Source organism: Fodinicola feengrottensis (assembly GCF_010993775.1).
GTDB lineage: Bacteria > Actinomycetota > Actinomycetes > Mycobacteriales > HKI-0501 > Fodinicola > Fodinicola feengrottensis.
Map to the genome: position 1 here is coordinate 1 of NZ_WOTO01000076.1, position 40,582 is coordinate 40,582.

36 protein-coding genes and 17 pseudogenes are annotated in these 40,582 nt (G+C 67.5%); 18 read left to right on the forward strand and 35 right to left on the reverse strand.

Features of this window, described 5'->3' with window-relative positions:
- The 3 genes and pseudogenes from GNX96_RS59650 to GNX96_RS59660 all read right to left on the reverse strand — a co-directional run.
- Positions 1-489 (reverse strand): annotated as a pseudogene (locus GNX96_RS59650) (hypothetical protein); the annotation flags it as partial.
- On the reverse strand, positions 486-947 hold the full coding sequence (locus GNX96_RS59655; protein WP_279583053.1) for a radical SAM protein: 462 nt from the start codon (positions 945-947) through the stop codon (positions 486-488). The gene GNX96_RS59655 and the pseudogene GNX96_RS59650, both read right to left, overlap by 4 nt.
- A complete protein-coding gene (locus GNX96_RS59660) occupies positions 829-1,512 on the reverse strand; it encodes a hypothetical protein (RefSeq protein WP_279583040.1) in 684 nt (227 codons plus the stop codon). The genes GNX96_RS59655 and GNX96_RS59660 overlap by 119 nt, the downstream gene beginning before the upstream one ends.
- A gap of 56 nt (positions 1,513-1,568) precedes the next feature.
- Here GNX96_RS59660 and GNX96_RS43155 point away from each other — a divergent pair, with 56 nt between their 5' ends.
- The 5 genes and pseudogenes from GNX96_RS43155 (at position 1,569) to GNX96_RS59670 (ending at position 4,478) form a co-directional block, all read left to right on the forward strand.
- Positions 1,569-2,135, forward strand: coding sequence for an amino-acid N-acetyltransferase (locus GNX96_RS43155; protein ID WP_163573309.1), 567 nt, complete (start codon positions 1,569-1,571; stop codon positions 2,133-2,135).
- A gap of 473 nt (positions 2,136-2,608) precedes the next feature.
- Positions 2,609-2,785 (forward strand): nucleotide exchange factor GrpE, encoded by a 177-nt coding sequence (gene grpE, locus GNX96_RS66470; protein WP_390624304.1) that lies wholly within the window; start codon positions 2,609-2,611, stop codon positions 2,783-2,785.
- 70 nt (positions 2,786-2,855) lie between these two features.
- Positions 2,856-3,077 (forward strand): annotated as a pseudogene (locus GNX96_RS66475) (Hsp70 family protein); the annotation flags it as partial.
- Positions 3,078-3,306: 229 nt separating this feature from the next.
- Positions 3,307-3,435: pseudogene (locus GNX96_RS66480) on the forward strand (Hsp70 family protein); the annotation flags it as partial.
- Positions 3,436-3,503: 68 nt separating this feature from the next.
- Entirely contained in the window at positions 3,504-4,478 is a 975-nt protein-coding gene (locus GNX96_RS59670; RefSeq protein ID WP_279583042.1) for an Hsp70 family protein, read from the forward strand.
- A 252-nt stretch (positions 4,479-4,730) separates the two neighbouring features.
- On the opposite strand, the pseudogene GNX96_RS43175 reads toward GNX96_RS59670, so the two are convergent.
- The 9 genes and pseudogenes from GNX96_RS43175 to GNX96_RS59680 form a co-directional block, all read right to left on the reverse strand.
- A pseudogene (locus tag GNX96_RS43175) lies at positions 4,731-5,257 on the reverse strand (GTP-binding protein).
- A gap of 88 nt (positions 5,258-5,345) precedes the next feature.
- On the reverse strand, positions 5,346-5,717 hold the full coding sequence (locus GNX96_RS43180) for a DUF742 domain-containing protein (RefSeq protein ID WP_163573312.1): 372 nt from the start codon (positions 5,715-5,717) through the stop codon (positions 5,346-5,348).
- Entirely contained in the window at positions 5,718-5,990 is a 273-nt protein-coding gene (locus tag GNX96_RS67505) for a hypothetical protein (RefSeq protein WP_452124510.1), read from the reverse strand.
- A complete protein-coding gene (locus GNX96_RS43190; protein ID WP_452124511.1) occupies positions 5,987-6,331 on the reverse strand; it encodes a roadblock/LC7 domain-containing protein in 345 nt (114 codons plus the stop codon). The genes GNX96_RS67505 and GNX96_RS43190 overlap by 4 nt, the downstream gene beginning before the upstream one ends.
- Positions 6,328-6,756: a hypothetical protein gene (locus tag GNX96_RS43195; protein ID WP_163573313.1), complete on the reverse strand. Its 429-nt coding sequence runs from the start codon at positions 6,754-6,756 to the stop codon at positions 6,328-6,330. The genes GNX96_RS43190 and GNX96_RS43195 overlap by 4 nt, the downstream gene beginning before the upstream one ends.
- A 5-nt stretch (positions 6,757-6,761) precedes the next feature.
- Entirely contained in the window at positions 6,762-8,453 is a 1,692-nt protein-coding gene (locus GNX96_RS43200) for a sensor histidine kinase (protein WP_163573314.1), read from the reverse strand.
- Complete coding sequence (locus GNX96_RS43205; RefSeq protein WP_163573315.1) at positions 8,429-9,838, reverse strand: nitrate- and nitrite sensing domain-containing protein; 1,410 nt, start codon at positions 9,836-9,838, stop codon at positions 8,429-8,431. Before GNX96_RS43205 ends, GNX96_RS43200 begins: the two co-directional genes overlap by 25 nt.
- A gap of 338 nt (positions 9,839-10,176) precedes the next feature.
- Positions 10,177-11,801 (reverse strand): annotated as a pseudogene (locus GNX96_RS67510) (DNA translocase FtsK); the annotation flags it as partial.
- A 349-nt stretch (positions 11,802-12,150) separates the two neighbouring features.
- Positions 12,151-12,393 (reverse strand): annotated as a pseudogene (locus GNX96_RS59680) (hypothetical protein); the annotation flags it as partial.
- Between the two features lie 628 nt (positions 12,394-13,021).
- On the opposite strand from GNX96_RS59680, the gene GNX96_RS43215 reads away from it, so the two are divergent.
- Positions 13,022-13,441, forward strand: a complete 420-nt coding sequence (locus GNX96_RS43215; protein WP_163573316.1) for a PPOX class F420-dependent oxidoreductase — start codon at positions 13,022-13,024, stop codon at positions 13,439-13,441.
- Positions 13,442-13,519: 78 nt separating this feature from the next.
- Here GNX96_RS43215 and GNX96_RS43220 read toward each other — a convergent pair.
- The 3 pseudogenes from GNX96_RS43220 to thyX all read right to left on the reverse strand — a co-directional run bounded on the left by GNX96_RS43220 (position 13,520) and on the right by thyX (position 17,701).
- Positions 13,520-15,237 (reverse strand): annotated as a pseudogene (locus GNX96_RS43220) (ribonuclease J).
- Positions 15,234-16,157, reverse strand: a pseudogene (gene dapA, locus GNX96_RS43225) (4-hydroxy-tetrahydrodipicolinate synthase). The pseudogenes GNX96_RS43220 and dapA overlap by 4 nt, the downstream one beginning before the upstream one ends.
- 772 nt (positions 16,158-16,929) lie before the next feature.
- Positions 16,930-17,701, reverse strand: a pseudogene (gene thyX / locus GNX96_RS43230) (FAD-dependent thymidylate synthase).
- Positions 17,702-17,916: 215 nt separating this feature from the next.
- On the opposite strand from thyX, the gene GNX96_RS43235 reads away from it, so the two are divergent.
- Both GNX96_RS43235 and GNX96_RS43240 read left to right on the forward strand, forming a co-directional pair.
- Positions 17,917-18,435: a toxin-antitoxin system HicB family antitoxin gene (locus GNX96_RS43235; RefSeq protein ID WP_163573317.1), complete on the forward strand. Its 519-nt coding sequence runs from the start codon at positions 17,917-17,919 to the stop codon at positions 18,433-18,435.
- A 203-nt stretch (positions 18,436-18,638) separates the two neighbouring features.
- Positions 18,639-19,346: a DUF4097 family beta strand repeat-containing protein gene (locus GNX96_RS43240; protein WP_163573318.1), complete on the forward strand. Its 708-nt coding sequence runs from the start codon at positions 18,639-18,641 to the stop codon at positions 19,344-19,346.
- Positions 19,347-19,435: 89 nt separating this feature from the next.
- Here the strand turns inward: GNX96_RS43240 and GNX96_RS43245 are convergent, their stop codons facing one another.
- From GNX96_RS43245 to GNX96_RS43260, 4 genes are all read right to left on the reverse strand, one after another.
- Positions 19,436-19,999 carry a DUF2752 domain-containing protein gene (locus tag GNX96_RS43245; protein WP_279583043.1) on the reverse strand — a complete coding sequence of 188 codons (564 nt, stop codon included), beginning with the start codon at positions 19,997-19,999 and terminating at the stop codon, positions 19,436-19,438.
- 92 nt (positions 20,000-20,091) lie between these two features.
- Complete coding sequence (locus tag GNX96_RS43250) at positions 20,092-20,358, reverse strand: S41 family peptidase (protein WP_279583044.1); 267 nt, start codon at positions 20,356-20,358, stop codon at positions 20,092-20,094.
- Between the two features lie 43 nt (positions 20,359-20,401).
- Complete coding sequence (locus GNX96_RS43255) at positions 20,402-21,466, reverse strand: winged helix-turn-helix domain-containing protein (protein ID WP_313885935.1); 1,065 nt, start codon at positions 21,464-21,466, stop codon at positions 20,402-20,404.
- 199 nt (positions 21,467-21,665) lie between these two features.
- Positions 21,666-22,487: a DNA glycosylase AlkZ-like family protein gene (locus GNX96_RS43260; protein ID WP_279583055.1), complete on the reverse strand. Its 822-nt coding sequence runs from the start codon at positions 22,485-22,487 to the stop codon at positions 21,666-21,668.
- A 176-nt stretch (positions 22,488-22,663) separates the two neighbouring features.
- Here GNX96_RS43260 and GNX96_RS59685 point away from each other — a divergent pair, with 176 nt between their 5' ends.
- The 4 genes and pseudogenes from GNX96_RS59685 to GNX96_RS43275 all read left to right on the forward strand — a co-directional run bounded on the left by GNX96_RS59685 (position 22,664) and on the right by GNX96_RS43275 (position 25,100).
- Positions 22,664-22,819 (forward strand): hypothetical protein, encoded by a 156-nt coding sequence (locus tag GNX96_RS59685; protein WP_279583045.1) that lies wholly within the window; start codon positions 22,664-22,666, stop codon positions 22,817-22,819.
- Between the two features lie 80 nt (positions 22,820-22,899).
- Positions 22,900-22,953 (forward strand): annotated as a pseudogene (locus GNX96_RS59690) (hypothetical protein); the annotation flags it as partial.
- Between the two features lie 28 nt (positions 22,954-22,981).
- Positions 22,982-24,388, forward strand: a complete 1,407-nt coding sequence (locus GNX96_RS59695) for a GNAT family N-acetyltransferase (RefSeq protein WP_279583046.1) — start codon at positions 22,982-22,984, stop codon at positions 24,386-24,388.
- Between the two features lie 142 nt (positions 24,389-24,530).
- Positions 24,531-25,100 carry a GNAT family N-acetyltransferase gene (locus GNX96_RS43275; RefSeq protein WP_163573320.1) on the forward strand — a complete coding sequence of 190 codons (570 nt, stop codon included), beginning with the start codon at positions 24,531-24,533 and terminating at the stop codon, positions 25,098-25,100.
- On the opposite strand, the gene GNX96_RS43280 is transcribed toward GNX96_RS43275, so the two are convergent.
- Positions 25,092-25,631, reverse strand: coding sequence for a hypothetical protein (locus GNX96_RS43280; RefSeq protein WP_163573321.1), 540 nt, complete (start codon positions 25,629-25,631; stop codon positions 25,092-25,094). The two genes, GNX96_RS43275 and GNX96_RS43280, sit on opposite strands and share 9 nt — an antisense overlap.
- Before the next feature lie 388 nt (positions 25,632-26,019).
- Here GNX96_RS43280 and GNX96_RS43285 point away from each other — a divergent pair, with 388 nt between their 5' ends.
- A complete protein-coding gene (locus GNX96_RS43285) occupies positions 26,020-26,760 on the forward strand; it encodes a dihydrodipicolinate synthase family protein (protein ID WP_279583047.1) in 741 nt (246 codons plus the stop codon).
- Here GNX96_RS43285 and GNX96_RS66500 read toward each other — a convergent pair.
- Positions 26,654-26,983, reverse strand: coding sequence for a helix-turn-helix domain-containing protein (locus GNX96_RS66500; protein WP_390624302.1), 330 nt, complete (start codon positions 26,981-26,983; stop codon positions 26,654-26,656). The two genes, GNX96_RS43285 and GNX96_RS66500, sit on opposite strands and share 107 nt — an antisense overlap.
- A gap of 644 nt (positions 26,984-27,627) precedes the next feature.
- Here GNX96_RS66500 and GNX96_RS43295 point away from each other — a divergent pair.
- Genes GNX96_RS43295 through GNX96_RS66505 form a run of 3 tightly spaced genes read left to right on the forward strand, consistent with a single transcriptional unit; the run spans position 27,628 to position 28,830 of the window.
- The gene (locus tag GNX96_RS43295) at positions 27,628-28,002 is read left to right on the forward strand and encodes a DUF222 domain-containing protein (protein ID WP_163573323.1); all 375 of its coding nucleotides are present in this window, start codon (positions 27,628-27,630) and stop codon (positions 28,000-28,002) included.
- Positions 28,003-28,012: 10 nt separating this feature from the next.
- Entirely contained in the window at positions 28,013-28,477 is a 465-nt protein-coding gene (locus GNX96_RS43300; protein ID WP_279583048.1) for a DUF222 domain-containing protein, read from the forward strand.
- A gap of 38 nt (positions 28,478-28,515) precedes the next feature.
- Complete coding sequence (locus tag GNX96_RS66505; RefSeq protein ID WP_390624305.1) at positions 28,516-28,830, forward strand: HNH endonuclease; 315 nt, start codon at positions 28,516-28,518, stop codon at positions 28,828-28,830.
- A gap of 71 nt (positions 28,831-28,901) precedes the next feature.
- Here GNX96_RS66505 and GNX96_RS67515 read toward each other — a convergent pair.
- From GNX96_RS67515 to GNX96_RS66510, 8 genes and pseudogenes are all read right to left on the reverse strand, one after another.
- Positions 28,902-29,095: pseudogene (locus tag GNX96_RS67515) on the reverse strand (IS982 family transposase); the annotation flags it as partial.
- A 31-nt stretch (positions 29,096-29,126) separates the two neighbouring features.
- A pseudogene (locus GNX96_RS67520) lies at positions 29,127-29,249 on the reverse strand (IS982 family transposase); the annotation flags it as partial.
- 143 nt (positions 29,250-29,392) lie between these two features.
- Positions 29,393-29,944 (reverse strand): CHAP domain-containing protein, encoded by a 552-nt coding sequence (locus GNX96_RS43315; protein WP_279583049.1) that lies wholly within the window; start codon positions 29,942-29,944, stop codon positions 29,393-29,395.
- A gap of 18 nt (positions 29,945-29,962) precedes the next feature.
- Positions 29,963-30,652, reverse strand: a complete 690-nt coding sequence (locus GNX96_RS43320) for a glycoside hydrolase family 75 protein (RefSeq protein WP_163573328.1) — start codon at positions 30,650-30,652, stop codon at positions 29,963-29,965.
- Between the two features lie 76 nt (positions 30,653-30,728).
- The gene (locus GNX96_RS43325) at positions 30,729-31,091 is read right to left on the reverse strand and encodes a hypothetical protein (RefSeq protein WP_163573329.1); all 363 of its coding nucleotides are present in this window, start codon (positions 31,089-31,091) and stop codon (positions 30,729-30,731) included.
- Positions 31,092-31,181: 90 nt separating this feature from the next.
- Positions 31,182-31,889 (reverse strand): FadR/GntR family transcriptional regulator, encoded by a 708-nt coding sequence (locus GNX96_RS43330; RefSeq protein ID WP_279583050.1) that lies wholly within the window; start codon positions 31,887-31,889, stop codon positions 31,182-31,184.
- Entirely contained in the window at positions 31,811-32,905 is a 1,095-nt protein-coding gene (locus GNX96_RS43335; protein ID WP_313885938.1) for a tetratricopeptide repeat protein, read from the reverse strand. Before GNX96_RS43335 ends, GNX96_RS43330 begins: the two co-directional genes overlap by 79 nt.
- Positions 32,880-33,128, reverse strand: a pseudogene (locus tag GNX96_RS66510) (hypothetical protein); the annotation flags it as partial. The gene GNX96_RS43335 and the pseudogene GNX96_RS66510, both read right to left, overlap by 26 nt.
- A 156-nt stretch (positions 33,129-33,284) precedes the next feature.
- On the opposite strand from GNX96_RS66510, the gene GNX96_RS59700 reads away from it, so the two are divergent.
- Both GNX96_RS59700 and GNX96_RS43340 read left to right on the forward strand, forming a co-directional pair.
- Entirely contained in the window at positions 33,285-33,515 is a 231-nt protein-coding gene (locus GNX96_RS59700; RefSeq protein WP_279583051.1) for a hypothetical protein, read from the forward strand.
- 17 nt (positions 33,516-33,532) lie between these two features.
- A complete protein-coding gene (locus GNX96_RS43340; protein WP_279583052.1) occupies positions 33,533-34,942 on the forward strand; it encodes a serine/threonine-protein kinase in 1,410 nt (469 codons plus the stop codon).
- Here GNX96_RS43340 and dapB read toward each other — a convergent pair.
- The 6 genes and pseudogenes from dapB to GNX96_RS43370 form a co-directional block, all read right to left on the reverse strand.
- Positions 34,943-35,718: pseudogene (dapB, locus tag GNX96_RS43350) on the reverse strand (4-hydroxy-tetrahydrodipicolinate reductase).
- Positions 35,719-36,950 (reverse strand): annotated as a pseudogene (locus tag GNX96_RS66515) (M16 family metallopeptidase).
- A gap of 101 nt (positions 36,951-37,051) precedes the next feature.
- On the reverse strand, positions 37,052-37,561 hold the full coding sequence (locus GNX96_RS66520; protein ID WP_390624306.1) for a S1 RNA-binding domain-containing protein: 510 nt from the start codon (positions 37,559-37,561) through the stop codon (positions 37,052-37,054).
- Positions 37,562-37,593: 32 nt separating this feature from the next.
- A pseudogene (locus tag GNX96_RS66525) lies at positions 37,594-38,466 on the reverse strand (hypothetical protein); the annotation flags it as partial.
- Positions 38,448-39,773: a 30S ribosomal protein S15 gene (gene rpsO / locus GNX96_RS66530; RefSeq protein ID WP_390624303.1), complete on the reverse strand. Its 1,326-nt coding sequence runs from the start codon at positions 39,771-39,773 to the stop codon at positions 38,448-38,450. The pseudogene GNX96_RS66525 and the gene rpsO, both read right to left, overlap by 19 nt.
- Positions 39,774-39,816: 43 nt before the next feature.
- A pseudogene (locus tag GNX96_RS43370) lies at positions 39,817-40,582 on the reverse strand (hypothetical protein); the annotation flags it as partial.

Consider the following 40,582-nt stretch of genomic DNA (forward strand, 5'->3'; position numbering starts at 1 on the left):
GGCCGGGTTGACCAGCGGGGCCCCGCCGGGGTGCTCATCGCGGGACTCTCTCGGCGGGCCTGAGATCACCTCGACCAGCTCCGCGGTCAGATCGACCCCGAGGCTGCCGGTGACCTTCGCGCGTACGAGATCGCCGACCTGGACCTGGTGCCCGGCCAGGTCGACCGCGACCTCGCCGTCGACCTCGGGCGCCTGGTGCTCGCCTCGTCCGGAGGCCGCACCCTCATCGATCGATTCGACGAGCACGTCGACGTGCGTGCCGATCCGCTCCTCGGCCCGCTGCGCGCTCAGCTCCTCGACCAGCCGGCTCAGCTTGTCCTGTCGGCGGGTGATGGTGTCCGGCTTGACCTTTGGGCGCAGGTTGGCGCCTTCGGTGCCTTCTTCGTCCGAATACGCGAAGACACCGACCGCGTCCAGCCTGGCCTCGTTCAGGAACCGCTCCAGCTCCCGCACGTCGTCGCGGGTCTCGCCCGGGAAGCCGACGATCACGTTCGTACGCGCCCCAGCTCCGGTGCCATCGCACGGGCGGTCGCCAGCAGCTCCAGGAACCGCTCGCGGGAGCCGAACCGGCGCATCCGGCGCAACAGCGGCTCGCTGGCGTGCTGGAACGACAGGTCCAGGTAGGCCGCCACACCCGGGGTGTTGCAGATGACCTCAACCAGCTCCGGCCGCAGCTCGGCGGGCTGCAGGTAACTCGCCCTTACGCGCACGATGCCCTCGATGGCCGCCAGCTCCGGCAGCAGCTTCGCGAGCAGCGCCGGGTCGCCGAGGTCCTTGCCGTACGAGGTGGAGTTCTCGCTGACCAGGACCAGCTCTCGGACGCCCTGCTCAGCCAGCCAGCGGGCCTCGGTCAGCAGCTCCGCCGGCCGGCGCGAGGTGAAGGCACCGCGGAAGGACGGGATGGCGCAGAAAGCGCATCGTCGGTCGCAGCCGGAGGCGATCTTCAGCGGCGCCACCGGGCCGCCCTCCAGGCGCTTGCGCAGCACTCGGGGGCCGGACGCCGCGCGCGACGCCGGCGGGCAGGTCCTGGGTGTGGCCGGGCACGAACGCGGTCGCCGCGGCCCGGTCGACGGGGCTGATCGGGAGCAACTTGCGGCGGTCCGACGGCACGTGGGACGGCAGCTTCTCGCCGGACAGGACAGCCAGCAGGCGGTCGGAGATATCCGGGTAGTGGTCGAAGCCCAGCACCGCGTCGGCCTCCGGCATCGCCTCCGCGAGCTCCTTGCCATAACGCTCGGCCATGCAGCCGGTCGCCACCACCTTCGCGCCGCTGTCGGTGGCCTGCAGGATGGTGTCGACCGAGTCCTTTTTCGCCTGCTCGATGAAGCCGCACGTGTTCACCAGGACAACGTCGGCGCCCTCGGTGTCCTCGGACAGCTCCCAGCCGCCGGCCGCCAGCCGGCCGGCCAGCTCCTCGGAGTCGACCTCGTTGCGGGCGCAGCCCAGGGTGACCAACGCCACCCGTCCAGCGGGTCGCTCGATGGATTCCTGAACGCTTGGTCGGGCAGGCACCCAGACAGCCTACGTGCCAACCGCCTCCGGCAGGGTCCCCCGGGGTCGAGGTAGGGTTGCCGGTCGTGCACCAGGAGATCGCCGTCAGGCGCGCGCGTACCGCCGACGTGGCGCGGATCGCGGGTCTCGTGGACTTCTATTCCGGCAAGCGGATCCTGCTGGAAAAGGCGCCGGTCACGCTTTATGAGGACGTACAGGAATTCTGGGTCGCCTGCCCGGCGGACGATCTGTCCGTGGTGATCGGGTGCGGGGCGCTGCACGTGTTGTGGCAGGACCTCGGCGAGATTCGTACGCTCGCGGTGGACCAGTCGTGGCGCGGCCGGCGGATCGGCGACCTGTTGATGGCGCAGCTGCTGCGGACCGCTCGCGAACTCGGCCTGGAACGGCTGTTCTGCCTGACGTTCGAGCGAAAGTTCTTCGAACGGCACGGATTCCAGACCATTTCCGGAACGCCGGTCGAAGCCGAGGTGTACGAGCAGATGCGCCGCTCGTATGACGAAGGCGTCGCGGAGTTTCTCGACCTGGAGTACGTGAAACCCAATACGCTGGGAAAAACACCCGAATGCTCCTGGTCCTGTAGTCATTCGGTGACGGCTCGAAGCGGTGGCGGTGCCCCCTGGTAATCCGCCCCATTCGTACCGGAGAATCTTGTGCGACAAGCGGGCGCGCATGGCGGAGGAGGTGTGGATGGCTATCCCGTACTCGACGGACCCGGTGCAGAACGAGCTGTTCGAGATCCGGTCGGCGATCACCGACCTGAACGCTCTCGTGGCTCGCGAGCAGGAGCGTGCGTCCTTTCGGGAGGAGCTGATCGACCGGCTGCACGGGGAGAACCAGACCCTGCGCCGCAGCGAGCTCGACACCACCCTGGAACCGGTCCGCGGCGGCCTTTACCGGCTCTACGACCTGTCCAGCCGGGAGGCGGCTCGCTGGCAGCTGGCCAGCACCGAGGGTCAGCCCCAGTCCGCCGACCAGCCACCGACGCAGGACGGACCCGCTGTTCGGGGTCTTCGCCGAGCAGGTCGGCGCGCTGTTCACCGCCTTCGCCGAGGAAGTGCTCGAAGTGCTCGGCCGGATCGGCGTGGAGGCCTTCGAGGTGAAGGCCGGCGAGCTTTACGACGCGAGCATGCACCGGCCGGTGGAGACTGTCCGGGTGGACCACCCGAGCTGGGACGGCGCGGTCGTACAAATGGTGTCCGCTGGGTTCGTACGGGGTGAGACCGTCCTTCGGCGGGCCGACGTGGTCGTCGGCCAGCACGGGTCGGCGACGTAGACACCGACGGCAGTGTTGTCGTCACAGGTGGGGGCTGTCTCGGGTGGGGATAAGAGGAGAGGGATCCGCCGTGGTTGTTTACGGAGTCGACCTTGGCACGACGTACTCGAGCCTGGGTTACCTCGACGTCACCGGCCGGCCGGCGGTGATCCAGACAGCCGACGGCACCGACGCGATCCCGTCGGTGGCGTATTTCGCGTCAGCCACCGAGGTCGTCATCGGTGAGGAGGCCAAGGACACCGCGGTCATCCAGCCGGACCTGGTCGTGGACCTGATCAAACGCGAGCTGGGCAGCAACCACTCGGTCGCGATGCACGGCGACGTGTTCACACCGGAGGAGATCTCCGCGCTGATCCTGCGCCGACTGGTGAACGACGCGGAGGCCTTCACCCGCGGCAGCGAGGCGCTGGACGAGGACGACGACGGCCCGACACCCGCGGTCATCGCGGTGCCGGCGTCCTTTCGGCACCCAGCAGCGCGAGGCCACCCGGATCGCCGGCGAACTGGCCGGGCTGTCGGTCATCGACGTGATCTCCGAGCCGATCGCGGCGGCCATCTCGTACGGCGTGCTGGATCTGGATCCGGCTGATGACCAGGAACAGACGATCCTGATCTTCGACCTCGGCGGCGGCACCTTCGACATCACGGTCATCGCCGTACGCGGCAACCAGGTCGAGGAGATCTGCACCGGCGGCGACCCAGAACTCGGTGGCGTGGCGTGGACTGGGACGACCGGCTGGCCGAGCAGCTGGTCGAGGAGTTCTTCGCCGCGCATCCCGGCTCGTCGCACCCGTTCGACGACGCCGGCACGCTGCACGACATCCGGCATCAGGTCGAGGACGCGAAGATCCGGCTGTCGTCTGAGGAAAGCCAGACCGTACGCATCGTCCACGAGGGCCTGGTGGCGACGATCGAGCTGACCCGCGGCGAGTTCGAGACCCGCACCCTGGACCTGCTCGACCGAGCCATCGAGATCACCCGGAACGCCCTCGCGGCCGCCGCGCAGCGAGGCGTCCCGAAGGTCGACGAGATCATCCTGGTCGGCGGTTCGTCCCGGATGCCCGCGGTGACCGACCGGCTGATCGCCGAATTCGGTCTGCAGCCCCGGCTGCACGAGCCCGAACTCGCGGTCGCCAAGGGCGCGGCCCGGTACGGCTTCGACCAGATCTACCACCGGATGGTCGCCGCCGGCCGCGTCGAAGATGCCCAGCGGCTGGCCCGCCGTACCGGCCTGTCCCCCGAGCAGGAGGAGCGGCTCGCCAACCAGAGCCTGCGCCCGGTGGTGCCGCGCAGCGTCGGGATCATGTGCTCGGATGGCGAGTACGACTCGGTCGTCCACCTCATCCACGGCAACGACCCGCTGCCGGCCGCCGCCACCGCCACCCTTTTCACCGGTGCCGACAACCAGACCAGCCTCACCGTCCAGATCGTCGAACAGGCCGGCCCGACCGAGTCCCCCGACCCGACCGCTAATCGGTTGGTAGCCCTGGGCAGTGTGAAGCTCGCGCCCGCCATGCCCGCCGGCACCCCGGTAGAGCTGACCCTGTCGATGACCAGGGGCGGATTGCTGCGCGCCGAGTTCAACCCCGAGCAAGGCGCCCAGCCGCACGATTTCCGTTTGCGGGTGGGAAATATCAGCGACGCCGACATTCCCGCCGTCCGCGACCGGCTCGCCGTGATCAAGGTCCGCTAGTGTCCTGGGTTCGAAGTTCGTTGCTTTATATTCGGTGATCCAGACGGTGGCCTGAGTGCGCCGGAGGATCGTCCTCATACTGGTGGTATGTGGGCGATTCTCCGATGCTCTCAGACGCCGTCTGGGCGCCGGAGAAAGTAGCGAACTTCGGGCGCAGGACACTAGCTTCTTCTGTTTCGTCCGCCGAGAAAAAGATCCCCCGAATACAAAAGGTAGTCGGGGGATCTGACGGTTTCGCGGTGGACCGGAAAGTCAGCGGGCGCCAAGGGCGGGTGCGTCGGTTTCCTCGGTTTCGTCGGGAAGCAGGCTCATCACGTAGTCGACGAGGGTGATCAGGACCGCTTTGCTGGATTCCCGGTGGCGGGCGTCGCAGAGCAGGACCGGCACGTCGGGATCGAGGTCGAGGGCGATCCGGATGTCCTCCGGCGGGTAGCGCCGAGCGCCGTCGAAGCAGTTGACCGCGACGATGAAGGGCGTGTTCCGGCGTTCGAAGAAGTCGACGGCGGAGAAGCTGTCGGCCAGCCGGCAGTGTCGGCCAGCACGATCGCACCGAGGGCGCCGTAGACCAGCTCGTCCCACATGAACCAGAAACGGTCCTGGCCGGGCGTACCGAAAAGGTAGACCAGCAACCCGGAGTCCACCGTGATACGACCGAAGTCCATCGCGACCGTGGTGGTGGTTTTGGCTTCCACGCCGACCATGTCGTCCACGCCGAGGCTCTGGTCGGTGATGACCTCCTCGGTACGCAGCGGCTCGATCTCACTGACCGAGCTGACCATGGTGGTCTTGCCGACACCGAAACCACCGGCGATCAGGATCTTGATGGCGGTGGGGAGTTCCTCGGTGCCGTCGTGACCGGGCTCGGAATCAGAGGGCCCGTATTCCATTGATCACCGCCTTGAGGACCCGCTTGTTCGACTGCCGGGCGCGCGTCATGGGCGCGCGAACGGCGATCGCATCGCGTTGCAGAAGATCATCGAGCAGAACTTTGACCACTCCCGCGGGCAAGTTGACGTGGGCTGCTATCTCCGCCACCGACAACGGCTGACGACACAACTGAAGAATCTTGACATGCTCGGGCTCCAGGCCCGGCCCGCCGTCCGCCGGCTGGGTGGCGATGACGACCGAGATCAGGTCGAACTTCGCCGCGGCCGGCCGGGTCCGGCCCTTGGTGACCGCGTACGGCCGAACCAGCGGACCCGCTGACTCGTCGTACCAGACGCCGCCGGTGGGTTCCATTTACGGCTCTCGACCAGGTAACCGGGACGGACCGGTGGGGAAACCGGGAGCCGGACCGGAACCGGTGATGCCGGGGCCGAGCCGCCCCGGGCCGGGCACCGAACCAGGCCGTGGGCCGGTCGGCACGCCCGATGGCGGTCCGACCGGGCCACGAGCCGGCCCGGCGGTGCCGGGCACCACTGGACCGGCGCCGCGGCCGGGGCCGGCCTGCGGCGGCTGGTTGCGTGGGGAGGTGCTCAGGCTCTGTCCGACCCGGCGGACCAACAGGTTCATCTCGAACGCCACCGGCCGATGTCAGCGTCCGCGGCGGCGATGATGGCCAGCGAGGAGCCGCTGCCGGCCGCCGTGACGAACAGGAAGGCGGACTCCATCTCGATGATGGTCTGCCGTACCGGACCACCGCCGAAATGCCGGCTGGCGCCGCGGGCGAGGCTCTGCAGGCCGGACGCGACCGCGGCCAGGTGCTCGGCGGCGGCCTGGTCCAGGCCCGCCGAGCCACCGACCAGCAGGCCGTCGGCCGACAGCACAGCGGCGTCACGGACTCCCGGGACTCGCTCCACCAAATCGTCCAACAGCCAGTTCAGCTGGCCCAGCGCATTGGTCTTCTGCGTCATCCGTCAGCTCCTCGGTCCCCGTTCGGGTGGTGTCCCACGTTGTGCTGCGCCGCATCATCCCGTGCCCGTCCACCGGGTCCGGAGCCGGCCGGCGATCCGAGCGGCGACTGGGCCGACCAGTCCGCCGGCGCGGACCGGCCGCGCCAGGAACCCTGCTGATAGGCGGCCATCAGCCGGCGGGCGTCGTCGGCGCTGCGGTGCTCCACCGGCGGGCCGTCCGGCTCCTGTGGCGGCGGCACCACCTCTGCTAACTGCGGCGACAGGCTGGCTTGCCGGATCCGCCGCGGCAGCCCGCGGTGATCGCCCAACTGCGGACCACGCTGGTCCGTACGCCCAGCCGGGCCGGGCGCCGAGATCGGCGGCACCCCCGGCACCGGTGGCAGCGGCGGCACCATCCGCACCGGCCCGGTCGCGAGCGGCCCCACCGGGCTCACCGGGCGCACTGGGTTAACTGGCTGCACGGGGTTAACCGGCTGCACAGGGTTAACCGGCTGCGCGGGGCCGGGCTGGCCCACCGGACGACTCGTCTGCGGGCTGGCCGCTGGCGGCTGGGGTGGAGCCACTGGCTGGGCAGGCTGCCGTTGCGGGTACGGCGGCGATGGCACGGCTTCTGGCGCGGCAGGTGCCGCCGGCGGCCCGCTGGATGGCTGGCCGCTCGATGGCTGGCTGCTCGGTGGCTGGGCCTGCGGAGGCGGCAGGGTGGGCGACGGGCTCTGCACGGGGCCGCGTGGGTACGACGGGAGGTCAGCTGGCGGCTGCGGGCCGGCCTGCGGACTCTGGTACGAACCAGCCGGACCGCTCGGGTAGGCGCCGGTCGGCCCACTCGTCGGATATCCGCCGGTGGGTGAGCTCGTCGGATACGCCCTGGTCGGCGCGGCCGGTGGCAGGCCGGACGGGCCAGCCGCGGGCAACGGGACCACCGTCGTGGGCGGGACCGGCAGCTGGGTGGTGGGCGACCCCGGCGGCGGCGATCCCGGTGGCATCCGGTGCGCCCCGCCGGACCGTCGTTCCAGCAGGTCGTCGGGCTGGTCGTCGGGTCGTACAAACGGGATGAACTCGGCCCGATCGACCGCCGGGGTGCCGTAGCCGTTGCGGATATCCAGCGGCGCCGGGACCGGCGCGCCGTATGGCGAAGGCGCGGCCGGCTCGGGCTCCGGCGGCAGGTCCGGCACCGCCTGCGGCCCGGTGGCCCAAGCCTCCGCCTCCACCGCGCTGGAGGCGTCCTCGTACTCGCTGGCCTCGTCGTAGCTGTTGTCGATGGTGCCACCGGTGACCCGCTCATCCGCGGCGCTCTGGTCGTACAGGTTCTCCGGCGGCCCAGCGAACCCGCCGTCGAAAAACCGCTGTCGATGGTGCCGCCGGTGACCCGGTCGTCGGGTTCGCCCTGTGCGTACGGGTCGGGGGCCGAGGTGAGGGTGAAGCCGTTCGGCGGCCCGCCGGTGGAGCCGCCCGACCCCTGCGCCGGTCCGCCGCTGGGCGCCGCCTCCAGCTCGGACAGGGTGCCGACCGAGGCCGCCGGGTCGCCGTACCCGTTGTGGCCGCTACCACTGACGGCACCCACCAACGCCTTCGGCTCGGCCGGCGCGCGGTCCGCGCCGGCACTGGTGGAGATCAGATTGGACGGGATGAGCACGATGGCGCTGGTGCCGCCATAAGGCGACGAACGCAGCGACGACACGTGCACGTTGTGCCGGGCCGCCAGCCGAGCTACCACGAACATGCCCAGCCGGGAGTTGTCGGAGATCGCCAGCACGTTGAACTCGGGCGGGTTGGCGAAGTAGCGGTTCGCCGCGGTCATCTCGTCGCCCTGCATGCCCAGGCCGCGGTCCTCGATCTCGACCACGAAGCCCTTGGGCACCAGCTGACCGGTGACCTGCACCTGGGTGTGCGGCGGGGAGAACGAGACGGCGTTGTCAATCAGCTCGGACAGCAGGTGCGTCAGGTCGCTGACCGCTGAGCCGTTCAACGCTCCGTCGCCGATCGGCAGCACTCGTACGCGCGAATAACCGCCGACCTCAGCCGCGGCGCTGCGGATGACGTCGACCAGCGGCACCGGCTGGCGCCACTGCCGGCCGGGCGCCCCGCCGCCGAGAATGATCAGGTTCTCGGCGTTGCGGCGCATCCGGGTGGCCAGGTTGTCGATCCGGAACAGGTCGTCCAGATCGGACGGGACGGGTCGGTGGCCTTGCGCTCCATCGCGTCCAGCTGGCTGAGCTGCTGGTGGACCAGGCCCTGGGTGCGCCGGGCGATGTTCACGAACACGGTGTTGATGCCGGCCCGCAGGTTGGCCTGCTCGACGGCGACCAGCACCGCGGTGTGTCGTACGGCGTTGAACGAGTCGCCGACCTGACCGATCTCGTCCGAGCCGTACTCCAGCGCGGGCGCCTCGATGTCGGCGTCCACCTTCTCGCCCTGCCGCAGCCGCTCGACGACTGCCGGCAGTTGCTTGGTGGCCATGTCCTGCGCGGAACCGCCGAGCCGGCGCAGCTGCTTGATCAGCCGGCGGGACACCCTTACCGAGAAGACCAGCGACGCGACCACCGCTACCAACCCGAGCAGGCCGGCGAGACCCAGCAGCACGAACGCGGTGACGGTGGCGCCAGTCGTACGCCCGGAGGCGGCGGTCGTGACGGACTCGTTCCACTTGTCGAGCGAGCCGAGCACCTGGCTGGACAGCGACTGCCAATCGGCGGCGCTGACCGGCACCGGCTTGTTCGGCCCACCCTGGGAGATGATCCGCTGCTCGGCGGCGCCGAGGCCCGCGTACGCCTGGCTTTGAGTGACCTGCTGGTATCCGCTCTGGGCAGTCTTGTCGAGCTGCGTCACGACCAGGTTGTAGAGCGCCGCGTGAGTGCCGACCAGGCCGGCGAAGGCTGTGTACTCGTCGGCGGTGAAGGTGCCGGACGCCTGTGCGCAGGCGACGACCGCGTCCTCCCGGGACAACGCCTCCCGGCCGCGCATCAGGTCGACCAGGTTCTTGGCCGGCACGATGGTGTCGGCGTTGCTGGTGGCGGCGATCCGGTCGAGCACCGAGAACTGCTCGTTGATCAGGTCGGTGAACGACCCGAGCACCTCCAGCGGGCTGACCACGGCGTCCACGGTGAGCCGCAGCGACTGCAGCCGCGGGAAGTCCGAGATCGCGGTGACCGCGGCCTGCTGGACCGACGAGTCCACCAGGAAGCCGCCCTGCCCGTCGTTGGTGAGCCGGCGGAAGTCACTGACCGCGGTGTCCGACTTGTTCCGCAGCGCGATCATGTCGGACTGCCCGACCGAGCGGCTGCTGCCAATGAACACCAGCGACGCGCGCCGTTCCGCCTCCAGCGCGGCGATCAGCTTGCTGGCCGGTCCCCCGTACGTGTCCTGTGCTGTCTGCCCGCCCAGATACTGCACCACGCTGCCGCTGGTGAGTGCGACTGCCAGCACCCAGAGCGCCAGCAGCGACACCAACGGCACGATCAGGAGTGCGGTCAGCCGGGAACGGATGGACTGGTGACGGCGGGCTCGCATCTCACCTCGTGAAGGACAGACGGGCCGGACAGGCAGGTGGGTTGCCGGACCGAGGGGGCAGCAGTGCTCGACAGCCTAGCGAGGCACCCGACCGAAACAGAAGGCATCGGCAGTATCGCGCCAAGAACCACAGCTACTTAGCGCCACATTGTTGCCGTGCCGCAACGGAACGTAGCGGAAAACCATTTCTGTGCGATCTGGATTGCTTTTACCTGTGCGGTACAGACCTTTCGGCAACAGAATAACAACTGACGGTCATCCGGCGGCCGACTCGTACGAGTGAAACGGCCGTGACGGAAAGTAACACCTTGCACGGTCAAGTGCCAGACATCGGATGTTTACGGTTCCGACACATCCGATGATTCGGCGGGCTCGCCCCGCAGGATCGCCATCATGCCGGCCAGCTCGTCGGGTTTGACGAGTACGTCGCGGGCTTTGGAGCCCTCGCTCGGGCCGACGATGCCGCGGCTCTCCATCAGGTCCATCAGCCGGCCCGCCTTGGCGAACCCGACCCGCAGCTTGCGCTGCAGCATCGAGGTGGAGCCGAACTGAGTGGACACCACCAACTCCACGGCCTGCAACAACACGTCGAGGTCGTCGCCGATGTCCTCGTCGACTTCCTTCTTCACCTTGGCCGGCGCCGTCACGTCCTCGCGGAACTCCGGATCGCGCTGGTTCTTGCAGAACTCGACAACGTCGGTGATTTCCTGCTCGCTGACCCAGGCACCCTGCAGCCGCATCGCCTTGCTTGCGCCCATCGGCAGGAAAAGACCATCGCCGCGGCCAATCAACTTCTCCGCACCGGGCTGGTCCAGGATGACGCGCGAGTCCGCCAGCGACGACGTGGAAAACGCCAGCCGGGATGGCACGTTCGCCTTGATCAGACCGGTCACCACGTCGACGGACGGCCGCTGGGTCGCCAGTACGAGGTGGATGCCGGCGGCCCGGGCGAGCTGGGTGATCCGCACGATCGAGTCCTCGACATCGCGTGGCGCGACCATCATCAGGTCGGCCAGCTCGTCCACGATGACCAGCAGATACGGGTACGGGCGATAGACCCGCTCGCTGCCCAGTGGAGCGGTGATCTCGCCGCTGCGGACCTTGCGGTTGAAGTCGTCGACGTGCCGTACTCCGGAGGCCGCGAGGTCCTCGTACCGCATGTCCATCTCTCGCGGACCACCCACTGCAGGGCGTCGGCGGCCTTCTTCGGGCTGGTGATGATCGGAGTGACGAGGTGCGGCACCCCCTCGTACGAGGTCAGCTCGACCCGCTTCGGGTCGATCAACACCATCCGGACCTCGTCCGGGGTAGCCCGCGACAGGATCGACACCAGCAGCGTGTTGATGCAGACCGACTTGCCGGCGCCGGTCGCGCCGGCGATCAGGATGTGCGGCATCTTCGCCAGGTTGGCGACGACATACCCGCCCTCGATGTCCTTGCCCAGGCCGACAAGCATCGGATGGTGGTCCCGTGTTGCCGTGTTGCTGCGCAAAACGTCGCCGACGTTGACATCTTCCCGGTCGGTGTTGGGAATCTCGACGCCGACCGCGCTTTTTCCCGGGATCGGGCTGATGATCCGTACGTCCGGGCTCTTCACCGACAGCGCGATGTTCCGGGACAGCGCGGTGATCCGCTCGACCTTGACGGCCGGACCGAGCTCGATCTCGTAGCGGGTCACCGTCGGGCCGCGGGTGAAGCCGGTGACCGCCGCGTCCACATTGAACTGCTCGAAAACCGTGGTCAGGCTTTCGATAACGGTGTCGTTGGCCTTGCTGCGGGTCTTGCCGGGCGGGCCGGCCTTGAGCATGTTCGGCGGCGGCAGCCGGTAGTCGCCCTCCCCCGCGGTCAGCGCGAGTTGCTCGGCCCGGGTCGGCACCGGCGAGTGCGCCGGCGGCTCGGGCTTGCGCGTACGCGGAGTGGGCACGACCGCCGGGGCAGCGGCCGCAATCTCGGCCGGCACCGCTTCGCCGGTCACGGCGGCCGCGTCGGCGGCGGCGCGGGCCAGCGTGGCCTCGCCGTCCACGTCGAAAACGTCCGGGTCCTTGGAGAGCGCGCCCTGCCGGCGGCGGGACGTACGACGACGGGGTGCCTCGGCGGCGGTCTCGGCGGCCACCGCGGCACGCAGGGCGTCGGCGTCCAGCGCCTCGGTCTCCTGGCTGTCCCTCGTCGTCGTGGTAGTTCTCGTCCTCGTCGTCGTCCTCGCCGTCGTGGCCGGACAACCAGTCGCGCAGCGCCCGAACGCGGGCCGGGATGGTGTTGATCGGCGTCGCGGTGACCACCAGGACCCCGAAAATCGACAGCAGGGTGAGCACCGGCGCGGCGACCCACCCGGTGACCGCTTTGGCCAGCAGTCCGCCGGTGAAGACGCCAACCATGCCGCCAGCGTGTTGGCGCAGCTCCAGCTTGTCCGGCGAGCCGGCGATCAGGTGCATCAGCCCGAGCACGCCGATGGCCAGCGCGGTCCAGCCGACCACGCCGCGGCCGGCAGTGCCCTCTTCCGGCGCCTGCCGCAGCAGCTTGATCCCGGCCGCCGCGAGCAGCACCGGCACCGCCATCGCGGCCGCGCCGATCACCGTGTGCAGGCCGAGCGCGATGATCGCGCCGACCGGACCCGCGGTGGCGAACCAGATGCTGGCGCCGCACAGGATGGCCAGCGCGAGCAGCGCGAACCCGGCGCCGTCCCGGCGATGCGCGGGATCCAGCGCGCGCGCGCGCGGTGGCGGCCTGCCGGAACACCGCACGGGCCAGCCAGCCGACCGTACGCGCCAACAGCATCCAGATGCCGCCGATGAGCTGGCCGATGCCAACCACGATCGCCAGCAACACGCCCTGTTGCGGCGGTGCGGGCGTTGACCGCCGGTTGGCCGTTTTGGCCGCGCGCGCGCCGACCGGACGATGACCCGCGCGACTGGGACCCGCGCGGCTGGCCGGCAGCGGCACGCGTACCGGATGAGCGGGTCGAACCACCGCGCCCGCCGACGCGGGTGCCGGCCGTACCGCCGGTACGCCCACGGGCGGCGGTCGAGCTGGCTCGGGTAGGCATGGGCTCCACGCTACCGGTTGGCTTCCCACCTACCACCCCTTTACCACCCGTGTCATCCCCCTCATCCGTCCCAACCCCACCTTCCCCCTGTCGTACGACAGGGGGGAACAAGATCACCGCGGATCAGCGTTGGCGCAGCCATGACACTTCTGACTGACCCTCTGAAAGAGGTTCTGAACGCCGGCCATCTGGCCCATATGGTGACGCTCAACGAAGACGGCAGCCCGCAGGTCACGGTCATCTGGATCGGCACCGACGGCGACGAGATCGTCAGTGCGCATTTCGGGCTGTACAAGAAGTTGCGGAACCTCCAGCGCGACCCGCGAGTGTCGCTTTCGCTGGAAATCGGCGGGAAGAACGAGCACGGCCTGGACAACTACCTGGTGATCGAGGGCACCGCGACCATCACCGAAGGTGGCGCCGCCGAACTCCTGCAGCGGTTCGCGCAGGTCTATATGGGCCAGGGCTCGAAGTGGCCGCCCGGCGACGAAACCCCGCCCGCCGGCTACGTCGTACGCATCAAGCCCGACCACATCCGCGGCGTCAGCCCCTGGACGTAGCCTCCACCCCGGACGTCCGCAACGCCCCGCTGCTTGCGGCTGGCGCAAGTAACGGGGCGTTGCGGACGAGAAGGTGGGTCAGACCTCCAGGACCGTCGGGATGATCATCGGGCGGCGGCGGTACTTGTCCGAGACCCATTTTCCGGCGATCCGGCGGACGATTTGCTGGAGTTGGTGCGGATCGCTGACCTCATCCTGCGCGGCCCGGTCGAGTGCCTCGGTAATGAGCGCCAGGACCGGCTCGAAAGCGGCCGGGTCGTCGGAGAATCCCTTGCCGTTCACGAAAGGACCGCCGACGACCTTGCCGGTGACCGAGTCGACAACGACGGTGACCGCGATGAAACCCTCGTCGCCCAGAATCCGCCGCTCGGTCAGCGAGGACTCGCCGACATCGCCGACGTGCAGTCCATCGACGTACACATACCGGTTGTCGAGGTGGCCGGTCAACCGAGCCACGCCGTCGATCAGGTCGACCACGTCGCCGTCCTCGGCGAGCACGACGTTTTCGGCTGGTACGCCGGAAAGCACGGCCAACCGGGCGTGTGCCCGCAAGTGCCGCCACTCGCCGTGCACCGGCATCACGTTGCTCGGCCGGGTCACGTTCAACAGGTAGAGCAGCTCACCGGCCGGCGCGTGGCCGGACACGTGCACCATGGCGACCTCTTTGTGAATCACCGTGGCGCCGAGCCGAGACAGCCCGTTGATCACTCGGTAGACCGCGGTCTCGTTGCCTGGCACCAAACTCGACGCCAGTACGACGGTGTCGTCCGACTGGATCGTGATGTGCCGGTGATCTCCGGACGCCATCCGCCCGAGCGCGCTCATCGGCTCGCCCTGTGAACCCGTCGACATGAAAACCACTTGGTTGCCGGGCAAAGTCGCCGCCTCGTCCAGCGGCACCATCAGATTTCCCGGGATTCGCAACAATCCAAGGTCACGAGCCACCCCCATGTTGCGTACCATCGACCGGCCGACAAAAGCGACCCGGCGATGGTGCGCGGCGGCGACGTCGAGAACCTGCTGCACCCGGTGTACGTGGCTCGCGAAAGACGCGACCACGATCCGGCCTTTCGCCGACCGGAACACGTCGTCCAACACCGGCCCGATTTTGCGTTCCGGCGTAACAAAACCCGGAACCTCGGCGTTGGTCGAGTCGGACAGCAGCAGGTCGACACCTTCGGCACCCAGGCGAGCGAAACCGCCGATGTCGGTCAGCCGGCCGTCCAGCGGCAACTGGTCCATCTTGAAGTCGCCGGTGTGCAGGACGACACCCGCGGGCGTACGAATAGCAACGGCCAGCGCGTCCGGAATCGAGTGGTTGACCGCGAAAAAAACTCGCAGGAGAATTCGCCGAGCTGCTCGGTGTCGCCTTCCTTCACCGTCATCGAGTACGGCTGGATGCGGTGCTCACGCAGCTTCGCCTCGATCAGCGCGAGGGTGAACCGGGAGCCGATCAACGGAATGTCGGACTTCAGCCGCAGCAAATACGGGACGCCACCGATGTGGTCCTCGTGGCCGTGGGTGAGCACGACGGCCTCGACGTCGTCGAGCCGGTGCTCGATCGCCGAGAAGTCCGGCAGGATCAGGTCGACACCGGGCTGGTCCGCCTCCGGGAAAAGCACACCACAGTCGACGATCAGCAGCTTGCCGCCGTACTCGAACACGGTCATGTTCCGACCGATGGCACCGAGCCCACCCAGTGGCACGATCCGCAGCGCGCCGTCTGGCAGCGCCGGTGGTGCGGACGGCTGTTCGCGCCGTCCGGTGCCAGCGACCTGAGGATTTTCCGCTTTCACGCGCCCGCCTTCTCCGGCAGCGCGACTCCGCCCGCCACCAAGTCTTCGATCAGTACGGCGACCTGTTCGTCGGTCGCATCAACAAGGGGCAGCCGGACTGGTCCGGCTGGCAGTCCCAGCAGCCGCAGCGCGGCCTTGGTCAAAATGACGCCCTGCGTACGAAAAATGCCGGTGTAGACCGGCAGCAGGCCGTGGTGCAGCCGGGTCGCGGTGGCGACATCGCCGGCTTCGTACGCGTCCAACATGGCGCGCAGCCGCGCACCGACAACATGCCCGACGACCGACACGTGCCCCACCGCGCCGACGCTGTAGAGCGGCAGGTTAAGCATGTCCTCGCCGGAGTAGTAGGCCAGGTTCGTACGCGCCATCACCCACGAGGCCGACGCGAGGTCGCCCTTGGCGTCCTTCACGGCGAGAATTCGCGGATGCTCGGCCAGCCGTACGAGCGTCTCGGTGTCGATCGGCACGCCCGTACGCCCGGGGATGTCGTAGAGCATCACCGGCAGGTCGGACGAGTTCGCAGCCGTCACGAAGTGCTGGTAGAGCCCTTCCTGCGGTGGCTTGTTGTAGTACGGGCTGACCAGCAGCAGGCCGTGCACACCGGCTTTCTCAGCGGTCGCGATGACTTCGAGCGTATGCCGGGTGTCGTTATTGCCGGCGCCGGCGATCACGGTGGCGCGGTCGCCCACGGCCTCCACCGCGGCCCGCAGCACGATTTCCTTTTCCGGATCCGAAAGAGTCGGATACTACTCCCCGGTGGTGCCATTGATCACCAGGCCGTCGTTGCCCCCGCTGTCGACCAGGTGGGTCGCGAGCCGCTGGACGCCGTCGACGTCGACGCCGCCATCAGGCTTCATCGGCGTGACCATCGCCGTCAGCGCCCGGCCGAACGGCCGGGTGGGGTCCTTAGTGGTCCTCATAACCCTGCAGGCTATCGGACGCCCCCCACGCCACCCGGCAGCAGAAACGTCCATAAGGACCCGCATCACTTTCCTCACCGCAACCACCGGAACCCTCTTCGGGACACTCGGTCCTGCGCGCGCCGGCCGGGGTCTGGGGGCTTGGCCCCCAGGGCAATAACAGGAGCGTCGATGTCCGCGCTCTTCAGCGGACAAAAAACGCCCCGCGACGCACCGAAAGTCGGACAACGAACCACCCGAACACCCAACCGCAGATGTGGTGAACCATCCGTAGCTCGTCCACTCCCAACCGCACCAACGACCCGACGCAAGGAGCAAAACGGGGGTCCGGGGGCTTGCCCCCGGCCGGGGTCTGGGGGCTTGGCCCCCAGGGCAATAACAGGAGCGTCGATGTCCGCGCTCTTCAGCGGACAGAAAACGCCCCGCGACGCACCGAAAAAGTCGGACAACGAACCACCCGAACACCCAACCGCAGATGTGGTGAACCATCCGTAGCTCGTCCACTCCCAACCGCACCAACGACCCGACGCAAGGAGCAAAACGGGGGTCCGGGGGCTTGCCCCCGGCCGGGGTCTGGGGGCTTGGCCCCCAGGGCAATAACAGGAGCGTCGATGTCCGCGCTCTTCAGCGGACAGAAAACGCCCCGTGACGCGCCGGTCGGGGGTCCGAAACGTCACGAGGCTCACTACGAACATCGCAGGGGGTGCCTGCGGCGTTACACCTGTTGCAACAAATTTTCCGGCAGTTTTCTCACCCTGAGTTGAGCGGTCGGTCAGCTCTCCGCAACAAGGGGACTGTGGGCCACCTCGGTGCCGTCGGCGAGGTGTGCCGATGGTGAAGTCGGCGAACACGTTGGGGGCGACTCGCTGCAGCTCACGCAGGCAGTCGATGGCGATCGCGCGGATCTCCACGTCGGCGTGTTCGCTCGCGCGCATGCCGATGAAGTGCCGCCAGGCGCGGTAGTTGCCGGTCACCACGATCCTGGTCTCGGTGGCGTTGGGCAGCACCGCGCGGGCGGCCTGGCGGGCCTGCTTGCGGCGAAGGGTCGCGTTCTGTACGTCCGCGAACTTCTTTTCCAGGCCTTCCAGCAGCTCCGTGTACGCGGTGAGGCTGGCTTCGGCGGCGGCGACGAACTTCGCGTGCAGTTCGGGGTCGTCGGCGATCACGTCCGGCTCGACCATCGCGGCGTCGCGCTCGGGCACGTACCGCTGGGACAGCTGGCTGTACGAGAAGTGCCGGTGCCGGATCAGCTCGTGGGTGAAGGACCGCGACACGCCGGTCATATAGAACGTCACGGTGCCGTGCTCAAGGACGGACAGGTGCCCGACGTTGAGGATGTGCGTCAGGTAGCCGGCGTTGGTCGCGGTCGACGGGTTCGGCTTCTTCCACGACTGGTAACAGGCCCGGCCGGCGAACTCGGCGAGCGCCTCGCCACCGTCCGCGTCGGTCTCCCACGGCACGTCGGCGGGCGGCTCGAAGTGGGTGTACGCGATGACCTCGACCCGCGGCTGGACGAGGGTGGGGCCCGCTGGTTCGTTGGACACAGATGACTCCGGCGAGTGCTCGGTCCCGCTGTGACGGGAGATGGATGACCGCCGCGTACGGCAGGGAAAGGCGGTCATCCGACTGTACAAGGGCTGCCTGCGGGCCCTGAAGCGCAACGCCGAAGCAGCTGCGACGCGGTACCCGACATCACCTGACACCAGATCCGACACCATCACCTCTTGCGTGGCGTCATAGATGGTGTCATGATGGCGTCATGGACCTGAACATTCACATCGACAACCTTCGCCGCGAGCTCGTCGCGGTCGCCCATACCGGAAACCCCGAGATCGCGAAGGCCGGCGAGTTGCTGGCCAAGGCGGTCGACTCAGCCGCCCGGCTGGGCCTCATCGAGGTCCTGTCCGATGCCGCCGAGGACGTGACCGCCGGCCTCGCCGCCAACGACTACCCCGCCGAGGTGCAGGTACGCATCCGCGGCCGGGAGGTCGAAATGGTGGTGACCCCGCCGGCCGAGGCGCCGCAGGCCGCTGACCGGACGGCCGATCCCGAGCCCGACCCGAACGAGAGCTACTCGGCCCGCTTCACCTTGCGGATGCCCGAACAGATCAAAAGCCATGTCGAGCAGGCCGCGGCGAGCGAGGGCATGAGCGTCAACGCCTGGATCGTCCGCGCCGTCCGCTCCTGGAAGCCCGAGTCGCACCGCCACAGCGACTGGGACAACTGGAGCAAACCGGCACACAAGTCGAACCGGATCACCGGCTTCGCCCAGGGCTGACCGACCTTCTCTCACTCCAAGGAGCTTCCTCGTGTACGAGTTCGATACCCCCCCACGCCCGACCCGCCTCACCATCCGCTTGGCGGCAGGTGACATCACGGTGACTACGGCTGACGTCACCAAGACCACGGTCGACATCCAGGCGATGTCCGGCAGCGACGACCGGGCCGCCGAGGTGATCGGCCGCACCACCGTCGAGCAGCATGGCGATCTCATCAGCATCCAGTCCCCCCCCCGACCGCAGCGGCTTCATGCGCCGGCCGGTACGGCTGCGGGTGACGGTCACCGCGCCGCGCGGCAGCTCGGTGGAGAGCCGGGTGCACAGTGCCGACCTGCGCACGGTCGGCGTGCTGCGAGACGTGCACAGCCGCTCCGGCGCCGGCGACACGGTCATCGAGACCGCGACCGGTGACGTGAACGTCGAATGCGGCAGCGGCAACGTCGAGGTGGACCAGATCCACGGCCGGCTGCGCTATCACAGCGGCAGCGGCGACCTGCGGGTCGCGCGACGCCGGCGGTCCCCTCATCGCGAACTGCGCCAGCGGCGGATCCGCATCGAAGCCATCCGGGCCGGCGCGAAGATCACCGCCGCGTCCGGTGCGATCGAGATCGAGCGCGCGTACGCCGGCGAGGTCTCCGTCCAGGCCGCGTCCGGCAACATCACCGTCGGCGTACCGGCCGGCGTCGGCGTTTTCATCGACGCCACCGCGATGAGCGGCCGGGCGTCCAGCGAACTCCCCGTCACCGACAAACCGGCGAGCGGCCGCCCGGAGTTGTCCCTGCGGCTGCGCTCGCTGAGCGGCAACGTACGCGTCGTCCGCGCTCCGGACGCGCCCGCGACCGTCTCCACCCAGAAGGTCTTCACCGAAAGCCCGGTTGGATCCGCCACTGAGGTCCAGCTGGAGAAATAGCGAAACAAAACCACGGCGGTGGTTCGGCCCGATCTCGGTCTCTCGGGGGCCGAACCACCGCCGGATTTCTGGGTCGAGAAGGGGAAAGCTCAGACCCGGAAGTAAAGGAACGGCTCGAAAGGCAGGTTGCGGACCACCAGGTAGTAGAGGATGCCCACCACCGCGAAGCCGATCCAGAACCGGTTGCCCGGCCGCCAGGTCGGAATCCGCCAGCCGAACATCCGCTTCGCCGCCCAGGCCACGTACGCGTAAACGACGATCGGGATCGACACCAGCGCGAAAAGGTGGAAGCGGGCGGCCTGGACGATCTGGCCGTGCAGCAAATACCACACCATCCGGGTGCCACCGCAGCCTGGGCAGTCCAGGCCGGTCAGGGACCGGAACAAACACTGCCCGAACGGGTCGGGCTGGGTGTCCGCAGGGTCGTGGGACAGCACCCAACCCACTGACGCGAGCATGCAGAACAGCACCGCCATCGGGGCCAGCCACGAGTGCCGCACCATCAGCGCCGGCAATCCCCGACGGCCGGTCACCGTGCTGCCGAGCCGCCAGCCCCACGGCGGGCCGCCGATGCCGTACGACAGCGCCGGCTGGTGCGAATGCCCGTCACCGTCGGTCGCCGACTCCCCCGGCCGTACCAGCACATCCGCCACCGCGGTGTCTCCTCACTCGGCTGCTGTTCGAACAGCTTTCACGGTACACGCGCGGCGCATCAGCCGAGCCGACGATGGGGCACCTGAACGGCCTATCGCCGCCGCCAACGCGGGGTCCCGGCCGTACGACTGCCGATCAGCGTCCCGAGCTTGAGGTCCTTCACGGCCGCGCTGAACGCGTCGCAGGCGGACGCGCAGCTACGGTCCGTCAGGACGGCCAGCGGCAGATCCAGCAGCGGCACACTGTTGTCGGTCCGGTTCGGCACGCAGTGGTCGGCGCTGTAACAGCAGAAACTCCACCCCTTGCCGTGCGCGAAAGCCCCCAGCAGTCGTCGCCGCCATCGCGAAAAGCGCACCACGCTTCGCTGTCCGTACGACCCATTGCCGATGGTGGGCTTGAAGTTATTTTTGCTTGTTAAGCGCGGCTTTCAGCGGTTTGGCGAGGTCGCCGGCGACCGGTGGCGCGACGCCGGACAGGCCCAGCCAGTCGGCCAGCCGCAGCAGTTCACCAGCCAGGTCCTCGCAGATCCCGCCAAGGTCGTGACCGATCTCCGAATGCACCGCCGGCACCCGGAGCAGACTGCCCTGCCGATCGGCTTTGAGGTCGACCCGGGCGACCAGCGACTCACCGCGCAGGAACGGCAGGACGTAGTAGCCGTAGACGCGTTTTGGCGCTGGCACGTAGATTTCCAGCCGATAGCGGAAGCCGAAGATCCGCTCGGTGCGCTTTCGTTCGAAAACCAGCGAATCAAAAGGTGACAGCAGCGCGGTCGCGTCCACCTTGCGCGGGATTTTCGCCGCCGGGTCGAGATAGGCCGGCGCCGACCAGCCCTGAACGCTGACCTCGGTGAGCTCGCCGGCCTCGACCAGCTCGGCGACCGCGCGCTTGCTGTCCGCCGGGCTCTGCCGGAAGTAGTCTCGCAGCTCCGGCTCGGTCGCCACCCCGAGCGCGTGCGCGGCGATCTTGATCAGACCGCGATGTGCCTGCGCCGGCTCCGGCGTCGGGGTCGCGACGACCTCCGGTGGCAGCGCCCGCTCGGTCAGGTCGTACACGCGCTCGAAGCCGCGTCTGGTCGAGCAGGTGATCTCACCGGTGTAGAAAAGCCACTCCATCGCGCTTTTGGTGTCGTCCCAGTCCCACCACGGGCCGGCTTTCTGCTGTCGCGGCTCAGCGATGTCGCCGGCCGACACCGGGCCAAGCTCGGCGACCATCTTCCTGACTTCCTCGATGAAACCGGGCCGCTCCTCCTGCAGCCGCCGGATCATCCCCCACGAGTCGACGGCGGCCCGCTCCATCCGCCAGCGCAGCAACGGCTGGGTGGTGACCGGGAGCAGCGACGCGACATGGCCCCAATACTCGAAAAGTTCGCGCTGGCGACCGTACGCGGCACGCTCCAACAACTCCGGCTTGTACACCCCAAGCCGGCTGAACAGCGGCAAGTAGTGCGATCGTACGAGCACATTCACCGAGTCGATCTGAATCAGCCCGATCCGCCCGCCCGAACACCCGCCGCAACCCCCGCAGGTCCGCGGCGCCCTTGGGCCGCGGGTCGGTAAACCCCTGCGCCGCCAACGCCACCCGCCGCGCCTGTCCTGCCGACATCTCCGCCACCCTGGCACCGTACCCGCCGGCTACGACACTCCCCTCCCGCCGGCCAAGGTCGAGTCAGCCGCCCACGTACGTGACCCGTACGTCCGGAACACCCCGCATCGCGGTGATTCTGCGTGCCTCTTCGGCGATTTCGTCGCGAGCGTCCGGATCGATGACGCCGAACTCGGTGACGGTGAGGTCAGTACGCGACTTGCCGCCCTGTTTCGCCCGCCAGGTTCCGACGATCTCGCCGTCCACCAGCACCGCGCCGGGATTGCCGAGAATTCGCCAGATCGCTTTCTGCGCCACCTTGTCCGGCACCAGCACATCGCGGTCGCGGCTCTGCAGATACGGATCGCCGGCGCCGAGCAGCCGGACCAGCGGCGCTGGTTTTGCCGCCCGTACGACATCAACCAGCTGGTCCGGCAGCCAAGCCGATCGCCCAGACACGTCCAGCTGCACCAGATCGGTCGGCCAGGCCGGCAGGATCGCGGTCCGCGTAGTGCCGAGATAGCCGGCGACATCGGCGGGTGCGGCTGGCCCGTACAAGCGGAGATAGGCGTCGATGATCCGCTGCACGCCGAGCGGCTTGGCCGGCACGCCTGGCCAACGAGGCAGGGCGCTGATGTTCAGCGGACTGGACTCCGGCTCCAGCCGGAGCCCGGCCGGCAGCCCACCGAGCCGCATCAACTGCTCGGACACGTGAGTGGACTTGCACCCGGCGCACCACCAGGACAGCTCCGGCCGGATCCGGGCCGTCACCGCGGTGCTCAGCATGCCCTTGGTCAGCGCCCGCTTCGCCCCGGAGACCTCGACGAACATCGCCTCGGCGACCTCGGTCAGCGCGTCCAGCGCGCTCGTCCCGGTGGACGTCACCTGCTTGCGCTGCCAGCCCAGCCTCGGCTGGGGCGTCGCTCTCGCTCAGCGGCCACAGCTCTCCGGCGAGTTCTCGCAGGTCAGCTGGCCGGTGATAGTACGGGGAACCGCGAAACGACCACACCCGTTCGAGGGTGGAAAAGTCAGCCTCGCCGCGCAGTCGTACGGACGCGGCCAGCTGAGCCGCCGTGCCGTTGATGTCCGGCAGCCCCAGGTCGAGCACCGCGAGCTGGGCCAGGTCGGTTCCACTGCCGTCCAGCTGCTGGACCGCGATCCGGTACGCGAGCACCTGCCGCCGGTCGATCTGTTGCGCCATGGCGGCCATCCTGCCAGCCGTACCTGCCATCCCGTGACAGGAATGCGCGGCAGAATACGGTCCATGCGCGCGAGCCGACTCCTGCACCTGCTGCTGCTCCTGCAGAACCGCGGCCGGATGACTGCGCCAGAGCTGGCCACCGAACTGGAAGTGTCCGTACGAACGATCTACCGAGACGTCGAGTCCCTGTCAGCGGCCGGTGTGCCGGTCCTACGCCGACCGCGGGCCGGCCGGCGGCTACCAGCTGGTCGACGGCTATCACACCCGGCTGACCGGCATGACGCCCGACGAGGCCGACTCGCTGTTCCTGGCCGGCATTCCGGGGCCGGCCGCCGAACTTGGCCTCGGCACGGTTTTCGCGGCCGCGCAACTGAAAGTGCTGGCCGCGCTGCCGCCGGAACTACGGTCGCGGGCGAACCGGGTGACCGAGCGCTTCTACCTGGACGCGCCCGGCTGGTTCACCGAAGCCGAAAGCGTGCCGCAGCTGGCACTGGTCGCGGACGCGGTGTGGAACTCGTTTCGCATCCGGGTGAGGTACGAGCGGTGGAACCGTACCGACGTCGAGCGCGTCCTGGAACCACTCGGCATTGTCCTGAAGGCCGGCACCTGGTACCTGATCGCGCAGGTGGATGGCGAGCCGCGGATGTACCGGGCGTCCCGGATCCTGGAAGCAGCGCTGCTGGACGAGAGCTTCGAGCGGCCGGCCGGCTTCGACCTCGCGGCGTACTGGTCGACCCGGAACGCCGAGCTGACCGCCTTGCTCTACAAGGAAACCGTGACCGTACGGCTGTCACCGCACGGCCAGCGGATGCTTTTCCTGCTGGGACAGGTCATCAGCCGGGCCGGCCGGGCGAAGATGTCCGAGCCGGACGCGGACGGCTGGGTGCGTACGGAGCTGCCCACCGAGTCGATCACGCACGCTGTCCACCAGCTGCTGCAACTTGGCCCGGACGTGCAGGTGCTCGACCCACCGGAGCTGCGGGATCGGCTGAAAGCGGCGGCGGCGGAGCTGGTAGAGCTATACGGGGTGAGCGACTTCATCATCAGGCCAGCGGTCCGCCGGGACGCCGCCGCGGTCGCCGAGATTCGGGTCACGACCTGGCGGCAGGCGTACGCCGGGATCATGCCGGAGCAGGCGCTGGCCGCGCTCGACCCGATCGCGGACGCGAAGATGTACAGGGCTCGCTGGCCACGCAAGCCCGAAGCGCTGGCGAAGGTCGTCCAGGTCGCTGAGCGCGCCGGGCGGGTGGTCGGGTTCGTACGATCCGGCCCTTACCTGGCATCGCTCGCCGGAGTCGAGCCGGAGCCGTCCAAGGACGCGGTGGCCATTGGCCTGATCAACGCCCTCTATGTGCTGCCCAAACACCAAGGCGGCGGCATGGGAGCGGCGCTGCTGAAGACCGCGACCGAGGTGCTGGCGAGCCGCCGGATGGATCCGGTGGTGCTGTGGGTGCTCACCGAGAATGCGGCCGCTCGCCGGTTCTACGAGCGGATGGGCTTCGCCCCGGACGGCGGCAGCCAGCTGTTCCCGATCGCCGACCTGGTCGCCGGAGCCGCAGGCACCGAGATCGAAGAGGTCCGCTACGCCCGACCGGCGGCGCTTTAAGACTCGTGCAGGAAAATGCGCACGGATTTCAGTGCGTACGAAAGGCTTTTCATCAAGGTCGCCGGCGTCGGACAGTTTCTCCGGCTTCGGCAAGTGGAGCCGCTTCGGTAGGTCTTCCGGCGGCTGAGCTAGCCTCGGGCCCATGGCCGAGGTTGCGGTGCGTACCGCCGTGGAACAGGACGCTGCCGAGATCGCCCGGATCCAGCTGGAGACCTGGCGCATCGCGTACGCCGAGCAGCTGCCCGACGGCGCCCTCGACGGGGTCGAAGCAGAAGCGGCGACGGCTCGCTGGAGCGAGGCGGTCGGGCAGCCACCGACCGCCGCGCACCGGGTCCTGGTCGCGTACGAACGGGTCGGCGACGGCGACCCGACCACCGTCGGTTTCGCCGCCGCCGCACCGGCCGACCCGGCCGATGTCGAGGTTCCGCACGGCTCGGCGTTGCATGACCCGGCCACCACGGTCGCCATTCCGGCGCTGGTGGTGGAGCCACGGTGGGGCCGCCGCGGGCATGGCAGCCGGCTGCTCGCCGCGGTGGTCGATCTGGCCCGCGCCGACGGCGCCGAGCACGCCGTCACCTGGGTCCTGTCCGGCGACACCGCGTCACAGTCCTTCTACGCCTCCGCTGGCTGGCAACCCGACGGCACCGTCCGCGAGCTCTCCGCCAACGGCGACCTCATCCGCGAGGTCAGGTTGCACGCGGATTTAGGGTAGAACGGCGTCGCAGGTGACCGCTGTTTTAGCGCTCTTGGTGACAACTTTGCGTCCGTCGACGGAAATTGTGCAGGTGGTGAGGAGATCTTTGCCGCTGGCTGGGTCACTGTGCGCGTACAGGCTGACGTGTCGAGTGACGCTGACGCTGATGTCCTCGGTGATCGCCCACGGCGAGGTGTAGACCTGCGCGATAGCGCGCGCCTGGCCGTTCCCGTCCGTGTACGTGACCTTGTTCAGCAGTCCGGCGCCGGCTTTTCCGGTCGTCACCTGATAGGTCACTTCGTGTGACGGACCGCTGGGGGGGACATTCACCGATGTCGGATTCGCGATTCCGGTGGACTTATTCGGGCGATTGGTCACCGGCCCATTACTCTTTCGTTGCGCAATCCATTGCGTCATCACAAAACCACCGCCACAAAGCAGCAGCGAAATAGTGATCAATCCGGCCACAATGCCGACTAACAGGCCGCGCCGCCGACGCTGCGCATGCCCCGCCGAATGCGACATTTCCACCCCCGTGCAGATTTCCATCACCGTCGGAAGAGCAACGGCAAACGATCAAACGTCGGGGACTCCGAAAACGTGCCCAACATTCAATTGCGACGCTACTCACTCCTAGAAGACGCAGACAACGGACAACCGGTTGCACGATACGGCCCATTGCTTCCCTTAAGGACTAGACATAGGATGTCCCATGTCTAATCCTCAGGAAGGGAACGCCGGGTGCCCGCCAACCTCACCGGGGTCGTACCCCCGCTCTGTACGCCACTGACCGCCGATCAGGAGGTGGACGTACGCTCGCTGGAGCGGCTCACCAGCAGCCTCCTTGCGGCCGGGTGCACGGCCGTCCTCGCGCTCGGGTCGACCGGCGAGGTGGCTTTTCTGCCGGACGCGATTGCGCCGACGGGTGCTCGAAGTGGTGACCGGATGCGTGGCTGGTGCGGTGCCGGTGCTGGCCGGTGTCATCGACATGACGACCATGCGGGTCGTCGATCACGTACGGGACGCGGAAAAATACGGCTGCGCCGCGGTGGTGACGACCGCGCCGTTCTACGCCCGGATCAACGCCGCCGAGATCGAGCGACACTTCCGGACTATCGCCGGCAGCAGCGATCTGCGGGTCTACGCGTACGACCTGCCCGTCGCCGTCGGCCGCAAGCTGCCCGCCGACCTGGTGCTGCGACTGCTCGCGGACGAGACGGTGGCCGGCGTGAAAGACTCCAGCGGCGACGACGGCTCACTGCGAACACTGATCGCGATGGCCGCCGACGCCGGTTTGGAAAACGCCTCGATCATGACCGGCTCCGAGCTGACCGTGGACAACGCCCTGCGGATGGGCGCGTCTGGAGTCGTACCGGGCCTGGGCAACGTCGACCCAGCCGGCTATGTCGCTCTCTACGACGCGGCCACCGATGACAACTGGGAAATCGCCCTCGCCGAACAGGAACGACTGCTGCGGCTCTTCCGAATCATCACCGTCGCCGACCCCGCCCGGATCGGACGGTCCGCTGGCGCGCTCGGAGCTTTCAAAGCGGCGCTCTATCTTCTCGGCATCATCGACTGCCCTCAGACGATGACGCCTCAACTTCCATTGCTCGCGGAGGAAATTTCGGTGATACGAGAGCTTCTGTTGGACGCTGAGCTGACTCCGGTGCGTTAGGTCGATTTTCCCGCTCCAACGTGGCGACCAGAACTTCCTCCACCTTGTCCAGCAAAATCGACGGCGGCCGACCCGGGCGCCGCTCATCGGCCACCCCATCCAACCGATACTCCACAAACCGCGACCGCCACTTACCCACAGTCGGCTGCGACCCACCAATCTCCGCCGCTACCTGCGTATTTGACCGACCTTCCGCACACGCCAAAACAATCCGACACCGCAAACGCCAACGCCTGCCCCCGACTTCGCTCGCCGCGACAACCGAACAAGCTCCAACCGCTCAGCCTCAGTCAGCACCAACTCAGCCTTCAGACGCCCCACTCTCGCCCTAACACGAATTCTGCACTTTCTAAACGAATTTCAGGCGCAGGACAACAGCGAGGCTTCGCCTCTGACAGCCGAGGTGGCGGGGCTTAGTTCGGCGGCAGCAGCTCTACTTGATCTTGAGCCGGCTCGCGGGGGGACTTGCGGTCATGATCGACAGACCGCCCCCACCCGCCGCGCCGAAGTCCGATTGCCTAGACGACCGGGCGTGCCATCCAAAAATGGCTGGTCAGGACCATCTGCCGGTAATATGGGACGGGCAAAAAAGAGACGTTACTCCGGCTCAAAACTCAAGACAAACGTCAGAGTTTTGGACACCAAGGAGCGCTAGTAGCGTGTCGCTTCTACGCTACTGAGCCTTTACTTCGGAGCCCCAACGTTCTCGCTCGCAAGACTTGAACGCGCGCGCTCTATGTTTCGTTGGGATTATTGTGAAAGTATCCATTTCCTGATCACCCGTACACGACCAAACTGTCGGTGCCGGCGGTAGAATTAATGTCATGGCCGCCGGCGACGAAGTCACCTCTCCAGAGCTCTGGAGGTGTGACCCGGACGAGCTCGGTGAGCTGCTGCAGGAGAAAAAAAAAAGCGGTCCGGCTGCTGCAGGTCGAGGTGCTGGACATTGTCGCGGCGATCCACCGGGGAAACGTCGGCAAGACGCTCGGGCACCGCAACACCCTGGGCATGCTGCAAGACCTCCTTCGACTGTCCCCCACAGAGGCATCCCGACGCTACAAGCGGGCCCTGAACCTGTGCCCCAGCCAAGCCCTGACCGGGGAAACACTCGCACCCACACTCAGCATCGCCAGTGAGGCGATGCGCCGCGGGGAGCTCGCGGACTCCCAAATCGACACCATTGTTGGGGTCGTGACCAGGCTCCCGGCCAGGGTGACCATCCGGGATCGTGAGGAAGGCTGAAGCGTCCCTGGTGGAGCACGCGAAACGGTACACCGCACCAGGCCTAGCCAAAGTAGGGCGACGCATCCATGACCACCTGGACCCCGACGGACCCGCGCCCTCCGAACACGAAAACGAGAAACCACGCCGCGAACTATCCCTGCACACCGGGACAGACGGACGACTGAACTTCAGTGGCTCCTTCGACGGTGAGACCGGGACCCTGTTCAGTGAGATCCTCAGCCCGCTGGCCAAACCCCGCCCCGCTGAGAACGGCACCCCTGATCAGCGGTCAGTGTCCGAGCGCAACGGGGACGCGCTCGCGGAAGCGTTGGATCTCATCGCGGACTCCGCGAAACTCCCCACCCAAGGCGCCGAACGGCCGCATCTCACCATCACCATCAACTGGGACACGCTCCGAGACCGCGCTCGGAGTCGCCTACCCACACAGCGGCGCACCCATCTCCCCAGAAGGTGTCCGCCGGCTGGCGTGTGACGCGGACATCATCCCGATGGTGGCTGGGCAGCGACAGCGTGCCGCTGGATGTCGGACGCAACGAACGACTCATCACACCAGCCCTACGCAAAGCCTTGATAGCGCGAGATAAAGGCTGCGCCCGATGCGGTCGACCACCCCGCTGGACGAGGGGGCACCACGTGCAGCACTGGGCTGATGGTGGGCATACTTGCCTTGAAAATTGCGTGCTCCTGTGCGACCGGTGCCATCGTTTAGTGCACCACGGCGGCTGGGACGTACGCATCGTCAACGGAATTGTTGAATTCCTACCGCCCGCGTACGTTGACCGCGAACGAAGACCCATCCGCGGGATTAACCAGCTCGCCGCATAGAAAACCCACCCGGCCGCCGGGCACCACCACGCCCGGCGGCCCACATCCCTGTCTACTAAGGCGGAAACTCCAGCTAGGGCGAGGAGTCGTTGGCCGATGCGGGCGCGGAGGCTGTCGGGGGTTCGGGCGCCGTGTCGTTCCAGGGAGAGTTGGCCTTTGGTGGTGTCAAGACGGACTCGATGAGTTGGCGGATGCCGCCAGGGTCGCCGAATCGATGCTTTTCGTTTTTGCGGTCAGGGCGGACGAAGGTGATGCCCAGGTCAGCGGTGTGGGTGCGGAAATGGGAGTAGATGTTGGTCGCGGGCTTGGCCAAGCAGTTCGATCGCGACGTCGCGTTCGCCCAGTTTGGGGTTGGCCAGGCACCAAGTGATCGGCATGCCGTGGGCGGTGGTGACCAGGTAGAGCTTGACTCCCCAGTACCGGACAACCTGGTCATCGACGAACACGTACAGTGCCGTCAGAAGGGTATCGAGGTCAGTCTTCACAAACCGGCCATCGATACCCTTCGCCACGTCCACCACCCAGCCACTACGTCGAGCACGATCAATGAGGAATCACTCGGCTAGGAGGCCGAGACCCAGCCGTAGATGTTGCCCGGACGGCCGGCGGCGTGGGCATGCGTCGGATCGAACGGGCCGTGCTTTTCGACCTGGTTGTCGGAGTTGCCTTCGACAGTGGTGATGGTGCCGGTGCCGACCGCCACCACGATTCCGGTGTGCAGACTGGTGTCCGTGTTCTGCGGGCCGGTTCCGTAAAGGACGATGTCGCCGGGCTGCATTCCGGTGTTGGTCGAATGCGCCCGCCCCTTGCCCTGGCCCCAGGTATAGATATCACCGGTGAAGTCATACTGGGGAATGGAAATGCCGGCCTGCCGCCAGACCCAGGTGGCGAAGAGCGCGCACCACGCTTCACAGGGACCGTATTTCGTGCAGTTGCTGCCGGGAGGGTTCTCGCCGATCCCCAGCTCGCTGTTCGCGATGCTCACGATGTCCGTACGAACGGTGGCCGGCTGAACCACAGTGGCCGTCGCGGCCAGCGCCGCCACCGGAGTCGCGGTCACTGTCAGCGCGCCGGCGAGCAGCACGACCGTCATGATTTTTGTCATTCTACGCATGAAAATGCCTCCCAAGGATCAGTTGTGATCGATGAACTGCTGGGCGAGCGTACGACCGGCGGCGACGGCCTGGCCGTGGTTCTGAATGGTCGAGGTGGCCGAGCCAGGGAAGACGATGTACGTCACTCCGTTGTCCGCTCCCCCACTGGAGGGATCCGGATTAATGCCCAAGGCCTGCGCGGTGGCGTACGAAGCCTCGCCAATCTGCCCGCTGGGACCTTCGTCCCCGACGACCGCGTATTCGACATGTCCATTGTAGACAACTGCGAGAATGTCACCGCCATGGATTCCAGCGGTGGTGTATTTCCAGATACTGCTCGGAAGTGGCACCACGACGTACGGCAGCGACGCGGCATCCAATGGCGACCCGTCGGCCTCGTGGAATGACGTGTCATCCTGGAAGTCGGGATCGGTGCCGGTGTTGCATTCGTCGCTCTCCTGGCCGTCGCAGTCCACGGCCATGCTCGACGACCAGAAGAAGGCGCCGGTGGCTCCACAGATCGGTACGCGGCCGCCGATCTGCGGGTTGACATATGTCCCGTTCGATACCTGCCGGCAGCTATTTGTCTTGGCCAGCAAGGAAGAGGCACTCGGCTGACCGTCGTCGGAGGCAGGACTGGCGCGGGCCGGAATCGGTGTCGCGACGAGACAGAAAGTCGCTAGCCCGACCAGGAGCCGACGGTTGATTGACCTCGTTTTAGCATCCATGGGGCGAAGTATGGGAGCGACACATACAACGGACATACAACGCACAAAATCCAACGTTGCACTGCTAACCCGCCGGTTAGGTGTTTTGGCAGATCTCACCGACCGGGGTTTTCTCATTCCAGCCCTTGGCGCAGACGGTGGTGACGCCGACACCCCTGACCGTCAGCGGCGGCGGGCCTTCGCCCGCTGGGCCGACGATCGTCGCGCCTTTGGTGCTGCTGATGGCAAAGTGGCCGTAATAGGGCAGGGCGTCCTTGGCGATGTACGCCGTGGCGGTCCAGTTGTCCTCGGCACCGGTGATATTGACAGTGAGGTCCAGGCAGACCGAGTGGTCACATTTGGTGACGACCTGCTGCTGGCTCGCGGCGGCGGCCGGTGCCGCGAGGGCGAGCAGCGCGCCCACGACCGTGACCGCTGCCGCGAAGTGTCGGATTTTCATGTCGGCTCCCCATTTCCATCGAGACAGCAAGGAGCTTTCTGGAGGTTCACCGAGCCACGCAAGGGTATTCGGGCTGGGCCGAAACGGGGCCTACGCGATCCGGTTGCGGATCCCGGTGAAGTGCTGCTCGGTGGCGACGACCGCCCGGGGAATATCGGCCGCTCTTACGGCTTCGTAGATCTCGCGGTGTTCGGCGGCGACGCCGGTCGCGGTGCTGTCCAACTCGCCGAACTGCCGGCTGAGCTCGTGATAGACGTGCCAGAAAGCGCCCAGCAACTGGGCCAGCAGGCGGTTTTGCAGCGGTGCGTAGAGATGGTCGTGAAAGCGGCGGTCCGCGTCCGGCGCGGTGTGCCCACCCTCGGCGGCTTTCTCCATCTCCAGCAAGGCATCCTCGACCCGGCCCAGGCTCGCCGGGTCGGCGGCGGCGATCACCTGCGGGACCAGCCCGACCTCCAGCGCGCTGCGGACCTCGACCAGCTCGCGGATCGCCTGCCGGTCGGTCCGCAACGACAGCTGGCCGCGAAAGGCGAGGCCGTCAGCCAGCGCGTCCAGCTCCAGCTGGCCCACGTACGTCCCGAAGCCGTGCCGGATCTCCACGATGCCGACCGCCTGCAGCGCTTTGAGGGCCTCCCGCAGCGAGTTCCGACCCACGTCCAAGCGGTCCATAAGGTCTGACTCGGTCGGCATCGGATCGCCCGGGCTGAGACCGTCGTCCAGGATCAGCTGCTTGATGCGCTCACGGATCGCACGCTGGCTGGCCGCGGCTGTCGACCGCGGGACGCGAGTGGACGTATCCACGCTCCGTGAACCTCACAACCCGATAGGTGAGAGTCGCACTTTACCCGCCGGTCGATTTGCCTAGGGCGTGCCTCCTCATTCCAGGTGGATGAGGAGGCACGCCCTAGGTCGGCGGGTTGGTTGGTCATCGTCCAGGCCCGGTGCGTGACGACCATCAGCGGGTGGCTCTCCTGCAGCGGCTCGGAAACGCCGTTGACCAGGTCCTGGAGAGCCTCGGCGACCGGATAGACCAGCTCTGGGTCGAAAAGCTGCTCGGCGGTGTCCAACGCGCGATCGGCCCGGCTGACGACGTCCTCGACCTCGATCTCGCCGCCGTTGTCCGCGGCCTCGGTCATCATCTCGCCAAGCGCCCGCACCTCACGGCCGTACACGACCTGATAGTCGGCCTGATCGGCGCCGAGCGCGCCCAGCAAGGTCAGGTAGAGCCGGAAAAGCGGGTCCGGCACGCCGAGTTCCTCAATGACGAAAAGGACAATGCGCAGCTGCGACTCGCGCGGATCCAGCCGCAGCGCGGTGGCCACGTCTGCACTGGACTGTACGTAGTCGCCGAGCATCGCGCGGTCCAAACCCAGCAACAGCAACAACTCCGGGTCGGTGGGCTCGATGGTGAGCGCGGTCAGCACCGCCTTCTCGCTCTCCTCCCACCTTTCCTGACGGGCCAGGAACTGCGCGCGGGCCCGGTAGCCGGCGAGCATGTCCGGCGCGACCCGGATCACCCGGTCGGCGAGGTCCAGAGCCTCCGCCAGCCCATCCGCGGTGCCGGCCAGCACCAGCCCGAGCATCAGCAGGCTGGCCGGCTCATCCGGGTCGGTCTCGATGGCCCGCCGCAGCAACGGCTCGGCCTCTGAGTCCCGGCCCTGGTCGTGCCAGGCGGCACCAAGCATGGTGAGGCCGTACACGTCGTCCGGGTAAGCGGCCACCAGCCGGCGCGCGCGCGGCGTCCTCAGCCTCCTGATCGCGGCCGTCGCCGGAGTTTCGCTGCACCAGCAGGGCGAGCCCGTCGCGATCGGTGGGATCCGCGGCCAGGATCAGCCCGATCACCGCCTCGGCCTGCTCCGGGCGGCCCAGTTCCAGCAAGGCCTTGGCACGCTCCAGCTGGACTTCCCGCTCGTCAGTTTGGCACCCGCGAATCCTGTCATGCCGGTACGACAACCGCGCGCAGGCCGTCGAAGCGGCGAGGCTAGGGCGTCCCTTGCACGATCGGCACCCTGGTCGAGCCTCGGGCGTACCCGGCGCCATGATCCTGGACACACCTCGACCGGTAACACTTTTGGCTCGGGCCTCGACATTCCGGACGAGATGCTAACGGTGCGTACGGCAAGCCATCACAGAGTCGGTCATTTCTCCCAAACAACGACAAATCTTCGGCTCGAGCGGTCCGGATAGTCTGTCTCGGTGACCGGATCGGGGAATGACGACAGCGACCAGGGGAATCGCGTCGTCTCCACCGACGACAGCGGGCCGGCGGTGGCCGCCGCCGAGGACGGCCGGTTGATCGCCGGCCGCTACCGGCTGCGGACCTGGATCGGCGCCGGCGCGATGGGCGAGGTCTGGCAGGCGATGGACGAGCGCCTGCACCGGATCGTGGCGGCCAAAGCAGCTGCTGCTGCCCGTGGGACTGACTGAGTCATCCGGACGCCGAGGTGCTCCGGCAGCGGTCGTTCCGGGAGGGCCGGATCGCGGCCCGCCTGCAACACCCGAACGCGATAGCCGTCTATGACGTCGTCAGCGACGACGGCCGGCCCGTCCTGGTGATGGAGTACATGGCGTCCCGCAGCCTCGCCGAGGTGATCGACGAGGACGGGCCGCTCGCCCCAGAGCGAGTCGCCAACATCGGCGCGCAGGCCGCGTCCGCGCTGGCCGCGGCACATGCGGCGAGCATCGTGCACCGCGACATCAAGCCCGGCAACATCCTGCTCGGCCCGGACGGTACGACCAAGATCACCGACTTCGGCATCTCCCGGGCGACCGGCGACATCACGGTCACCAAGACCGGTGTCCTCACTGGTACGCCCGCATACCTGTCACCGGAGGCCGCTCGCGGCCAGGTCACCGGCTCCCCGTCGGACGTTTTCGCGCGCGCTGGGCGCGACGCTCTACGCCGCCGTCGAGGGCGAGCCGCCCTTCGGCCGCGACGACAACACGATGGCGCTGCTGCACCTGATCGCCACCGGCAAGGTCAACCCGCCGCGGCGGGCCGGCGTACTGGCGAACACCCTGCAGAAGATGCTCCGCGACGACCCGTCCACTCGGCCGACGATGAAGCAGCTAAGCGAGGAACTCGCCGCCGTCGCCAAGGGCGTCACCGAGGTCGCGCCGGCGCCGCGTACGCCCGTCTCCGCGCCACCCCGGCCCGCGCCACCGCCGCCCCCGGCACACGTACGGTCGCCGCAGAACCGGCCGGCGCACGTACGACGGGAGCCGACGCGCTCCGTCCGGGTGCCCGACCGCAAGTGGAGCGCCACCAACCGCTGGCTGGTGATCACCGCGGTGGCCGCCGTCGTCGTCATCCTGGCCTCGATCGGCGGTGCCCGGCTGCTGGCCCACTCATCCTCGGTCAACCAGCCCAACGGCACTTTGCAGCAGGGGCCGCCGCCGACGCGCCCACCAGCGCACCGCCAGAAGCGTCGGCACCCGTCGTACCACCCGTCACGCCGTCACCTTCGGCCAGCGTGTCGCCCTCGGCGTCGGCGAAGGACCTGGAGGGGCCGGTCGTGAAGTACTACAACCTGCTTCCCACCGACCTCGACGAAGCCTGGGCGCTGCTCGGCCCGGACCTGAAGGCGAAGGGTCGCAAGTCGTACGACGCCTATTGGCAGCAGGTGCAGCAGGTCGCCCTCATGTCGAGCCACACTTCGGGCACGTCGGTGCAGGTGACCATTCAACTGACCATGCAGAACCAGGCCACCGCCGAGGAAGTGCACCGGCTCGGGATGATCCAGGTCAACGGCCAGTGGCTGATCGACACGGACACTCTCATCCAGTCCCACCAGTTCCCCGGACCCGGACCCAGCGCCACCACACTGCCCTCCGAGAAGCCCACCGCCGGCTGATCAGCGTTCCAGGAGAGAGTCCAGCCCAATAGTGAGGCCGGGGCGGCCGAGGATTTGGCGTACGGCAAGCAAAACGCCGCCTGGCATAAAGGAAGCACGATCGTACGAGTCGTGCCGGATGGTGAGCGTCTCACCTTCGGTGCCACACAACACTTCCTGGTGCGCGACCAGGCCGGCCATGCGGACGGAATGCACCGGCACCTCATCCACCCGGGCACCGCGAGCACCGTCCAAAGAGGACTTGGTGGCGTCCGGCATCGGGCCGAGGGCGGCTTTACGGCGGGCCTGCGCGATCGCGGAGGCGGTGTGTACGGCCGTACCGCTCGGCGCGTCGACCTTGTTCGGGTGGTGCAACTCGATGATTTCCATCGACGGGAAATACTGGGCGGCGGTGGCCGCGAACTGCATCATCAATACCGCGCCAATAGCGAAATTCGGCGCGATCACGACGCCGATGCCTTCGGTTGGCTTCAGCCACTCACGCACGGTTTCTATCCGGGCGGCGTCAAAACCGGAGGTGCCGACGACGGCGGAAATTCCCTGGTCGATGCACCAACGGACATTGTCCATGACGACGACGTCCGGATTGGTGAAATCAACGACAACTTGGGCGCCGGCGTCGGAAATATTGAAAAGCCACTCGCCCTCTCGTCGACCATCGCGACCAGGTCGAGATCCTCGGCGCCGTCGACCGCGCGGCAAACCTGCGAACCCATCCGGCCGCGAGCGCCCAGCACACCGACCCGCAGCAGCGGACTTCCCACCGGCTCGGACATTTAACCCACCACTCCAGCGCCGGAGAAATCCTGATCGCCCACCGGGCCGATGACGCCGAGCGACATCGGACGGGCCAGCACATCACACGCTACCGAACGAACCTGTTCGGGCGTGACCGAGTCGATCTTGCCGAGCAGGTCGTCGACAGACAGCACATCGCCAAAAACCAGCTCGCTCTTGCCGATCCGGCTCATCCGCGATCCGGTGTCTTCCAAACCAAGCACGGTCGAGCCTTTCAGCATGCCTTTCGCGCGCCGAACCTCGTCGTCGGTGATGCCTTTGGCGGCAACCGTCGCGAGTTCTTCGGAGACAATGCCGAGCACGTCATGTACGCGACCGCGGGCACATCCGGCGTACACCCCGAAAATGCCGGTGTCCGCGTATTGGCTCGCGTACGAATAGACTGAATAGGCGAGGCCTCGGCGTTCCCGCACTTCCTGGAAAAGCCGGCTCGACATGCCGCCGCCGAGGGCCTGATTCATTACGCCCAAAGCAAAACGCCGGTCGTCCGCGCGCGCGATGCCAACCGTGCCGAGCACGATGTGCGCCTGCTCGGTGTCCTTGTCGACGACCCGCAGCGGCACCGGCTCCAGCGTCGCGATGCGCTGGTGCATCGCCCGCGGCTCGCGCGCGACAGCGTCGCCTTCGAGCAGGCCGGCCGACTCGAATGCCTTGCGTACCAACCGAACCACGTAATTGTGGTCAAGGTTTCCGGCGACCGAAACGACCATCGTGTCGGGCGTATAACGCCGCTTGTAAAAAGAATGGATCTGTTTGCGCGTCATCGCGGTGATCGTGTCGGGGGCGTACCGATAACCGGTCGGCCGAGCGGATGCGCGCCGAAAATGGCTTCGGAGAACACATCGTGTACGACGTCGCCGGGATCGTCGTCGTGCATCGCGATCTCTTCGAGAATCACGCCACGCTCGGTTTCGACGTCCTCCGGCGCGATTAGCGACGACGCGAGCATGTCGCAGACGACGTCGATGGCCAACGGCATGTCGTCATCCAGCACCCGCGCGTAATAGCAGGTGTATTCCTTGCCAGTGAAGGCGTTCGACTCGCCGCCGACCGCCTCCAACTCGGCCGAGATGTCCAGCGCCGACCGGCGCCGCGTCCCCTTGAACAGCAGGTGCTCAAGGAAATGCGACGAACCGGCCAGCGCCGCGGACTCGTCCCGCGACCCAATTCCCACCCAGATCCCGAACGACACACTGCGCTGGGTCGGCATGGCCTCGGTGACCACCCGCAGGCCCCCGGGCAGCACGGTGCGGCGAATGGTGCCGCCGTACTGCCCGTTGGCCAGCGTGGTGGTATGGGCGCGGGTAGGGCTCACGCCTGAGCGGACTCAGCCGGAGCGGCCTCGGGCTCGGCGTCAGCCGGCTTCTCGGCGGCGTTCTCCGCGACCGGAACCAGACTGATCTTGCCGCGGGCGTCGATGTCGGTGATCTCGACCTGCAGCTTGTCGCCGACGTTCACCACGTCCTCGACCTTGCCGATGCGCTTTCCGCTGCCCAGCTTGGAAATGTGCACCAAGCCGTCCTTGCCCGGGAGCAGCGAGACAAAGGCCCCGAAGGCCGCGGTCTTGACCACGGTTCCGAGGAACCGCTCGCCGATCTTGGGCAGCTGCGGATTCGCGATCGCGTTGACCCGGTCGACAGCGGCCTGCGCGGACTCGCCATTGGTGGCGCCGACGTAAATCGTGCCGTCGTCCTCAATGGTGATGTCGGCGCCGGTCTCGTCCTGGATCGCGTTGATGATCTGACCCTTGGGCCCGATCACCGCACCGATCTTGTCGACCGGGATCGTGATCGACACGACCCGAGGCGCATACGGGCTCATCTCGTCCGGGCGGTCGATGGCCTCGGCCATCACCTCCAGGATGGTGAGCCGGGCGGCCTTGGCCTGCTGGAGCGCGGCCACCAGAACCTCCGACGGGATGCCGTCGAGCTTGGTGTCCAGCTGCAGCGCGGTCACGAACTCCTTGGTGCCGGCGACCTTGAAGTCCATGTCGCCGTACGCGTCTTCCGCGCCCAGGATGTCAGTGAGCGTCACGTACGTGGTCTGGCCGTCAACCTGGTCCGAGATCAGGCCCATGGCGATGCCAGCGACCGGTGCCTTCAGCGGGACACCCGCGTTGAGCAGCGACAACGTCGACGCACACACCGAACCCATCGAGGTCGAACCGTTCGAGCTGAGCGCCTCGGAGACCTGCCGGATGGCGTACGGGAAGTCCTCGCGGCTCGGCAGCACTGGCAGCAGAGCGCGCTCGGCAAGGCGGCCGTGACCGATTTCCCGCCGCTTGGGCGCGAGCCGACCCGGCCGGTCTCACCGGTCGAGTACGGCGGGAAGTTGTAGTTGTGCATGTAGCGCTTGGTGGTGTCCGGAGCCAGCGTGTCCAGCTTCTGCTCCAGAGCCAGCATGTTCAGCGTCGAGACGCCCAGGATCTGGGTTTCGCCACGCTCGAACAGCGCCGAACCGTGCACCCGCGGCAGCACGTCGACCTCGGCCGACAGGGTCCGGATGTCGGTCAGCCCGCGGCCGTCGATGCGCACCTTGTCGCGCAGCACCCGCTGGCGTACCGACTTCTTCGTCAGCGCCTTGATGGAGCCGCTGATCTCCGCCTCACGACCCTCGAACTGCTCGTCGAGCTGCTGGTGCGAGTCGGCCTTGATCTCGTCGAGCCTGGCCTCACGCTGCTGCTTGTCGGCGATGGTGAGCGCCTCGGTCAGCTTGTCGGCGGAGATCTTGGCGACCGCCTCGTAGACCTCTTCGCTGTAGTCCGGGAAGACCGGGAACTCACGGCCGGCTTGGCGGCCTTGCCGGCGAGCTCGGACTGCGCGGCGCAGAGCGACTTGATGGCCGGCTTCGCGGCCTCCAGGCCAGCGGCCACGACCTCTTCGGTCGGCGCCGGCGAACCGCCCGCGACCAGCGCGAACGAACCCGCGGTGGCCTCGGCCTCGACCATCATGATGGCCACGTCGCCGTCGTCCAGGACGCGACCGGCGACCACCATGTCGAAGGTGGAGGCCTTCAGCTCCTCGTGGGTCGGGAACGCGATCCAGTCACCGTCGAGATAGGCCACTCGGGTACCACCGATGGGGCCGGAGAACGGTAGCCCCGACAGCAGCTGGGTGGACAGCGACGCAGCGTTGATCGCGATCACGTCGTACAGCGTGCCGGGCTCGAGCGCGAGCACGGTGCAGACGACCTGGACCTCGTTGCGCAGGCCCTTCACGAACGACGGCCGCAGCGGGCGGTCGATCAGCCGGCAGGTCAGGATCGCGTCCTCGGACGGACGACCTTCGCGGCGGAAGAACGAGCCGGGAATCCGGCCCGCGGCGTACATGCGCTCCTCGACGTCCACCGTCAGCGGGAAGAAGTCGAACTGGCTCTTGGGATGCTTGCCCGCCGTGGTGGCGGACAGGATGACCGTGTCGCCCAGCTGGGCGGTGGCCGAACCGGCGGCCTGCCGGGCGAACCGGCCGGTGCCGAAGACGACCTCACGGGTGCCGTGCTTGCCGTTGTCGATAACGGCGGTAGAGCTGTGGACCTCTTGGTCCGTCATGGGCAATGCCTCTTTCGTACGTGCCGGTGGCCGCACGCTGCCCAGGTGAATCGCTGCCGGTCTTCGATCGAGGCACTCGGGGTTCTCATCCCGGATGCCACTACCGAGGACCGGCCACTTGCGCCCACTCCGGTTGGCGAGGGGTCCCGGCGATGGTCCCGTACGACGATGTCGCCGTACGAGTGAGGGGAGTGGCCGACGGCCACTCCCCACAGTCCTAGCGCCGCAGCTCGGCCTCTCGATCAGCGACCGGTAACGTCCGATGTCGACGCGCTTCAGGTAGTCGAGCAGCCTGCGCCTGCGTCCCACCAGCAGCAACAGTCCACGCCGGCTGTGGTGGTCATGCTTGTGCATCTTGAGGTGCTCGGTCAGATCCTTGATGCGCTTGGTCAGCATCGCGACCTGCACCTCAGGCGAACCGGTGTCGCCTTCGACCGTCGCATACTCGGTCATGATGGACTTCTTCAGTTCGCTTTCCAGTGGCACAAGCTCTCCCTGTCGGATGCTCTGGTGTGGCCCCCGGTCCAGTTCACGAGGGCTTAGGATCACACGTCGAAACACACGCCGCAGTGTGGCGCATCCCCAAGGTTACCAGCCACCGCGGAACCCGCCACCGCAGGTAGGGGGTCGGACTCAGGAACGGGTCCGCAGCGGCCCGAAGAACGTTCGCAGCTCCCGTACGACCTGCCTGCCGCGGCTGCTCGTGGGCCATGAAATGACCGCCTCGCTCGGGCGTGCTCCAGTGCCGCAGGTCCAGCAGTGTCCGCTCGACCAGGCTGCGCGGGAAACCTGCCATCGCCGGCTCGTGGCTGAGCGTGACCGCGGACGGGACGGTGATGTCCGGCCGCGGCTTGTTCTCGGAATAGTCGTAGTACGTGCGAAAGGACGATCCGATGCAGTTGGTGGCCCAATAGAGCGTGGCGACGGTCAGCAGCGTGTCCTTGTCCCAGCAGGTCTCGAGGTCGCCGCCGCAGTCACTCCAGTCGCGGTATTTGTCGGCGATCCAGGCCAACAAGCCGGCCGGTGAGTCCATAAGTGCGGCCGCGACGGTGTCCGGCCGGGTGCACATCATCTCGCTGTAACCCTGGTCCTGGACGTCGTACGTGGCCAGGCTGTCGAGATACGCCTGCTCCTGCGCGGTGAGCGGCTGCTCGCCGAGGCTCGCGGTCAGCGTTCCGGAAGTCATGTGCACCCCGATCAGAGCCTCCGGATAAAGCGCGCCGAGCCACTGCGTCACCGAGCCGCCAATATCGCCGCCGAACGCGCCGAACCGCGAGTAGCCCAGCGTTTGGGTC

What these genes read in the sequence shown, in the direction of transcription:
- GNX96_RS67505 (WP_452124510.1), bottom strand. Translation starts at nt 5,990, where the DNA reads ATGAACCTGTTGGTCCGCCGGGTCGGACAGAGCCTGAGCACCTCCCCA.
- GNX96_RS43325 (WP_163573329.1), bottom strand. Translation starts at nt 31,091, where the DNA reads ATGAAAATCCGACACTTCGCGGCAGCGGTCACGGTCGTGGGCGCGCTG.
- GNX96_RS43280 (WP_163573321.1), bottom strand. Translation starts at nt 25,631, where the DNA reads ATGGAAATCTGCACGGGGGTGGAAATGTCGCATTCGGCGGGGCATGCG.
- GNX96_RS43205 (WP_163573315.1), bottom strand. Translation starts at nt 9,838, where the DNA reads ATGCGAGCCCGCCGTCACCAGTCCATCCGTTCCCGGCTGACCGCACTC.
- GNX96_RS59685 (WP_279583045.1), top strand. Translation starts at nt 22,664, where the DNA reads ATGTCCGGCAGCCCCAGGTCGAGCACCGCGAGCTGGGCCAGGTCGGTT.
- GNX96_RS43180 (WP_163573312.1), bottom strand. Translation starts at nt 5,717, where the DNA reads ATGGAACCCACCGGCGGCGTCTGGTACGACGAGTCAGCGGGTCCGCTG.
- GNX96_RS43215 (WP_163573316.1), top strand. Translation starts at nt 13,022, where the DNA reads ATGACACTTCTGACTGACCCTCTGAAAGAGGTTCTGAACGCCGGCCAT.
- GNX96_RS43315 (WP_279583049.1), bottom strand. Translation starts at nt 29,944, where the DNA reads ATGCGTAGAATGACAAAAATCATGACGGTCGTGCTGCTCGCCGGCGCG.
- GNX96_RS43200 (WP_163573314.1), bottom strand. Translation starts at nt 8,453, where the DNA reads ATGCGCCGCAACGCCGAGAACCTGATCATTCTCGGCGGCGGGGCGCCC.
- GNX96_RS43275 (WP_163573320.1), top strand. Translation starts at nt 24,531, where the DNA reads ATGGCCGAGGTTGCGGTGCGTACCGCCGTGGAACAGGACGCTGCCGAG.
- GNX96_RS43240 (WP_163573318.1), top strand. Translation starts at nt 18,639, where the DNA reads ATGGCGATCTCATCAGCATCCAGTCCCCCCCCCGACCGCAGCGGCTTC.
- GNX96_RS66520 (WP_390624306.1), bottom strand. Translation starts at nt 37,561, where the DNA reads ATGAGCCCGTATGCGCCTCGGGTCGTGTCGATCACGATCCCGGTCGAC.
- GNX96_RS43320 (WP_163573328.1), bottom strand. Translation starts at nt 30,652, where the DNA reads ATGGATGCTAAAACGAGGTCAATCAACCGTCGGCTCCTGGTCGGGCTA.
- GNX96_RS43235 (WP_163573317.1), top strand. Translation starts at nt 17,917, where the DNA reads ATGGACCTGAACATTCACATCGACAACCTTCGCCGCGAGCTCGTCGCG.
- GNX96_RS43190 (WP_452124511.1), bottom strand. Translation starts at nt 6,331, where the DNA reads ATGACGCAGAAGACCAATGCGCTGGGCCAGCTGAACTGGCTGTTGGAC.